Source organism: Nodosilinea sp. P-1105 (genome assembly GCF_012911975.1).
GTDB lineage: Bacteria > Cyanobacteriota > Cyanobacteriia > Phormidesmidales > Phormidesmidaceae > Nodosilinea.
In genome coordinates this window covers 1-43,244 of the sequence record NZ_SMDQ01000049.1, presented here as the reverse complement: position 1 = coordinate 43,244, position 43,244 = coordinate 1, and the positions used below count along the sequence as shown (strand labels likewise).

The 43,244-nt window shown below is 57.5% G+C and carries 36 protein-coding genes and 1 pseudogene; 27 read left to right on the top strand and 10 right to left on the bottom strand.

What is annotated here, in order from left to right; all coding sequences use genetic code 11:
• The first annotated feature begins 284 nt into the window (after positions 1-284).
• Together E1H13_RS18410 and E1H13_RS18405 are read left to right on the top strand one after the other, a co-directional pair.
• Entirely contained in the window at positions 285-1,298 is a 1,014-nt protein-coding gene (locus tag E1H13_RS18410) for a glycosyltransferase (RefSeq protein ID WP_169615356.1), read from the top strand.
• Positions 1,286-2,539, top strand: a complete 1,254-nt coding sequence (locus E1H13_RS18405; RefSeq protein ID WP_169615354.1) for a glycosyltransferase family 4 protein — start codon at positions 1,286-1,288, stop codon at positions 2,537-2,539. Before E1H13_RS18410 ends, E1H13_RS18405 begins: the two co-directional genes overlap by 13 nt.
• Positions 2,540-2,545: 6 nt before the next feature.
• On the opposite strand, the gene E1H13_RS18400 is transcribed toward E1H13_RS18405, so the two are convergent.
• The 4 genes from E1H13_RS18400 to E1H13_RS18385 all read right to left on the bottom strand — a co-directional run bounded on the left by E1H13_RS18400 (position 2,546) and on the right by E1H13_RS18385 (position 5,939).
• Entirely contained in the window at positions 2,546-2,890 is a 345-nt protein-coding gene (locus tag E1H13_RS18400) for a nucleotidyltransferase domain-containing protein (RefSeq protein WP_206070674.1), read from the bottom strand.
• The gene (locus E1H13_RS18395; protein ID WP_169615352.1) at positions 2,869-3,297 is read right to left on the bottom strand and encodes a nucleotidyltransferase substrate binding protein; all 429 of its coding nucleotides are present in this window, start codon (positions 3,295-3,297) and stop codon (positions 2,869-2,871) included. Before E1H13_RS18395 ends, E1H13_RS18400 begins: the two co-directional genes overlap by 22 nt.
• A gap of 276 nt (positions 3,298-3,573) precedes the next feature.
• Positions 3,574-4,707, bottom strand: a complete 1,134-nt coding sequence (locus tag E1H13_RS18390; protein WP_169615350.1) for a glycosyltransferase family 1 protein — start codon at positions 4,705-4,707, stop codon at positions 3,574-3,576.
• Positions 4,708-4,784: 77 nt separating this feature from the next.
• Complete coding sequence (locus tag E1H13_RS18385; RefSeq protein ID WP_169615348.1) at positions 4,785-5,939, bottom strand: NAD-dependent epimerase/dehydratase family protein; 1,155 nt, start codon at positions 5,937-5,939, stop codon at positions 4,785-4,787.
• 444 nt (positions 5,940-6,383) lie between these two features.
• Here E1H13_RS18385 and E1H13_RS18380 point away from each other — a divergent pair, with 444 nt between their 5' ends.
• From E1H13_RS18380 to E1H13_RS18370, 3 genes are all read left to right on the top strand, one after another.
• The gene (locus E1H13_RS18380; protein ID WP_169615346.1) at positions 6,384-6,869 is read left to right on the top strand and encodes a MarR family transcriptional regulator; all 486 of its coding nucleotides are present in this window, start codon (positions 6,384-6,386) and stop codon (positions 6,867-6,869) included.
• 313 nt (positions 6,870-7,182) lie between these two features.
• Positions 7,183-7,986 carry an ATP-binding cassette domain-containing protein gene (locus E1H13_RS18375; protein ID WP_169615344.1) on the top strand — a complete coding sequence of 268 codons (804 nt, stop codon included), beginning with the start codon at positions 7,183-7,185 and terminating at the stop codon, positions 7,984-7,986.
• Positions 7,943-8,779, top strand: coding sequence for an ABC transporter permease (locus tag E1H13_RS18370; RefSeq protein WP_169615342.1), 837 nt, complete (start codon positions 7,943-7,945; stop codon positions 8,777-8,779). The genes E1H13_RS18375 and E1H13_RS18370 overlap by 44 nt, the downstream gene beginning before the upstream one ends.
• A 71-nt stretch (positions 8,780-8,850) precedes the next feature.
• Here E1H13_RS18370 and E1H13_RS18365 read toward each other — a convergent pair whose 3' ends face one another.
• Together E1H13_RS18365 and E1H13_RS18360 are read right to left on the bottom strand one after the other, a co-directional pair.
• Positions 8,851-9,525, bottom strand: a complete 675-nt coding sequence (locus E1H13_RS18365) for a response regulator transcription factor (RefSeq protein ID WP_169615340.1) — start codon at positions 9,523-9,525, stop codon at positions 8,851-8,853.
• 11 nt (positions 9,526-9,536) lie between these two features.
• Positions 9,537-11,039 (bottom strand): HAMP domain-containing sensor histidine kinase, encoded by a 1,503-nt coding sequence (locus E1H13_RS18360; RefSeq protein WP_169615338.1) that lies wholly within the window; start codon positions 11,037-11,039, stop codon positions 9,537-9,539.
• 304 nt (positions 11,040-11,343) lie between these two features.
• Here E1H13_RS18360 and E1H13_RS18355 point away from each other — a divergent pair, with 304 nt between their 5' ends.
• From E1H13_RS18355 to E1H13_RS18340, 4 genes are all read left to right on the top strand, one after another.
• A complete protein-coding gene (locus tag E1H13_RS18355; RefSeq protein ID WP_169615336.1) occupies positions 11,344-12,951 on the top strand; it encodes a mechanosensitive ion channel domain-containing protein in 1,608 nt (535 codons plus the stop codon).
• A 289-nt stretch (positions 12,952-13,240) separates the two neighbouring features.
• Positions 13,241-14,443 carry a hypothetical protein gene (locus E1H13_RS18350; protein WP_169615334.1) on the top strand — a complete coding sequence of 401 codons (1,203 nt, stop codon included), beginning with the start codon at positions 13,241-13,243 and terminating at the stop codon, positions 14,441-14,443.
• A gap of 303 nt (positions 14,444-14,746) precedes the next feature.
• Positions 14,747-16,069 (top strand): amino acid permease, encoded by a 1,323-nt coding sequence (locus tag E1H13_RS18345; protein WP_169615360.1) that lies wholly within the window; start codon positions 14,747-14,749, stop codon positions 16,067-16,069.
• A 61-nt stretch (positions 16,070-16,130) separates the two neighbouring features.
• Positions 16,131-16,739, top strand: coding sequence for a class I SAM-dependent methyltransferase (locus tag E1H13_RS18340; protein ID WP_169615332.1), 609 nt, complete (start codon positions 16,131-16,133; stop codon positions 16,737-16,739).
• A 381-nt stretch (positions 16,740-17,120) separates the two neighbouring features.
• On the opposite strand, the gene E1H13_RS18335 is transcribed toward E1H13_RS18340, so the two are convergent.
• Positions 17,121-18,968, bottom strand: a complete 1,848-nt coding sequence (locus E1H13_RS18335) for an ABC transporter ATP-binding protein (RefSeq protein WP_169615330.1) — start codon at positions 18,966-18,968, stop codon at positions 17,121-17,123.
• On the opposite strand from E1H13_RS18335, the gene E1H13_RS18330 reads away from it, so the two are divergent.
• A complete protein-coding gene (locus E1H13_RS18330) occupies positions 18,954-19,163 on the top strand; it encodes a hypothetical protein (protein WP_169615328.1) in 210 nt (69 codons plus the stop codon). The genes E1H13_RS18335 and E1H13_RS18330 overlap by 15 nt on opposite strands.
• A 277-nt stretch (positions 19,164-19,440) precedes the next feature.
• Positions 19,441-20,787, top strand: a complete 1,347-nt coding sequence (locus E1H13_RS18325) for a folylpolyglutamate synthase/dihydrofolate synthase family protein (protein ID WP_206070672.1) — start codon at positions 19,441-19,443, stop codon at positions 20,785-20,787.
• A 49-nt stretch (positions 20,788-20,836) separates the two neighbouring features.
• Here the strand turns inward: E1H13_RS18325 and acsF are convergent, their stop codons facing one another.
• A complete protein-coding gene (gene acsF, locus E1H13_RS18320; protein ID WP_169615326.1) occupies positions 20,837-21,913 on the bottom strand; it encodes a magnesium-protoporphyrin IX monomethyl ester (oxidative) cyclase in 1,077 nt (358 codons plus the stop codon).
• Positions 21,914-22,452: 539 nt separating this feature from the next.
• On the opposite strand from acsF, the gene E1H13_RS18315 reads away from it, so the two are divergent.
• The 12 genes from E1H13_RS18315 (at position 22,453) to E1H13_RS18260 (ending at position 37,205) form a co-directional block, all read left to right on the top strand.
• Positions 22,453-23,202 carry a heme oxygenase (biliverdin-producing) gene (locus E1H13_RS18315; protein WP_169615324.1) on the top strand — a complete coding sequence of 250 codons (750 nt, stop codon included), beginning with the start codon at positions 22,453-22,455 and terminating at the stop codon, positions 23,200-23,202.
• 247 nt (positions 23,203-23,449) lie between these two features.
• Entirely contained in the window at positions 23,450-24,847 is a 1,398-nt protein-coding gene (hemN, locus tag E1H13_RS18310) for an oxygen-independent coproporphyrinogen III oxidase (protein ID WP_169615322.1), read from the top strand.
• A gap of 110 nt (positions 24,848-24,957) precedes the next feature.
• Positions 24,958-26,934, top strand: coding sequence for a magnesium-protoporphyrin IX monomethyl ester anaerobic oxidative cyclase (gene bchE, locus E1H13_RS18305; protein ID WP_169615320.1), 1,977 nt, complete (start codon positions 24,958-24,960; stop codon positions 26,932-26,934).
• A gap of 157 nt (positions 26,935-27,091) precedes the next feature.
• Positions 27,092-28,192 carry a nitronate monooxygenase family protein gene (locus tag E1H13_RS18300; protein ID WP_169615318.1) on the top strand — a complete coding sequence of 367 codons (1,101 nt, stop codon included), beginning with the start codon at positions 27,092-27,094 and terminating at the stop codon, positions 28,190-28,192.
• A 113-nt stretch (positions 28,193-28,305) separates the two neighbouring features.
• Entirely contained in the window at positions 28,306-28,893 is a 588-nt protein-coding gene (locus E1H13_RS18295) for a 4Fe-4S single cluster domain-containing protein (RefSeq protein ID WP_169615316.1), read from the top strand.
• Positions 28,894-29,101: 208 nt separating this feature from the next.
• Positions 29,102-29,782, top strand: coding sequence for a hypothetical protein (locus E1H13_RS18290; RefSeq protein WP_169615314.1), 681 nt, complete (start codon positions 29,102-29,104; stop codon positions 29,780-29,782).
• Between the two features lie 131 nt (positions 29,783-29,913).
• Complete coding sequence (locus E1H13_RS18285) at positions 29,914-30,768, top strand: RMD1 family protein (protein ID WP_240966715.1); 855 nt, start codon at positions 29,914-29,916, stop codon at positions 30,766-30,768.
• A 125-nt stretch (positions 30,769-30,893) separates the two neighbouring features.
• Complete coding sequence (locus tag E1H13_RS18280) at positions 30,894-32,675, top strand: hypothetical protein (protein ID WP_169615310.1); 1,782 nt, start codon at positions 30,894-30,896, stop codon at positions 32,673-32,675.
• Positions 32,676-32,762: 87 nt separating this feature from the next.
• Positions 32,763-33,377, top strand: a complete 615-nt coding sequence (locus tag E1H13_RS18275; RefSeq protein WP_169615308.1) for a DUF4340 domain-containing protein — start codon at positions 32,763-32,765, stop codon at positions 33,375-33,377.
• A gap of 303 nt (positions 33,378-33,680) precedes the next feature.
• Positions 33,681-34,535 carry a formyltetrahydrofolate deformylase gene (purU, locus tag E1H13_RS18270; RefSeq protein ID WP_169615306.1) on the top strand — a complete coding sequence of 285 codons (855 nt, stop codon included), beginning with the start codon at positions 33,681-33,683 and terminating at the stop codon, positions 34,533-34,535.
• Positions 34,536-34,831: 296 nt separating this feature from the next.
• On the top strand, positions 34,832-36,529 hold the full coding sequence (locus E1H13_RS18265) for a hypothetical protein (RefSeq protein WP_169615304.1): 1,698 nt from the start codon (positions 34,832-34,834) through the stop codon (positions 36,527-36,529).
• A 103-nt stretch (positions 36,530-36,632) separates the two neighbouring features.
• Positions 36,633-37,205, top strand: coding sequence for a Uma2 family endonuclease (locus E1H13_RS18260; protein WP_169615302.1), 573 nt, complete (start codon positions 36,633-36,635; stop codon positions 37,203-37,205).
• A gap of 80 nt (positions 37,206-37,285) precedes the next feature.
• Here the strand turns inward: E1H13_RS18260 and E1H13_RS18255 are convergent, their stop codons facing one another.
• The gene (locus E1H13_RS18255) at positions 37,286-38,143 is read right to left on the bottom strand and encodes a helix-turn-helix transcriptional regulator (protein WP_169615300.1); all 858 of its coding nucleotides are present in this window, start codon (positions 38,141-38,143) and stop codon (positions 37,286-37,288) included.
• An 80-nt stretch (positions 38,144-38,223) separates the two neighbouring features.
• On the opposite strand from E1H13_RS18255, the gene E1H13_RS18250 reads away from it, so the two are divergent.
• The gene (locus E1H13_RS18250; protein ID WP_169615298.1) at positions 38,224-38,589 is read left to right on the top strand and encodes a DUF2834 domain-containing protein; all 366 of its coding nucleotides are present in this window, start codon (positions 38,224-38,226) and stop codon (positions 38,587-38,589) included.
• A 214-nt stretch (positions 38,590-38,803) separates the two neighbouring features.
• Positions 38,804-39,247, top strand: coding sequence for an MAPEG family protein (locus E1H13_RS18245; protein WP_169615296.1), 444 nt, complete (start codon positions 38,804-38,806; stop codon positions 39,245-39,247).
• A gap of 151 nt (positions 39,248-39,398) precedes the next feature.
• Here E1H13_RS18245 and E1H13_RS18240 read toward each other — a convergent pair whose 3' ends face one another.
• On the bottom strand, positions 39,399-41,873 hold the full coding sequence (locus E1H13_RS18240; RefSeq protein ID WP_169615295.1) for a heavy metal translocating P-type ATPase: 2,475 nt from the start codon (positions 41,871-41,873) through the stop codon (positions 39,399-39,401).
• Positions 41,874-41,985: 112 nt separating this feature from the next.
• Between E1H13_RS18240 and E1H13_RS18235 the strand changes: the two genes are divergently transcribed.
• Together E1H13_RS18235 and E1H13_RS27365 are read left to right on the top strand one after the other, a co-directional pair.
• Positions 41,986-42,675, top strand: a complete 690-nt coding sequence (locus E1H13_RS18235; RefSeq protein WP_169615292.1) for a methyltransferase domain-containing protein — start codon at positions 41,986-41,988, stop codon at positions 42,673-42,675.
• Positions 42,676-42,887: 212 nt separating this feature from the next.
• A pseudogene (locus tag E1H13_RS27365) lies at positions 42,888-43,166 on the top strand (DUF305 domain-containing protein); the annotation flags it as partial.
• Between the last annotated feature and the right edge of the window lie 78 nt (positions 43,167-43,244).

Below are 43,244 nucleotides of genomic sequence, written 5' to 3'. Positions count from 1 at the left end.
TCTGCTGGTCGCGATCCGATGGGCAAAATGAGGGAGGCTCTTGTTCTACCGTGCAAGCTCTAAAGGGCTTTAGGGTGCATCCAGAGTCACTCCTAGGTCTATTTTGGGCCAACCCTTACATACAAGGGTGCATTAGCGGTCGGGGGCTGGGCCTTGGTGGTCAACCGGGGGCCGCAATGCACCGGTCGGGAATTTTGGATTTTAGATTTTGGATTGAAATCGTAGAGGAATGTAGATGTAACTGAAGCATATAACGTAGATAAATCATGATATCGCCCAACCCCATGTCTGTGGTTAAATCCTGCGATCGCCTCCTGCCGCAACCGGTGCCGGCGGTGCCAGCGGTGTCGGTGGTGGTGCCGATCTACAACGGGGAGGGGGATTTGCCTGATTTGGTGGATTGTTTATTGGCTCAAACCTACCCGGCAGAGCGGCTGGAATATTGGCTGGTGGACAATGGCAGCGGCGATCGCACGTCCAGACTGCTGCAAACGGCAGCAACCAGGGCTCGGGACCGAGGGATTCAACTGCGCCCTCTGACCTATACCGCTATCCAAAGTTCCTATGCCGCCCGCAACGTCGGCATTCACGCCGCTGGGGGCGATGTTGTTGTCTTTACCGATGTGGATTGTCGCCCCAGCCCAGACTGGTTAACCAACTTGGTGCACCCTTTCACTGACCCCGCTGTGGGCCTGGTGGCTGGAGAAATCGAGGCCCTACCCAGCCGCCACTGGCTGGCCCGCTATGGCGATCGTCAGGGTACCCTCTGCCAGCACCACACCCTGAGTCATCCCTACTTACCCTACGGTCAGACGGCCAATTTGGCGGTGCGGGCCGACATTTTTCGCCAGGTGGGGTTGTTTCGGCCCCAGTTGACCACGGGTGGGGACGCTGACCTGTGCTGGCGGATCCAACAAGCTACCTCCTGGAATCTGGTGGCGGCTCCAGGGGCGGTAGTCTACCATCGTCATCGCCAGAGTTTGCTTGCTTTGTGGCGACAATGGTATCGATATGGTTGCTCAAATCGCTACCTGCACGAGCTGTATGGGGTCTCACTGACGCGCTCCCTAACGGCTAGGGAGGTGGGGTATCGACTGCTGCGCTGGGCCTTAAAGGACCTGCCCCGGGCTACAGTGCGCCTAGTTCAGGGTCAGGGAACGGCCATAGAATTGGCGATCGCCCCCCTGGACCTGTGGTGTGCCCAGGCCCGTACCCAGGGGCAGCAGCAGGCCCAACTGCCTGAGGCGGCCCGTTGCATTGAGTATTTGGAACCGGGGGAGTCGCCGTGCGCATTTTGATCATTTCTGCCACCTTTCCCTACCCGCCCAGCCTGGGGGGCACTCAGGTGCGCACGTTTTATTTGCTCAAATACCTGGCCCAGCACCACAGCGTTACCTTAGTCACCCAGCGATCGCGATCGGTGACCGATCGCGACCTTTACCGGTTGGGCACCTATGTCAATCAGTTGGTGACATTTCCCCAGCCCACCGGGGCTGATTTACAGCCGGGGTTGGGGGGCAAAATCAGTCGATTTGGTCAGTTTCTAGGCACGGGCACCCCTCCCAGTACTCAATTCCTCCATCAGTCGGCGATGCAGCGTTGGATTGATAGTTGGGTGATTGCTGGCGGGGATGCCATTACCTGTGAACATAGTGTCAATGAGGTGTTTGTGCGGCCCCAGTATCGCTACCGCATTCCTAAGGTGGTGGTGAATATCCACAGTTCTGTCTATGGCACGTTGGTGAACCAACTGGCGACGGGCACTGCCGAAAAGCCGATTCGCGATCGCATCAACCGCTATCTCATGGGCCGTTATGAGCGTCGCTACGTGCAAAAGTTCTCTGACCTGGTGGTGACCACCCCGGAGGACCATCAGTTTTTTCAACCCATCCCCAACAACGCTGGCCTGCATGTGGTACCCAATGGGGTTGACCTGGCCCAGTTCCCCTATCGGCTGGAAGACCCCGGTGGCCATCGCCTGGTGTTTGTGGGGGCAATGGACACCCTGGCCAATGGCCATACCGCCCGCTATTTGGGGCGGAAGGTTTTGCCCCGGCTGCGATCGCGCTATCCAGATTGCTCGCTCTATTTGGTGGGGCGTAACCCGACGGCGGCGGTGCGGGACTTAGCCCAACGGTCGGGGGTCACAGTCACCGGGGCCGTCCACTCAGTGGTGGACTATCTGCACCGAGCGACGGTGTGCGTGGTGCCCATGCGGGTGGGCTTTGGGATTAAAAACAAAACCCTGGAAGCCATGGCAGCCGGGGTACCGGTGGTGGGCAGCGATCGTGGCTTAGAGGGGCTATCGGTTGATCGTCCCCTGGCCGCTCTGCGGGCTAACAGCTTGAGGGATACGGTAGCCGCCATTAGCCAACTGTTTGAGCAGCCGCACCTGCGGGCAACCCTGTCCAAAAATAGTAGACACCTGGTGGAAACCAGCTTCACCTGGGAGCAGGCCGGCCAGGCTTATGAGCAAATTCTCGCCTCAGACCTCGGAGGTTTGAAAAACCTCCGAGGTCTCAATGGCGATCGTCGGTAACCAGGCTTAGTCCGTGCGGCGGCAATCCGCTCGATGGCTTTCCCCCTGCTGCACCACGGCATGGTCTGCCGCGATCGCATTGTGAAACGACGCCGGTAGCTCCTGCCACCCAAACAGATCCACGCGAAACGGCAGATCACTCTGATCAAAGGCTTCTTTGAGGTCAGAGATGGCTAACTGTTGCTGGGGGGTGGCAAACACCACCAGATCCAGGTCAGAGTGGGGGCGGGCGGTGCCCTTGACCCGAGAGCCATAGGCCCACACGGTGGCATCTGGCAAGTATGCCTGCAACAGGGCCAACACCAACTGGCGCTGCTGGGGAGTCATGTTTAGGGTGCTGGCTGAATCCATGGCTGGTGGCTCATGGTTTGGTAAAGGGTAATGGCATCAGCTAAAAACTCCTCCATCAACTCTAACGCCGCCTGCGCCTTGTCGCCGCTGTAGTCGTGGGCGGTACCAACCCGGGCGTTGGCGTAAGCGATCCACTGTTCTACTGGAGAAGTCAGTAGCCCATTTTCGTTGGCCAGTCGCACGATGGGCTTAGGGCTATTGGGTACCTCAGGTATCCCCAATTCTTCGATTAAGTAGCGTTTTAGCACCTTCCACAGCATGTCGTAGCAGGTTTCAAACCGCTGAATTACAGACTCAGCCACTGCTTCCTGGATTAGCCTTGGCTGGTCAGAATCGAGGGTTTGGTAGTTGCTGTACTGTAGCTCCAGGTGCTTGAGGGACTTTTGTAGTTTTTCGTAGTCAATCATAGCTGCACCTCGCCCAGGGGGGTTGGGCTGGATTCTGGATTGTTAACCAAGGGTTAACTCATGTCAACGGGATCAACCGCCAGGCAGGCTGAAATCAGCGCCACAATATCTGTCTGTTAGGCTCTAAGGGATCTGCCGCTGGTTGATAGTGTACCAGCTAGCCAGGTTTCGACTTCGCTCAACCTTCAGTGATTGCGGACCGAGCGAAGTCGTTCATGCTATGTCTCCCTTTGGCAGAAAGTCCGAGCAACGGGTACTTCATGGGTCTGCAAGTCCCTAAGCGGCCAGTGGCAACGACTTCTCGGCCAGCACCCCACTGTAGAACTGCTGCAACTGTCGGGTGGCTGCTGCCCAGCCCCAGCGTTCCGCTTCAGTCACCGCATTGCGGCGCATGAGTTCTCGCTCGGCTTTGGCTTCAATCAGGCGGCGGGTGGCGGTAATCGCCCCGGCGTCGTCGGTGGGGTCAAACAGGAAGCCATTTACCCCATCGGTGACAATATCGGGAATGCCGCCGGAGTTGGCGGCCACCACCGGGCAGCCTGCCGCCATGGCTTCCAGCAGTACCAGTCCCAGGGTCTCGGTGCGGGAGGGAAAGACAAAGGCATCGGCGGAAGCGTAGGCTGACGCCAGGTCTTCCCCGGCTAAATAGCCCACAAAGTTAGTCGGGGTATCGGCGAAGTGCTCCTCCAACTCCGCCCGGTAGGGGCCATCCCCCACCAGGGCCAGGCGAGAGCCAGGAATTGCTTCCAGCACTGGCTTAATCCGGTCAATTTCTTTTTCCGCCGACAGCCGACCAATGTAGAGGAGTAAGGGGGCTTCGGGATGACCCTGGGAGAGGCGATCGCGCATAGCCGCACTGGCCAATTCGGGGCGGAACAGCTCTGTATCGACCCCCCGTTGCCAGACTTCAATGTTCTCCACCCCGTGCTCCGACAGTTCCGCCTGCATGGCTGTGGAGGTGACCAGGTTGATTTGGGCTTGGTTGTGCATGGCCTTAATCAACTCCCACATCAGCCCTTCTAACATGCCCAGACCGTAGTGTTCCAGATACTTGGGCAGATGGGTGTGGTAAGAAGCCACCAGGGGCAAGCCTTTGCTTTTGCTGTAATAAATCCCGGCTAGACCTAACACCGCCGGGTTGACCACATGCACCAGGTCGGGCTGAAAAGCATCCAGGGCTTCGCCGATAGAGGGGCGAGGTAGAGCCAGCTTTAACTCTGGATAAAGGGGCAGAGGGAACCCCGACACTCCATGAATCCTGGCGCCTCGATACTCCGTTAGCCCTCCTTCTGGAGAAAACACCAAGACTTGATTACCTTGCCGCTGCAGGTGATCTACCGTGTGCTTGAGGCGGGTAACAATGCCATCAACTTTGGGCAAAAAGGTCTCAGTAAAGAGCGCAATTCGCATAGGGATTAAGGAACTCAAAAGATAAAAAACAGGCTAAACAGTTCAAGCCGCGTACACGGCTTGAACTGTTTAATACATTAATTGCGTCGCCACTGCACTTTAGGCATGATCTGCGACTTGTCGACACGGCCTTTGTACTTGATGGCAAAGTTGAGCAGGCTATCCAGCAGAGAGTCAGACAGTAAGTGGGGTTCTAGCCCCAGATCCAGCAGGTTGGTGTTCTTGGCATTGAAGTAGTGTTCTTCGGCTTCGACCCGGGGGTTTTCTAAGTAGTTGATGTCTACATCCAGGCCCAGGGTGTTCCCGGCTTTCTTCACCATCATCGCCAGGTCGCCGACGCTGAACATCTCAGTGAACTGGTTAAAGACGCGGAACTGCCCAGGGTCAGCGGGCTTATCAATGGCGATTTCCACACAGCGCACGGTATCGCGAATGTCCAGGAAGGCGCGGGTCTGGCCGCCCTTGCCGTAGACGGTGAGGGGGTGACCCACCGCCGCCTGAATACAAAAACGGTTGAGGGCGGTACCAAAGACGCCGTCGTAGTCCAGACGGTTGATCAGCAGCTCGTCCATGCCGGTTTCTTCGGTCAGCACCCCGTACACCACCCCCTGGTTCAAGTCGGTGGCCCGTAGACCCCACACCTTACAGGCGAAGTGGATGTTGTGGGAATCGTGGACTTTGCTCAGGTGGTAGAAGGAGCCGGGCTGTTTGGGGTAGGGCAGGGTATCTGTGCGGCCTTTGTGCTCAATGGTGATGTAACCCTCTTCGATGTCGATGTTGGGGGTACCGTATTCGCCCATAGTGCCCAGCTTCACCAGGTGGCAGTCGGGGAAGTGATCGCGCAACACATATAGCAGGTTCAGATTACCCAGCACGTTGTTAGCCTGGGTGAGAACCGCGTGCTCCCGGTCAATCATCGAGAACGGAGCGGAACGCTGTTCGCCAAAGTGCACCACCGCACCGGGCTGAAACTCCAGCATCGTCTCCTCTAGGAAGGAGTAGTCGTTAATATCACCGATATAAAGGTCAATGTGCTTGCCGGTGAGATCTTTCCAGCGCTGCAAACGACTTTGAATCGGGGCAATGGGGGTCAGGGTTTCTACCTGAAGCTGGGCATCCCAGTGCCGCCGCACCAAGCTGTCGAGAATGCCGACTTCGTAGCCACGGTTGGATAAGTAGAGGGCCGTTGCCCACCCGCAGTAGCCGTCACCGCCAATTACAAGGACTTTCATATCAATGCTTCAATCTCGTTGCTGATACCAAGACAATCTACCAGGTTTAGAGGACCTGTAAACCACCGATTGCAATATTGGACTTATCAGAAGACTCTCTAAGCACAAAATAGTTGGTTTTACGCTGTTATAGCAGGCTTTCGAGGCTAAATGTAGTCTGGATTACCAAGGCCTAATTCCAACGCTCTTTTTTTTGATTTCTTTAATTGTTTTGATTTCTTAAACAGAAAAAGCCACTTCCCCCTTTCCCACTGGGGAGGCTCTGCCAACGACTCCGTTACTCCTACTTCGTTCCTCCTAAGGAACTGCTTTTCCTCGGAACGCGAACGTTCACAGGACAGGCATCTCCCTCCCTGCACGGGCGCACCGCAGTGCACACCGCCCCCTCCCCATTCATCTATCAGCAAGCTAAGCTAACTATTAGCTCACCTAACTATCTAACCCATGGCGGCGACCCTAATCACCCCCGACCAGTGCGCGGACAGCATCATGACTGTGGTACCCGCTGTGACCCGGTTCCTGCGGGCCAGTATCCGTAGCCACGGCAAGCCTCATCTGTCGCTGTCGCAGCTGCGAGTACTGTACTTTTTGCAACGGCGATCGCAGTCATCCCTGTCAGCAGTAGCCGACTACCTGGACGTTACTCGACCTACCATGTCGGCCATGGTAGACCGCCTGGTACAGCGGGGGCTGGTGCATCGGAGTCCTGACCCGTCAGAGCGACGGCGGATTATCCTCAGCCTTACCCCTGAGGGCACCGCCACCATGGAGCGGGTTTACCGCGCCACCCAGCAAACCGTAGCCGATCGACTGGAGGCGTTATCGGCGGCACAGCTGAATCAAATTAGCGCTGGGCTAGCCCTCCTGAGCACCTTGTTTGAGGAACCCCATGTGTCCGCCCTAGGGCAGGCACATGGGGATACTGAATGAAGAACGAAGAACGAAGAACGAAGAACGAAAGCTCTCTCCCCTAAGGTCTGTTGTGCAAGGGTTACGCCCTATGTTCTTCGCCCCATTCCCGACCGCCTAACCCAGGCTAAGAATCCAACATTCGAACTTCTCCCCCCTCTCCGACCGGTGCATTGCGGCCCCAGGTTGGCCACCATTGCCCAGACCTCGACCGCTAATACACCCTACGGTTTATCTCCCGTTACTATCTTCCTGCCAGGGCGGACACATGGGTCCGCCCCTACGCCCCCCTTGTCCATTCCCCCACCTTCTCCACCTCTCCACCCATCCCCCCATGTCCATCATCACTATCACCAACCTCACCAAACGCTTCGGTGCCAAAACAGCCGTCGACGCCTTTAGCTTGCAGGTCGATTCTGGGGAAGTCTTCGGCCTGTTAGGCCCCAATGGGGCGGGCAAAAGCACCCTGATCAAAATGCTGGCCACGTTGCTGCCGATCACGGCTGGGCAGGCCACCATTGCCGGGTGTGACCTGGGTCGTCAGCCCATGGGGGTGCAGCGGCAGATTGGCTATGTGCCCCAGGCGTTGTCGGTGGATGGTACCCTGACTGGCTACGAAAACCTGCTGATTTTGGCCAAGCTGTACGGGGTGCCCCGGCGGCAGCGGTTGCCGCGAATTCAGGCGGCCCTGCATTATGTGGGGTTGGACGCGGTCGCCAATCGCCTGGTGAACACCTACTCTGGCGGGATGATTCGCCGTCTGGAAATTGCCCAGGCCACCCTACACCGGCCAGCCATCCTGTTTTTGGATGAGCCCACGGTAGGGCTAGACCCAGTGGCCCGCAAAGCCATGTGGGATTTGATTTTGCAGCTACGGCGCGACTATCAAACCACCGTCTTCTTGACCACCCACTTTATGGATGAGGCCGATGTGTTGTGCGACCGCATTGCCATTCTGCACCAGGGACAGCAGGTGGCCATGGATACCCCTGGTGCGCTCAAATCTTCTGTGGGCCATGCCGGGGCCAGCCTTGACGACGTGTTCATCCACTACACCGGCAACGATTTGACCACCAATACCGAGGGAAGCTATCGTGACACATCAACCACCCGCCGCACCGCTAAACGGCTGGGCTAGCCCCCAGCAGACCCGGGCAACGGTGGCAGAGTTTGTGGCCAAAGCCCTGGTCGCCGCCGAACTGGAAGTGCGCAAGCTGCGCCACGACCCGATTCAGTTGTTTACCCGGGCGGTGCAGCCAGTGCTGTGGCTGACCATTTTTGGCCAGGTGTTTACCCAGGTGCGGGGCATCCCCACCGGCAACCTCAGCTACATGGACTTTATGACCCCGGGCATTTTGGCCCAGAGCGTGTTGTTTATGTCGATCTTCACTGGCCTGCTGGTGATTTGGGAAAAAGACCTGGGCATTTTGCACAAACTGATGGTCAGTCCGGCCCCGCGATCGGCCCTGGTGCTGGGCAAAGCGATCGGGGCTGGGGTGCGCTGCCTGTCCCAGTTGCTGATTGTCTATGTAGTGGCGGGGCTGTTGGGGGTGGGTCTGAACTGGCATCCCCTGGCGATACTGGGGGTGGCTGCTGTGGTGATGCTGGGGGCGGCATTGTTTTCCACCTTCTCGCTGATTGTGGCCTGCTGGGCCCAGACCCACGAGCGGGTGATGGGGGTGGGCCAGCTGATGATGATGCCCCTGTTTTTTGCCAGCAATGCCATTTACCCCATCGAGATTATGCCGGGGTGGCTGCAAGTGGTGTCCCGACTGAATCCTTTGACCTACATGGTGGATGCCCTGCGCCAGCTAATGCTGGTGGAACCGGCAGGCACCTACAGTCTGGGGCTCAGCCTGGCGATTTTGGTGACGATCGCGGCGGTGTTGATTGGCTTTTGTGGGCGGCTCTACCCTCGCCTGGTGCGTTAGGTAGATTGGAGTTGTTGCCTGAAGTGGCGCAGCATGGTGAATGTAGAAACAGGTGTCTGGCTCCAACCCGGTCAATCGCGCAGTACGTAGCCTACGCCCCGGATGGTTTGAATCAGACGGCTTTCCCCTTCGGCTTCTAGCTTGAGCCGCAGGTAGCGCACATAGACTTCAATGATATTAGAGTCCCCCATGAAATCGTAGCCCCACACTTCTTCGAGGATGCGATCGCGGGTTAGCACCTGCCGCGGATAGGTCATCAGGTAATCTAGCAAATCAAATTCTTTGGCTGTCAGTTCGATGGGGCGCTGCCCTCGGGTTACTTGGCGGCTTTTGCGATCGAGGGTGAGGTCGCCAAACACCAGCATTTCGGCCTCTTGGGGTTCATGGCGGCGCAGGTGAGCCCGCACCCGAGCTAGCAACTCTTCGATACTAAAGGGTTTAACCACATAGTCGTCGGCCCCGGCATCCAGTCCTTCCACGCGATCGCTGACATCGTCTTTGGCGGTGAGCAAAATCACTGGGGTCTGGCAGCCGGTTTGGCGCAGGCGACGACACACTTCCACACCGCTTAGGCCCGGCATCATCCAATCTAAAATAATCAGGTCGGGGGTTTGATCGCGGGCGGCCATCAACCCTGACAGGCCATCATAGGCCAGGTCCACCTCGTAACCTTCGTAGGTGAGCTCTAGCTGGACAAACTGAGCCAGTTTTTCTTCGTCTTCCACCATTAAAATCCGCGTTCCCATGGAATGACCTCCTACATTGGTAAGGTGATGGTAAATACGCTGCCCTGGCCAGGCTGAGAGCACACGCTGACCTGGCCTTCCATGGCTTCAATCAGCGATCGCACCAGGGTTAGCCCCAGGCCGGTGCCGCCGGTACTGCGGGAGCGGTCGTCGTCTACTCGATAAAACGGGTCAAAGATATCTCCTTGGTCAGGGGCATCAATTCCCTGCCCTTGATCACGCACCTGAATTGTGGCCTGGCCGGTGTGGCTGAATAGCTTCACCTGCACGGGATACTTAGAGTCGGAATAACGTAGGGCATTGTCCAGCAACTCCACCAGCACTGTGCGCAGCTTGTGGCGATCTACCCGTGCCACTGGCGGGGGCGACTCCGTGGCTAGGACAATCCGGTTAGCTTCCATAGAGACGGGCATCATCGGGTCTGGCACCAGGCCGTCTGCGGTATTACCGCCAGTGGCATAGCCCCCCTCCACCACCGCGATCGCATCCTTAAGCACAACCTGCAGATCCGTTGGTTCCAGGGTCAAGGGCATTTGGCCATTGTCGAGGCGAGCCAGCTCCAGCAGTTCAGTCAGTAAATGGACGGTGCGGTGAGTTTCCACGGCGGCAATTTCCAGGCCCTGTCGCTGGGGTGGAGTGAGATTGTCGCCCCGGCGCAGGGTGCCTTCCAGATACCCCTGCACCAGGGACAAGGGGGTGCGCAGCTCGTGGGAAATATCATTGACAAAACGTTTTTGTTGACGCCATGCCCTCGATAGGCGGCTCAGCATCAGATTGTAGGTGCGGGCCAGTTCTTGGACCTCGGTGGGGGCCGCTTGCAAACACAGTTGATGGTCCCCCAGGGTCTCTGCCGTCACCTGACTGGCCAACTGGTTTAACTGGCGAATCGGGCTGAGGGTACGGCGAATGTATAGGGCAAAGGCCACCGCTAGCACTGTCACCATGCCCAGGCTGGTCAGCAGTAGCATGCGCAGCAGCCGCAGCAGGCCCTGGTAGTCGGCGGTAATGTCGTTGGCGATGGTCAAGGTACCCACTGGCAGGCCAGGCAGGTCTAAGTCCTCGGTGCACAGGACAAACTGCCAGCCCTGCACGGTTTTAAACATTAGCCCCGGCGGCATTTCTTGTTGTAATAGCTGATCGGCCACCCCCGAGGTTTGCCAGGAGCCCATATTCAAAGTTTCAGACTGGGCCAGCAATTCGCCGTCAGAGGTGGTGACCCACAGGGCTAAGTCGCCGGTGGTCCGGTGGTCAATCACCTTTTGCAGGGCATCATCAGCGGGCATGGTGGCGGTATAAGAGCGCACATCTTCCATGAAGCGATCGGCAATGATTTGGGCGTCATGGCGATGCCTCTCTAGCAGGATTTGTCGGGTGCGCCACCCCATCCAGGCGGCCATGGTGCCAATGCCCACTAATGAGGCTAAAACCACCCCAGCGGTTAACCGGGTTTGTAACGACTGTGGATCAATCCAACGGCTCAGGCGTTGGGTAAGCTGGGACCAAGGGTGCGCCATCGGCAGAACGTAACAATCAGCAGTTAGGTAAAGGACTAGCTAGCTTAAGACAGTAAGCTGTTTCAATCGCATTCAATCGCAACTGAGCGATGATTTGACTGTAACAAGCCAACCTGAGAAACCGCTGATAATCCCCCGAGTTTACGCTATGAGTCTCTAGGCGGGGATCAACTTAAACCAGAACAAATTTGAACACGGGAAGCTCAGAAGTCGGGAAGATGAACGTTATGCTGGTGTCGGTGTTTGCGACTGGATCGAGACTTTGGCGCTAATTAGGATAAAACGATATCGTTGGCTGTACCAGATGGTCTGGGGTCTCGTGCTTGCCTTGGGCCTACACGTACTAGCGATCAATCCCGCCGGGGCCCAGTCTACCCAAGTGGATACTGAGCCTGTATTCTTAGCGGGCACCTACTTATTTGACGTGCCAGCCGCAGGGGATTTGACCGCCCCAGAACGAGCCTTGGCGGTTGAAACCAATCTGGCCCCACTGCTTGAGATCTCGGAACCAGTGGTGGTACACAGGGAAACTCGCCCGGTGCAGCGGGATGGGGAAACCCAACAGTTGGGCAACCCGATTATTCTGGCCAACGACCGTTACATTATGACCGTCACCTCTGCCGATGCCAGCATTGGCAGAGGGGAGGATCCCCAGGAGCAAGCTGAAATCTGGGCGGCCACCTTGCAAGAGACCCTGACCAAGCTACAGGCCGAACGGCAGCCGGGGTTTTGGCGACAGGCGATCCTGCGCAGCCTGGCGGCCCTGGCCGTCGCCCTAGCCCTTCATTGGCTGGCGGGCAAGCTCTGGCACACCTGGTTTAAGCCCCTAGCCCACCGGCTATCCCTCTGGCCAGAAGACTTGGCAGAAGACGAGGTCACTGGGCTGAAGCTGCTGTTCCGCCTGTCCTTGTTTTTAATTCGGGGGGCGGTGTGGTTTATCACCCTGGCCTACATTGCAGACCTCTTCCCCCTGACCCGGCGACTCAGTTTTTTGATGTCTCGCAGCCTGCGGGAAGGGCTGTTTGCCCGCAACCTGCTGCTGGGGGATCGGCCCTACTCCTTGCTCGACCTGTTGCTACTGATGGTGGTGTTGCTGGGGCTGGTGATTCTCGCCAGTGCCCTAACCAATGTGCTGCGATCGCGGTTTTTGCGCATTACCGGGGTGAGCTTAGCCGCCCAAGAGGCGATCGCGGTGCTGTCAAAGTACACCCTAATTTTGCTGGGTACCGTCGTCATTTTACAGCTGTGGGGCATTGACCTCAGCTCCATTGCCTTAATTGCCAGTGGCCTAGGGATTGGGGTGGGCTTAGGTTTGCAGGGGTTGGTAAAAGACTTTGTCAGCGGCCTGGTGATGGTCTTCGAGCGGCCCGTACAGGTGGGGGATTTTGTTGATTTTGGCGATGTTAAAGGCACCATCGCCCGCATCGGTTCCCGCAGCACCGAAATTCGTACCCTGGACCAGGTATCTATCATTGTGCCTAACTCCCGGTTTTTAGACGCCGAGGTGGTGAATTGGAGCCATGGCAACCCCATTTCTCGCATTCGGTTACCAGTGGGGGTAGCCTACAAGTCCGATCCCCTCAAGGTTAAGGATGCCCTGTTAGAAGCCTGCGAGACCAACCAGGATATTTTGTCGGTGCCCGCCCCCCAGGTGTTTTTCCTCGGATTCGGGGACAGCGCCTTAAGCTTTCAATTGCTGGTGTGGATTGCCCAGCCCAATCGCCAGCTAATTATTAAAAGTGACCTGTACTTTGCGATCGAAGCCAGCCTGCGCCGCCACGCCATTGAAATCCCCTTTCCCCAGCGGGATTTGCACATCCGCTCTGGCTATTTGCCCATTGCCGCTAGCGCCGAAGCGCAGCAAGTCCTGGGCAAGCTAGGGAACCTGTCAGAAGAGAGCAACGGACTTTAGCCTGTTTAAAAAACGTCCTTCAGGCCCGCTGTGCGAGGGAGTTGGGGCCTGCGAGAGTAACCTTCCTACCAGCAGGTGACAAAGTAAGGCCATAAACCCATGCACCGCCCCCTGTAAATTCCCAACCCTGCTGCTTAATTCCTAGTTTTTTAGAAAATTACGAGCGTTTCTGGAAAAGTTAGCTAGAATTACGGTCGTATTTACAGAAAAATTAAGGCTTCGTGCCTAACGTTCCCCGTCGTGCTCGGCTGTCGGGGTTGGTCTATTGAGGAGTAAGGGAGCATATCCTATGAAGCTAGCCTGGCCCAATCGCCGTTTCAGCCGTTGGTCAAGGCGGCTCTTACAGCGTATTTCCCTAGCCCTGGCCGCTGGTTTGTTGGCCGTAGCCTTCACCATTCCGGCAATGGCGGTGGCCCCGTCGGTCTTGCCTGGTGGGCCCCCTTCAGGGGCTGATCTGGGGGAAACCAGCGTTCAGATCGCCCAAATAGAACGCACCATTCTCAACTTTAATACCCCCAACTATGCAGTTCGGGTGTTCATGCCGGCTGGCTCGGTTAATCCGGTGATGAACGTGTTTCGGCGTACGGCCCCCAGTCGTCTAGAACTGAACGCCCAACCGGCCATTTTCAGAGGGGCGATTACCGCTGACGGTTTTCTCACCTACGAAAGCTTTGGCTCCCGGGATGGTCGGAACGTAATCTTTAGGGCAGGACATAACCGGGGTACCCAACAGGCCCGCCTGGAAATTCTGGAGCAGGCCACTGGTTCTATGCTGGTGTCTGAGTCAGCCAGCGGCATTTCGGCTCCCAACATGCCCGAAGCCCCAGGTACCGGTGCCCTAGAGCGCAATACCCTGGTGGGCTTCGAGACCCAAAACCATGCGGTGCGGGTATTCCGTGATCCAGCCGATGGCCAACGGAAAATGAATATTTACTATAAGCCCACCTCCCTAACCCGGGTCAATGGCCAACCGGCTACCGTCGACTTAGTCGGGTTAGACCCTGGTGAATGCTGGATTACTTACTTCGGTGGTCAGCAGTACAACGGTATATCGGCTCGCTATTATGTCCAGGTCAATGCTGGGGGCAATGCTCGCCTGGAGGTGATTGACATCAATGGGGCGGTGCTGCTGTCGGAACCTCGAATTAGTGCCGTGCCGCTGGTCACCAATGTGCCCTCCGAAGATCGGCCCCAATGTTTCGATGGCAGAGTTCCGGCTCCCAGCGCGGCCCTGGCTCGGTATGTCGCTGCAGTGTTTGGCGGTGAGACCACCCTGCAACAGGTGAATCAAGCCCTCAGTCCAGGGGCTGGGGCCCGCCTTCCCGGCAGCTTGACTTGCACTATCAATCCCCGTTTTGAAAGTGCGCCCCAGGGGCAATTTATCAACGCCGCTGAATGCGATGGCCGCAATGATGCCGAAGCGGTGGTCAGTTATCTGAGAGGTCGCGGCTTGAATGCTCGACTGGTGTACCGCCACTTTAGGTACCGCTAAAGGTCGCAGATCCTCTAAATGTTGATGTCCCCCTCGATGGGAGACTGGCCCTGATTAGGGTTGGTCTTCGGTCGAGGGGTTTTTGTGGGGAGGTGGGGAGGTGGGGAGGTGGGGTGATGGGGAAGCGTAGGGGCAGACCCGGGTGTCTGCCCTTTCCCTGTGGCCTGTTCCCGCCGGGGAAGGATTTTTTGGTTTCGCTAACGGAAAAATGACCTAGGCCATTCAGTTCATGCTATTGATAGGTTGTTTTGAGGAATCAGCACCATTGCTTGGGAGACCGTTTAGGTGAGTAAGCTAGCTGAAATGTCTGCGGTTGATGGGTCTGGGGTAAGGGATACGACTGCCCTGGGTTTGAAAGATGCGATCGCGCTGATTGTGGGCATAGTCATTGGGGCTGGCATTTTTGAAACCCCGGCTCTGGTGGCGGCCAATTCCAGCAGTGGTATCACAATGCTGTTGGCCTGGTTTTTGGGCGGGGGCATTTCCCTGGTGGGAGCCCTATGCTACGCCGAACTGGCCACCGCTTATCCCCATGTGGGGGGCAACTACTACTACCTAAAGCGGGCCTTTGGAGCATCCATGGCTTTCTTATTTTCCTGGGCCAGAATGACGGTCCTACAGACCGGGTCCATTGCCCTATTAGCGTTTGTGTTTGGCGACTATATGTCTCAACTGTGGCCGCTGGGGGAAGCATCGGCAGCCATCTATGCGGCCGGGGCAATTGCCCTGTTGAGCCTGATTCACCTAGGGGGTTTGGGGCCTAGCAAGCATACCCAGCAATGGTTGACTCTGGCCACGGTGATTGGGGTGGCCCTGGTTGGCCTGATCGGTACCCTGGTCTTGCCCACGGTATCTGGGGCAGAGCCGACTGTGTCCGCTGCGACCCCGGCCTTTGGGCTAGCCATGGTGTTTGTGTTGCTCTCCTACGGGGGCTGGAATGAGGCGGCTTACATTTCTGCCGAACTGCAACAGCCCAGGCGCAACATGGTGCGATCGCTGCTGTGGAGCATTGGCCTAATTACCGTGCTATACCTGCTGATTAACCTGGCCTATCTGTGGGGGTTGGGTCTTGAGCAGATGGCCAGCTCAGACGCGATCGCCGCTGATTTGATGGGGCTGGTGTTTGGCCCCACAGGGGCGAGGCTGGTCAGTCTGCTAATTGCCCTGGCGGCGTTGGGGTCACTGCACGCTACCCTGCTGACGGGGGCGCGCACCAATGTAGCCCTGGGCCAAGACTTTGCCTGGTTGGGGTTACTGGGTCGCTGGCGATCGCGGGCGCCAGTGGTAGCCTATGGAGTGCAGGGGGCGATCGCCCTGGCCCTGGTGGGGCTGGGTGCCCTGACCCGAAACGGCTTTGAAACCATGGTGGACTACACTGCCCCAGTCTTTTGGTTTTTCTTTTTGCTCAGTGGCCTGTCCCTCCTGCGGCTGCGAGCTCAGCCCCCCGATGCTCCCCACCCCTTTCGGGTGCCGGGCTATCCGGTCACGCCGCTGGTGTTTTGCCTGGCCTGTGGCTACCTGCTCTACTCTAGTCTGGTCTATACCGGCGGCGGCGCCCTGGTGGGGGTCGGCGTGGTGGGGCTAGGGGGGCTGGTACTGCGCTGGGGCCAATCGGTATCCCCTTGATGTCCGGCTTGCCCCGATGACCACCGGCTTTTTCCCCGTTGTTTACTGGAGAACCGCTGCCATGAATCGCCGTCTAGCCTGCCTGATTGCTGTTGGTTTAGGCAGTCTGGCCCTGGTGGGGTGCCAACCCACCGCCTTCGAGCCAGAACCAGCCCCTGACATCGCTGCCGACATCCCCGCCCCACCCCGGACTGATTTGGATGTGCCCTATGTGGCTACCCCGATGGAGGTGGTGGACGAGATGTTGCGGGTGGCCAATGTTGGCCCAGACGATTTGCTATATGACCTGGGCAGTGGTGATGGCCGCATCGTGATTGCGGCGGCTGAGCAGTTTGGTACCCGGGGTATTGGTATTGACATTGACCCCGAGCGGATTGAAGAAGCCAATGCCAACGCGGAAGCAGCCGGAGTAACAGAGTTGGTCGAGTTTCGGGAGCAGGATATTTTTGATGCTGACTTTAGCGATGCCACCGTGGTTACCCTCTACTTGCTATCGTCTATCAATCTGCGGCTAAAGCCACGGCTGCTGCAAGAGCTAGAGCCCGGCACCCGGGTTGTGTCCCACGCCTTTAGCATGGGCGATTGGGAGCCGGAAGCGGTAATCGATGTGGATGGCAGAACCGTCTACTTTTGGACCATTCCCGAAGAGGTGCCGCCGGAGTTGCTATAGCCCAGGCAGCAGCATATAACCCCCGATGCCGAAGCACCGGGGGCTGTTTCTGTATATAGAGATGAGCTGTTAGGTGGTTCTGTATAAGGTGAAAAGCTTGCGCTTATGCCTACAATGCCCCAAAGCCAGCGATTCCCCTATGGTTGCCGGGCCATCTTCACAGAGGATTGGTGAAAATACGGATATTTTTAACGTTCGACCAAGTGTGATAGGGGTCACACACAGCCAATGTTGGAGGCATTAGGTGTTAGGGGGCAGGTATCGGGTTTTAGGTGTCAGGGGTCGGGTGTGAGGGGGCAGGAAGGGTTGGTCGGCATAGGTCCTAGCGTCCTGAGACCACCAATGCAGACCCCCGGGTTCTGGACTTGGCTGTGACCCTGCCTACTGATAGCCTGCGGCTTGCAGGGTAAACAACTGAGCATAGCGGCCCCCCTGGTGTAGCAACTCCTCGTGGGTGCCCTGTTCGATCACCCGACCCCGGTCCAGCACCAAAATCGTGTCGGCCCGGCGCACGGTGGAAAACCGGTGGGAGATCAGAATCGCCATTTGGTTTTGGGTGGCGGTGCGAAACTGGTCAAAGATTTGGGCTTCGGCGGCGGCATCCATAGCCGAGGTGGGTTCGTCTAGCACCAGGATGTCGGCCCGCGATCGCATAAACGCTCGGGACAGGGCAATCTTTTGCCACTGACCCCCGGACAGTTCCTGGCCTCCCTTGAACCAGCGGCCCAGCTGGGTATCAAACTGCTGGGGCAGGGTTTCGATGAACGGGGTAGCGGTGCCTTTAGTGGCAGCGGTTTGCCAGCGGCGGAGATTATCAAACTCCGCCACGTCACCGACGCCAATGTTTTCCCCCACCTTGAACTGGTAGCGCACAAAGTCCTGGAAAATCACCCCAATCCGCCGCTGCAACACCTGGGCATCCCAGGATTGTAGGTCGCGACCATCCAGCAGAATGCGCCCCTGGCTGGGGGTATAGAGGCGGGTGAGCAGCTTAATCAGGGTAGTTTTGCCGGAGCCATTTTCCCCCACGATAGCCAGCTTTTGGCCGGGTTTGAGGTGGAAGGACACCTCGGCCAAGGCAAGGCGATCGCAGCCGGGATAGCTAAAGCTCACCGCTTCAAACCGCAGGCCATCGCCGGGGTCGGTGCCCCGGTCAGCGTAGCCGGTGTCGGCGGGCACGGGCTGTTCTAAAAACTCGTAGAGGTTAGCCAGGTACAGCCCGTCTTCGTACATGCCGCCGATGGCCGTGAGGGTATGGGTAAAGGTGCTCTGCCCCTGGCGAAACACCGTCAGGTACATGGTTAGTTCCCCCAGGGAAATGCGACCTGCGATCGCGTCTAACACAATCCAGCAGTAGGCCCCATAGAAGGCCGCTGTGCTCAGCAGCCCCAGCCCATAGCCCCAGCCGTTGCGCCGCAAGGTTAGGTTGCGGTCTTCCTGGTACAAGCGGTGAAAAATATCTTGGTATCGCTGCAAGAGCAGTGGCCCCACCTGGAACAGCTTCACCTCTTTGGCATAGTCTTCGCGGGCCAGCAGGGTTTCTAGGTAGGATTGCTGGCGGGTTTCTGGCGATCGCCACTTAAACAGGCGAAAGGCTTCGCCCGCAAACTGGGTTTCAGCCATAAAGGCCGGTAACGTGGCCAGGGTCAGTAGGGCCACTGCCCAGCCAGAAAATTGCAGCAGCAACCCGCCAAAGGTCACCAGGGACAGGGCATCCTGGACCACCCCAAAGGTGCGGTTGACCATGGCCAACGGTCGGCTGGAGGCCTCTCGCCGGGCCTGGGTCATTTTGTCGTAAAACTCTGAGTCTTCGAAGTAGGTGAGGGGCAGGGTTTGGGCTTTCTCTAAAATCATCCAGTTGACCCGTTGGCCCAAAAGAGCCCGCAACAGCGACTGACACAGGTTTACCCCCTGGCGAGCACCGGCCAGCACCGCCACCAGCCCGGCCTCAATCGCCAGATACAACAGGGCCGTGTTGCGATCGGCCACCAACCCCGACTGGGCGGCCACAATCACCGTATCCACAATCAGCTTACCCACATAGGCGATGGCCGCAGGCAGCAGCCCGGCTACCACGGTCAGCAGACCATAGATAACCGTAAGCCGCCAGTTGGTCTGCCACACCAGTTGGATGGCCCGCCAACCATAGCGGTACATGCCCAGGGATTGGGGCAGGGGGCGTCGGGGCGATCGCGGGGTGGCAGGGGTTTGATCATGCTTTCTTCTCATGCTGGCGGCGGTTGTCTAGCCCAAAAACGAGTAATTGAATGTAGCCGTGGGTCTGTCAAACACCATCGTAGAACTCAGGCCAGCAACCGCAGCAAAAAAGAGAAGCGCACTGATAGCGATCGCCCCCATAGAGATAACCATGACAAAGAAGAAGACAGGATTGCGGTAGTGCTGCCAATTAGGCTTTATGAGTAACTCATAGGGAGCCAGGAGCGGCAAGACCCCGAGCCCAGCGAAGAATAGACGCCTGCCGATGGGCACAGGAGAGTGGATCACCAAGCGGTCAGCAGATTCTATCAGCTCTGGATGGGACATCAAAGTCTCGCTGTTCTAAAAATAAAACTCAAAAGCAGCAGATAACCCCTGGCTTTTAAGCGATCAGTGTAGTCGGTGAGCAGGGATAGATTCATGGTCCTTCATCGCGGCCCGGCAGATGGCACAATAGGCGGATGCATTGAGGCGATCGCATCCCTTGTCTGTACCTGTCATCTCTGCTCCTCAGTACCAAGCTATCGAAACCCTACTGGACCGCTTTGGCCGGTTTGGGGTCGACCTGGGCCTCGACCGGATCGTTCACCTGCTGAATCGGCTGGGTAACCCCCACCAGCGGGTGCCGATTGTGCATGTGGCCGGCACCAACGGCAAGGGGTCGGTCTGTGCCTACCTGTCGTCGGTGCTGACCCAGGCGGGTTACCGGGTGGGGCGCTACACCTCCCCCCATTTGGTGCACTGGTGCGAGCGCATCTGTATTAATGAACAGCCAATTGCCCCGGAAACCTTGCTGGAGCGGCTACAGCAGGTGGTGGCAGCCATTGACCCTGCCCTGCCCTCCCCCACCCAGTTTGAGGTGTTTACCGCCGCCGCCTGGCTACACTTTGCGGCCCAGTCCGTGGATGTCGCGGTGATGGAAGTGGGCCTGGGGGGCCGCCTGGACGCCACCAACGTGGTCGATAGTCCCCTGGTCAGTGTGATCACCTCCCTCAGCCGGGAGCACTGGCAACGACTGGGACCGACCCTGGCCGCCATTGCCCGCGAAAAGGCCGGGGTACTGAAGCCCGGGCGACCGGCGATCATCGGCCCCCTGCCCCCTGAGGCCGAAGGCGTGGTGCAGCAGCGAATCGCGGCCCTCCGTTGTCCAGCCCTGTGGGTATCGCCCGCCGAACCTCAAGGGGGTGGGGTCGCGGCCTATGGCCAGGGGGATGAGCGGTTAATCTACCCGCTCCCCTTTTTGGGGGAGCATCAGCTGGTGAATTCGGCGATCGCGATCGCCACCCTGCAACAGCTCCAGGCCCAGGGCTGGGGAATTCCCGCCAGTGCCATCATCACCGGTATGGCCCAGGCGCAATGGCCGGGCCGCTTGCAGTGGGTACAGTGGCTCGATGGTCAGCAGCAACCCCACCCCCTACTGATCGACGGTGCCCACAACCCGGCGGCGGCCCAGGTGTTGCGCCGCTATGTCGATAGTTGGCTCGCGGCCCAGGGGCAGCCATCCGTGGTCTGGTTGATGGGCATGCTGGAAACGAAAGACCACCGGGATATTTTTGAGGCCTTGCTACGGCCTGGGGATAGTCTGCACCTGGTGCCGGTGCCAGGGCATCAGTCGGCCACCCCGGAGGATCTAGCCGCGATCGCCCAGGCTGTTTGCCCCAATCTGGCCCCCTGCACCACCCATCCCTGCCTAGAGCAGGGGCTGGCCGCTACTGCGGCCACCCTCGCCCCCCTAAAGGTACTCTGTGGATCGCTGTACTTGATTGGCCACTTTTTGGCCACCGCCGCGATCGCATCAGACGGAACGTCCCCAAAAGCTGCATGGCGGTAACGGCGAGCCGTCACCCCCCTAAGGCAGCCCTACCAACCCGGGACAGAGGTCATCGCACGGTCCCCCGTAACACTTCGGCATTGATTGGTTTGATCAAATACAGCCGCAGCAGATCGCCGACAATCCCCAGCACCAGGGGCAGCTTGCGTAGTTGCTTCAGCCAGTGGGGGGTCGCGCTTTCCATCAGCTGCTTGATTTTGAGGTTGCGGCTGGCGGCCCGCTCTAGGCGGGGGAAAAACTGGGGATGGTCGACATTCAGGCAGACCGGGAAGGCGCGGGCGGCGGTGTCATTGGTTTTGCGCACCACTTCGGTGTCAAACTCGGTGGCGTCAAGGCCCAGCATTTCGTAAAACTTGGCCCGCTCATGCACCGTCAGGCTGTGGGTGGCAAACACCGAAAGTAGGAAAAAGCGGCTCCAGAGGCGGCCTTTCCAGGTGTCCCACATGTGGGGCTGCGATCGCACCAAGGCCTTAAAAATATCCCCATGACGGTTTTCATCCTGGCACCAGCTCTCAAAGTAGTTGAACAGCGGATAGAAGCGGTTCTCAGGATGGTTTTCCAGGTGGCGATAAATCAAGATATAGCGCCAGTAGCCGATCTTTTCTGAGAGATAAACGGCATAGACGATCCACTCCACCGGGAAAAAGGTGTAGGTGCGGTTTTTGGTGAGCTTAGCCAGGTCCAGGGAAATGTTGAAATCCTGCATGCACTTGTTTAGGAACCCGGCATGGCGGGCCTCGTCCCGGGCCATCAGGTGAAAGATCTCCGACAGCATGGGGCTGCGACCTTTGAGTTTGCGAGATAGTTCCTTGAAGAGTAAGAACCCAGAAAACTCAGAGACACAGGAGCGCTCTAAATAGTCGATAAATGCTTGACGTTCTTCCCCCTGAATGTGATCCCAGGCCTGTTTGAACGAGTCATCGCGGATGAAGTGGTGGCGGTTATAGTCAGCCCGCATTTCCTCCAGCATGGCCTGCAATCCCTCTGCTTCCAGGGACAGATCCATAGTGGCAGCTTTGTCAAAATCGGTAATGTAAAAACGGGGAGACAGCAGGTTTTCTTCGATGGCGGTTTTTACCCCACTGTCACTGGGTTGAGGAGCAGGTTTAGGTAGCGCAGTCACCATAAAAATCATTCGCCCATAAACAACAGGAGTGGCGATCCTCGGCGGAGAGAGGAGAGCGGACATCAGCCAGAGGATATCGCGCCAGAGAATCACTCAATCACTTAATGGCTATTAAGCGTATCACATCATCAGCCATGTCCAGCAAGCCAGGCCTGCAACGTTTGCCTGCTATCTTTTGCCCAGTGCCCTGCCTGCTAAGTAGCCGGGGCTAATCAAACGTCACACCCGCCGCTGATTGAGCGGAGTCGAAATCAGCTAGATCCTTTGCCTGGCAAGGGTTTGAGGGTTGAGCGAAGTCGAAACCCGGCTACAAGATAACTGAGCCTACCTACTTATGGATGGTGCTGTTTTTTGGGTAGCCCTAAAGAGTTCCACTCGATGTCCACAGAACCCGAGAAGACTGTCGAGACTCCCGTTTGACGGGGAAGTGCGGCAGCGGTTCCACCCGACAGCAGATACAAAACGTAACTTCAACAGCTTGATTAGTCGCTCAATCGCTGTATAGTGATTAAAAGATTTTCGGCCCAAGAGGTATAGCTATGACAACTTTAGCCCAGCAACTGCGGGAAGGGACCCAAACCTCCCATACCCTGTCTGAAAATACCGCTTTTATGAAATGCTTTCTCAAGGGGGTGGTAGAGCTAGAACCCTTTCGCAAGCTCACCGCCGATCTCTATTTTCTCTACAGTGCCCTAGAGGCGGAAATGGCACGACACGCCGGCCACCCGGTGGTGGGGCCAATGCTATTTACTGAGCTGCTGCGCACCCCCAAGCTGGAAGACGACCTGGCCTACTATTACGGCGACAACTGGCGGAATGAGATTGCTGCTACCCCAGCCGGGGAGCACTATGTCAGCCGCATTCGGGAGGTGTCCCGCAGTAACCCGGCGCTGCTACTGGCCCATGCCTATGTACGCTACATGGGTGATTTATCCGGTGGGCAAGGGTTGCGGCACATTGTGCGATCGGCCCTGGATCTACCCCCCGATCGCGGTACGGGTTTGCATGAATTTGATCAACTGCCCACGGTAGAGGCCAAGCGTGATTTTAAGGTGAAGTATCGGGAGGCCTTGAATGCCCTACCAATGGATGAGGCGTTGATCCAGCAGTTGGTGGATGAGGCCAATTTGGCCTTTGCCCTGAACCGGGATGTGTTCCATGAGCTGGAGCCGGATGTGCGGGCGGCGGTAGGGGACCATGTGTTTGACCTGATTACCCGGCAGGATCGCCCGGGTAGCACGGAGCGCCACCCGCACCAGGGCATGGTGGCGTTGATGGCGACGGAGTGAGTTGCCTGTTCCCCGCCGGTTTGGGCGGACACGTGGGTCCGTCCCTACGTAATTACATGGACACAATTACTGACTGATCCTTGATCCGGCCTTCGACTCCGCTCAGGCCTCTTCGCTGGTTGAGCGGAGTCGAAACCAGCAACGTTGAGCCCTTTATTTTTGTCCACCTCCTTACCTGATACCTGTCACCTGACACCTGACACCTGTTACCTAACCCCTGACACCTGTTACCTAACCCCTAACCCCCATGCTTTCCCTCGCCAACCCCGTTGTTTTCGATCCAGCCCTGCTGCACAAGTACAACCAGCCGTTGCCTCGCTATACCAGCTATCCTCCGGCGACGGAGATGAAAGATAGCTTTAACCTCAGGGATTTTGAGGCGGCGGTGGCCGTGGGCAACTACAAACAAACCCCCCTGTCGCTGTACTGCCACATTCCCTTTTGCGAGTCGGCCTGCTACTTCTGTGGTTGCAACACCGTGATTACCCGCCACAAGCGAGTGGCTGATCCTTATTTAGACTACCTAGAGCGCAACATTGCCCAGGTGGCTCAGCGGGTCTCTAACCGGCGGGTGAACCAATTGCACTGGGGCGGCGGTACCCCCAGCTACCTAACCATGGCCCAGGTGGAACGGCTGTGGACAGTGCTCCACGACCACTTTCAGTTTGAGCCAGAGGCGGAAATTTCCATCGAAGTCAACCCTCGGGACTTGGACCGTGACTACGTGCAGTTTCTCAAAGATCTGGGCTTTAAGCGGGTGAGCTTTGGCCTGCAAGACTTTGATCTGAAAGTGCAGGCGGCTGTGAATCGGGTACAGCCAGAGTCAATGCTGTTTGATGCCATGGGCTGGCTGCGGCAGGCGGGATTCGAGAGCGTGAATGTGGATTTGATCTATGGCTTGCCCTACCAGTCCCTTGCCACCTTCCGCGACACCATCGAGAAAACCCTGCGCCTTGATCCCGATCGCATTGCGGTGTTCAACTTTGCCTATGTGCCCTGGATTAAGCCAATTCAGAAAAAGCACATTGACCCGACGACTTTACCTGGCCCCGAGGAAAAGTTAGAAATCTTCCACATGACCATTGATCGCCTCACGGCGGCGGGCTACCAGTTCATTGGCATGGACCACTTTGCTAAAGCGGGTGACGAACTGGCGATCGCCCAGTCCCAGGGGCAGCTGCACCGTAACTTTCAGGGCTATACCACCCAGCCCGAGTCAGATCTGCTGGGCTTTGGCATGACCTCGATCAGCATGTTGCACGATGTCTACGGTCAAAACCATAAGGGTCTGCACGACTTTTACAGCGCCCTTGATGCCAACCAGTTGCCCCTGGAGCGAGGGGTTGTTCTTAGCCAGGACGACATCCTGCGGCGGACGGTGATCATGGAGCTGATGTGTCAGTTTGAGCTGTCGAAGGCGGCGATCGAAGAAAAGTATCACCTCAGCTTTGACCAGGACTTTGACGACTACTTCGCCCGCGAGCGCCAAGACCTTCAAGGGTTGGAAGCCGATGGCCTAGTGCGCCTTACCCCCAACCACATTGAGGTACTACCCGCCGGACGTTTACTGATCCGCAATATTGCAGCGGTGTTTGACACCTATTTGCGCGATCGCAGCATCCGCCAATTTTCTCAATCGGTATGACGAAAATGTTTGGTTTTGAATTTTGAATTTTGAATTGCCCTGTTCAATCTTCCCCTCAAAACGCAACATTCACCCTACAAATTTTTTTCTCTCCCCTTAGGAGATCCTCCATGCGTATCTTGATGATTCAACCCAACTACCACGCTGGCGGTGCCGAAATTGCTGGTAACTGGCCACCCAGCTGGGTGCCCTACGTAGGGGGTGCCCTCAAGGCGGCGGGCTTTGACGATGTGCGGTTCATCGACGCCATGACCCACCACATTGATGACGAGCCCCTGGCGGCGATGATTGCCCAGCACCAGCCCGATGTGGTGATGGCGACGGCCATTACACCGATGATTTATAAGTCCCAGGACACCCTGCGGATTGCCAAGTCGGTGTGCCCAAAAGCGGTGACGATCATGGGCGGGGTGCATCCCACCTACATGTATCGGGAGGTGCTGGGGGAAGCGCCCTGGGTGGACTACATCATTCGGGGAGAAGGGGAGGAAATTAGCGTTAACCTGCTACGGGCCATTGCTGAAGGACGGGATCGGCGCGATCGCGAATCGATCCTGGGCCTGGCCTATTTAGATGATGCCGGGCAGGTGGTAGCTACCCCCGCCCATCCCCCCATCCGCGACCTGAATACCCTCACCCCCGACTGGACCCTACTGGACTGGGATACCTATATCTATACCCCTCTCAACGTGCGGGTGGCCGTGCCCAACTTTGCCCGGGGCTGCCCCTTTCGCTGTCGGTTTTGCTGTCAATGGAAATTCTGGCGCAAATATCGGGCCCGCAAGCCCAAACAATTTGTGGATGAGATTGAGCATCTGGTGAAAGAGCACAATGTGGGCTTTTTCATTCTGGCGGACGAAGAACCCACCATCAGCAAGGCCCGGTTTGTGGCCCTGTGTGAAGAACTGATTGCCCGCAACCTGCCGGTCCACTGGGGGATCAACACCCGGGTGACCGACGTGCTACGGGACGAAGCCGAACTGCCCCTGTACCGAAAAGCTGGGCTGGTGCATGTGTCCCTGGGCACCGAGGCTGCGGCCCAACTAAACCTGAACGTATTTCGCAAAGAAACCACCATCGCCGACAACAAGCGGGCGGTGAAACTGCTGCGGGACAACGGCATTCTGGCGGAGGTGCAGTTCATCATGGGACTGCCCAATGAAACCCCTGAAACCATCGAAGAAACCTACCGCATGGCCCGGGATTGGGGGGCCGACATGGCCAACTGGAACATGTACACCCCCTGGCCCTTTGCCGAACTCTTCCAGGATCTCGAAGACAAGGTGGAGATCCGCGACTATTCCCACTACAACTTTGTGACGCCGATTATTAAGCCGGACGCCATGACCCGGGAAGAAGTGCTGCAAGGGGTATTGCGCAACTATGCCCGGTTCTACGGCTGGAAGTTTTGGGAGTACTGGTGGGAACGGGATGGGTTTAAGCGCCGCTACCTGCTGGGCTGTCTGTGGGCCTTTGTCAAAACCACCTGGAACAAGCGCTTCTACAATCTGAACCGGGTGAAGCGTAAAGGGATGCACGCCGAAATTGAGTTTGGCTTCGACGAATCCCGGATTCTTTCAGCGGAGGCCATGGCCCAGCTTAAGGCCGCCAAACTAGCGGATGTGGAGTTCACGGAAGTGGCTGCCTGCGGTGCCCCCAACACCCTACCCGAGGTGACCGACACCCCCAGCGAAAGCGAGATTCAGGTGGTGATTGTGGACAGCGACGAAGCCAGCCGCATCGCCCTGCGCCAGGGACTGCGATCGCAACCTGGACTGGAAATAGCCAGCGAAGCCACCAATGGCGAAACCGGCCTGGTCCTGCTCGACTCCATCGGCGTCGATGTGGTGGTGGTGGATGCTCACCTACCCGACATGGCCATCGCCGACTTCTGGCAACGAATCCAACAACAAAACCCCTGCCAGCCCCTGAAGCTAGTGGTGCTCACCACCGACCCCCCTGGCCCCACCGGTATCGAGGGTTCCAACATCGCCCACTGCCCCAAACAAACCTCCATGACCACCCTGGCCAGCCAAATCCGCCACCTCCACGACAATGTGCCTATACCAGTAGCCGCGACAACCTGAGGCAGAGGCAGAAGGCAAAATTTTGAATTTTGAATTTTGAATTTTGAATTCTTACTTAAACCAAACCTTCCCCACCTCCCCACCTCCCCACCTCCCCACCTCCCCATCTCCCCCATCCCCCTTACCCAATACCTAATACCCAACACCCAATACCCCTATGCAACCCCTCTCCCCCCTGACCATCGGCCAACACACCGTCCCCTACCCCGTTGTCCAAGGCGGCATGGGCATCCGGGTCTCTGGCGCTAACCTGGCGGCGGCGGTGGCCAACGCTGGCGGCATCGGCGTGGTCTCGGCAGTTGGCTTGGGCATGCATTCGCCCCATTTCGATATCGAGGAGAAAAGCCCGAAAAAGCGTCAGGATCAGTTTTTTGCCGCCAACCGTCTGGCGCTGATCGACGAACTGCAACAAGCCCGTACCCTCAGCCCCAACGGGGTGATTGGTGTCAATATCATGGTGGCCGCCCGGGACTATGAGACCCTCGTCGCCACCGCCGTTGACCATGGCGTCAACCTAATTTTCTCAGGGGCTGGGCTGCCGCTAACGCTGCCAGAGCTAACCGCCCATCGACCTGAAGTGGCTCTGGTGCCAATTATCTCTAGTGCGCGGGCCGCCCAGGTGATTTGCAAAAAGTGGCAGCGCAGCTTTGGTCGGCTGCCCGATGCCTTTGTGGTAGAAAACCCCCAGACAGCGGGGGGGCACCTGGGGGCCAAGGCTGAGGATCTGGATAACCCGGCCATCGGTTCAGAGGCGGTGATTCCGGAGCTGGTGAGCTATCTGGCGGAGAGCTTCGAGACCCCAATTCCAGTGATCGCGGCCGGTGGAATCTGCGATCGCGCTACGTTACTCCAAGCCTTGGGCCTCGGTGCCAGTGGGGTACAAATTGGCACCCGCTTTATTCCCACTGACGAGTGTGACGCCGATCGCCGCTACAAAGAATTTCATCTCCAGGCCCAACCCGAAGACATCGTGCTGGTACCCAGCCCCGTTGGTCTACCGGGCCGCGCCCTCCGCAATCCCTTTGTGGACCGGGTTAATGCTGGCGAAGCACCAGGTGCCAAAGACCAATGTTTCGCCAACTGCCTCCAGGTCTGCAAATTCCGCGACAGCCGGGAAACCTACTGCATCCTCCGCGCCCTCGATCGCGCCTGCCGGGGCGATGTGGACAATGGCCTAGTGTTCGCTGGCAACAGCGTCGGCCAAGCCCAGCGGATTATGCCCGTGGCGGAGGTAATGGCGGAATTGGTAGGCGGGTAAGACCTCAGGGCGGACACAAGGGTCCACCCATCCACCCATCCACCCATCCACCCATCCACCTACCCACCTACCCACCTATCCACCCATCCACTCATCCACCCATCCACCCCACCATGTCCATTCCCCCCAATCACCTCAACATCATGGGCTACGTTAACCGCTCCCAGGTCAACGGCCCCGGTAGCCGCGCGGTGCTCTGGGTCCAGGGTTGCCTGCGGGAATGCCCCGGCTGCTTTAACCAAGCCTCCTGGTCCTTCGAGCCTAACCAGATCGTGTCCGTGGATGATGTGGTGGAGCGAATTCTGGCCGATCCAGAGAACGAAGGGGTGACATTTTCCGGTGGGGAGCCCTTTTGGCAGGCTCCAGCCTTGGCGATGGTGGCGCGGCGAGTGAAGGCGGCGGGGCTGAATGTGATGTCGTTTTCTGGATTTACCCTGGGGGAACTGCAAGCACCGGCGGCACCGCCGGGAGCCCAGGATTTGTTGGACCAGCTGGATATTTTGGTGGATGGTCCCTATGTGGAATCCCTGGCGATCCATGACCCCACCTCACCGGTTTCATCCCGCAACCAGCAAGTGCGGGTGTTTAATCCGGCGATGGGCGATCGCATCAACTGGGCCAGTGACCAGATGGAAGTTCACATTTTTAAAGATGGCAGCCGCCTGGTGACCGGTTACCAAGGACAGTTGGAAAATCACTAAGCTCGTAATCACCTCCTGGGAGGTCAGAGCAGGGAATTTACTATCCGGCGAACGCCTATTCAACCATTGCCGTGGCCCACTTCGCCCCGGCTGCGGTCTGGCGATCCTGCCAGGTGTTGATTTTGTTATCATGGCCTCGTCCTCCAGTGCCTGCTTCTGCCACGGTACTCAACAAAGCTATGCATGCACCTCCTCTGTTGATGCCCCTGTGAAACGAGTTTTTCGATTATTTCCGCCCCGTCGTCGAACGGTGAAAGAAAAGCAGCTCGCTGACAGCTACACGCGATCGCCCGATGGCCATGTTGTCGTGCGCCTACAGCTCAGCTCACCGACAGCGCTACTCATGCCCTTTGAGGGATTCCCCAAAAACTTTGGCGACGAAACCGATGACCAAAACGCTACCGTACTCAATCTCAATAAAGATTTTATTGATTACCTGTTTGCCCGTTTATCCGAACTGGGCGACGAATCGCTGTTGCTGCATATCAACTTAATGACCGACTTTGACGATCAGCGGATCTCTCGGGGTTCTGCTGAGATCATGCAAACGGCGATTCAGCGCTACTTTTCCTATCTAGAAGAGGTGCGCCGTGAAGATTTACAAAAACTGATCAGCGATGCCGTTTTACTCGGGTTATTGGGGGCCGGATCGCTAGGGCTGTCAGTTTTTTTAGATGCTCGTCAGGCCACTACTGACGTCGGTATTGGTTTGTTGTTGCTGAGTCAGGGCGTGACCGTGTTTGGCTGGCTTACCCTGTGGGAAGCTTTGGCCAATGTGCTCTGGCACTGGCGTCCCCTGTATCAGCAGATGCGGATGAGTCAACGGTTACAGAGTGCGTCGCTGGAACTCACGACCCACCAACCGCTCACGAGTGCGTTGCCAGACTGATTCTGGGCATGGCAACAGACGCGGAGACACCGACCCGGCACAGGTCAGTGATTAGCCGTCCGCTCTAACCACGTTCTGGTCATCGCTGTAGCCACTCAATCAAATTAATTCCTTCAAAACCCAGCATGTTTATGACTTCTGCCGACAATAGTTTGACCCAACCCTCCGACCCCCAAACCCTGATGCCGACCAATCACCTCAACTGGGCTAGCAAGGAAACTATCCTGGCTCGCGCCAGAATTGTCGGTGAGCGTCTGTCGCTGAAAACCTTGGAGCGAACCGAGCCACTGGCGACAAATCCACTGATTATTCGAGCCGGTGCCACAGGCTGTGCCGTCCTACTGCGCTACGGCGTCATTGTCACGTTTGATCTCAGTGCCGATGAGGAAAATGCCCTGCTAGAGATGCTGCAACCTCACATTATTGAGCCCATCGAGTCAACCATTTCAGAAGAACTGCCCATTGCCTTTCGACCCCAGACCAAAGAGCGTTTAGAGGGTAATGTGGTCTGGCTGCAAGATTACAGCGCTGAGCGATTGCAAATCGTGGCCGAAGCGCTGGGCAAGAGTGTGGTGTTGAACTATTACGAGGTCGAAATTGCCGACATCTTTCAATCGATTAAACCATTTACCATTGGCATTCCAGGTAAGACGATGCGATCGCTAAAAGAGGAAGACCTGCTCAGCTACATTGGCGGTACCTTGCTAATTCAGCAAAAGATGTTTGGCATAGTTGAGGTGGGTGAAAAGCCAGATCCGGTTTGGGATGATCCTGCGCTGGATCGCCTGTATCTGCGACTTGAAAATGAATATGAGCTGAGGGAACGGTTGGTCATTTTAGAGCAAAAGCTAGGGCTGATTTCCAGGACGGTAGAGACCTCTCTAAATCTCTTGCAGCGCAACAGCAGCCATCGGGTAGAGTGGTACATTACGATTTTGATTGTGATTGAGATTGTGCTGGTCATTTACGAACTCTGGACCCGATAGAAATCACTAAGCTAGTGATCACCTCATGGGAGGTCAGATCAAGTACCATACTGAAAACTTGACCCAGGCGCTTTGGCGATCTGAGCTGATACTGGTCAGAACTGCCCCTAGGAATTGGAATAGCGATGGTCAAAATTCAGGCCACGTCGATTGTCCTTGCCACTTTGGCGATTGCTCAGGGTGGTGCCAGTGTTGCTCGGCCCCACGTTCCCTCAACCCTATCGAGGAGTGGCTGTTTTACCTGGGCTGAGACCCCTCTCCCCCCGGCTGTTTTAGACACCATAGCTTTGCCCTTAACCCGGGACTGGCAAAACCATCTGAGTGATCCAACTGGGCTATTTCTGGGGGTAAACGAGGGCAGCCAGTTTAGCCCAGGGACTGTCTTTTCCCCCCTAGAGCAACCGGCTGGACGGCTCTTTAATCTCGAAACGGCTAATCAACTGCCGGGGGAAGCTCTACAGCTAACGGTTGGCGTACACTCCACCCTATTCGATACGCAGCCGGGAACAGGCAACCAGGTATTCTACGGTGATGTGGAATGGGGCATTAGCGATCGCCTGCAGCTGGCGTTGACCTATCAAAACTATGATGATCCGCCCACCCAACCCATTAACGGGGACTCGCCAAATATTACCCTGTTGTCCCTAGCCCCTAGCGTAAAATACCGTATCGTCAAGACAGAGCGGCTGGCCTTGGCCATCCAGGGCTCGGCTGAATGGCTATCATTTTTATCCCCACTGTTCGATAGTGACGATCAAGGGGGTAGACATCTGATGGGTTCGCTACATCTACCCACCACCTATACGATCTCCCCAGGGCTCCAATTTCACCTCACCCCCAGTGTTTCCTTTTTCCCCAGCAGCATCAATGGATTGGCCTTTTACGACACCCTGTTTTCTTTGGGGGCTGGGGCCAGTTGGCAAGCCTCCGAGCGCTGGCTGTCCTACGGAACGCTCCATTGGCCCATCGGCCCCGGTGGTAACGCTATCCAAACAGATCAGTCGATTGGTCGCCAGCTACTTTGGACCCTGGGCAGCCGCTATACCATCACCCCCAAGGTGGGCGTGAATCTCTATGCCACCAATGGCCTTGGGGTGACGCCCGCCACCCGCATTCTCGCCTCTATTCCCGGGGGTAACCAACCGCGACTAGGCTTACAACTCCACTACACGCCGGATCTTGGCTCAGGTTATCGGTCGAGTTACAGAGACCCGATGCTAACGTCTTTGTCTGATCGCGATCGCCAGCAGGGGCTCAATGGGTTTACTCTCACGACGGCTCACACCCTAGAACCCGGTCAAGTGGCGCTCACCGTTGGCGGAGGGACCAACAGCAATTACAGCATTGGCCTAGCCTACAGCCCGGATCACGCGTTGCAACTAGAAGCCATGCTAGAAGACTTTGGCTCAGATGATAGCGTCAGCGCGGCTGATACCGCCGGTACGGCAGTACGGTACATGGCCGGGGCCAAACTCCAACTGTTCGATCAACGCCAAGGCGACCCGGTTTCCTTAGGGGTGCGCCTATTGGCCGGCCGCGACATTGATCAGGCGGGTTCCACCGGCGTCTGGAATCTGGATGTGCCCCTAACCTACTCAGTCAATGCCCAGACAGCCCTATGGGTTAACCCGCGTTTGGCGGCCTTTGGTAATACCCTAACGACGGGGTTAGGGGTAGGCCTCAACTACCACCTGACCCAGGACTGGCAGTTGCTGGGCGAGGTCACCCCCGTCTTTGGCGATGGGCAACTTGTGTGGGCCTTGGGCAGTCGGTATCGTTTACCGAATACGGCGGTGTATATCGATCTTTATGGTACGAATGCCGTAGGTCGTCAGGGCTTAGGCACGCTAGTGGGTCAGTCTGGAGGACGGCTAGGGGCCGCATTCAACTGGCTGGTTGGCCGGTAGTGTAGCGAACAATCACTGGCACAGGGGAACTAACTACTGCACCATTAGGGGTGCAACCATAGGTGATAGTCAGGCAACGGAGACCGTATGAAACTGCAGCGCAATACATTAATCCTCGTGGGGGTAGCGTTTTTGCTGGGGGCGGGAGTGCTGATTGCAGAAACCCAGCGGGCGCGGACCCCAGAAATGCAGCGGGCCGGAGATGCGGCCTCACCGATCCTAGGCTTTGCGGAAACCGATGTGACGACCCTAACCGTCGAGCGGGGTAACGAAACCCTGGTGTTTAACCGCAATGACGACGGTGATTGGCAGATGATCGAGCCTGACACCGCCCTGGCAGAACCAGGGGCAGTGGCCTTTTTGCTCAGCCGTCTGAATACCGACTCGCCCCTACAACGGGTATCCATGGCCGCCGACCAATTTAACGACTTTGGGTTTAACGCCCCCACAGGCATTGTGACAGTGACCCTGGAAGACGGCACCGACCATGAACTGATCCTGGGTGGCCCCGACTTTAGCGGCAACGCCAACTATGCGGTCATCAATCCCGACCCCTGGCCCCCCGCAGACGACAGCGAACATGAGGTACTGGTGGTCTCGCGGGATGTAGCCAATGGGATTAATCGCCCCCTAGAGGAGTGGTTAATGCCGGTGGAAGGGGAGGTTGAGGGAGATGGGGAAGGTGAGGGAGAGGGGGAGTGATGGGGTGATGGGGTGTAGACGCGGAGCGGCTTCCCGCAGGGTAGGGGTGATGGGGGGATGGGGGGATGGGGGGATGCGTAGGGGCGGACCTGTGTGTCCGCCCTGGGAGGAAATGGTAATGGGGTGATGGGGTGTAGACGCGGAGCTTCCCGCAGGGTAGGGGTGGTGTGGTGGTGGTGGGGTTTTGAATTTTGAATTTTGAATTCGGACCCCTGTGTCCGCCCTGCCAAGAAATACAGAGCCGCCTCCCAGCAGGTAAGGGTGATAGGCTAGGCCAGCACGCTGTTTTCATCAGGAACCACCATGGGGTCTGCCACGGCTATTTTGTTGTTTTCTTGCCCCGACCAAAAAGGGTTGGTAGCGAAAATCGCCAACTTTATCTACGCCAACGGCGGCAATATTCTCCATGCCGATCAACATCGAGATCCAGAGGCGGGGTTGTTTTTGTCGCGCCTAGAGTGGGAGCTAGACGGGTTTAACTTACCCCGGGAAATTATTGGACCTGCCTTTAATGCGATCGCCCAACCCCTGGGGGCCACCTGGCAGCTCCACTTTTCCGATGACAGACCCCGGCTGTGCATCTGGGTCAGCCACCAAGACCACTGCCTACTAGACCTGCTTTGGCGACACAAAGCCGGGGAATTCAAGGCAAAAATCCCCCTGATTATTAGCAACCATCCCCACCTGCAGCCCATTGCCGAGCAATTTGGCATCGCCTTCCACCATATCCCCATTACCAAAGACACCAAGGCGCAACAAGAGGCCCAGCAGCTAGCCCTGCTACAGGAGCATGCCATCGACCTGGTGGTGCTGGCTAAATACATGCAGGTGCTCAGCCCCGAGTTCTTGACCCAGTTTGATCAGGTGATCAACATCCACCACTCCTTTTTGCCCGCCTTTATGGGGGCCAATCCCTACCACCGGGCCTATCAGCGAGGGGTGAAAATTATTGGTGCCACCGCCCACTATGTCACCTCCGACCTGGACGAAGGGCCAATCATTGAGCAAGACGTGGTGCGCATCAGCCACCGGGACGATGTCAAAGAACTGATTCGCAAAGGCAAAGATATGGAGCGGATCGTGCTGGCCCGAGCCGTACGCCTGCACCTGCAAAACCGCACTCTGGTCTACGGCAACCGCACCGTGGTCTTTGCCTAGAACGCCGGTAAAGCTGCCTGAATTCTGGCAAGGGGCCGCCAAATTAATTTTATTTTCGGTGGGGTTAAAAACCGAGGAATCTTGGCTAATCCTACCGATCCTCTCCAACATTCCAACAACCATGAACCTAAGGTAAAGCCTCCGGAATCGCAAAACGTGGCTTTGAAGGTCTAAGGTGGGCACCTTGAATGTGTCCGTAGTTCCCCGATCAGAGCCGTTTGCGGCAGGGGTTACTAGGTTTGAGCCTGGCCAGATGGCCATGGGCTCGATTGCAATGTGTATGAGGAAAACATGTAATGGGACGGTTAACAGGACGATTGCTGGGTCAGCTAAGCGCCACAGCAATGGTAAGTGGTCTCGCCGTTTTAGCCCTCAGCCCAGGACTGAGGGCAGAACCGCGACCCAGTGCTCCACCAACAACGCCCCCACCCGCCACCCTAGCCCAATTTCGGTTACCCCAGCTGCCGATTCCTGTGCCGCCCGTGGGTCTTCCCGATGCGGTGCCGAGTCTGCAACAACTGTTAGAAGGAGAGCCACCGCTAACCACCAGTCTGGATGATGTAGTGCTGGAAATGCCGATTCTCGATGGCCATGAACCAGCCACCTTTGCCCCCTTGACTGACTTGCCGTGGGATCCCCAGTTGGGCTATCTGGCGGCCCCGGGAGCCTATAGTTTTGTGGCCGAAAGCTACTGTCTCAAGGCTGGCACCCATGGTCCAGGGGGTGGCAACGGCTATGGCTATGCCGAGCTAGCGGGCTCCCGGGGCGGCATGGTGCAGAAGATTCTGCGAGAGGCCGCCAACCATCCCGACATTCCCCAGCGCCATATTCAAGTGCTGCTGTGGGGCATTATTTCCCGCACCCAGCTGCAGCAGATGTCTGCCGATGCCCAGGCCGTGGCCCAGCGGATGCTGACCGAGGAGGAGCAACGCCAGATTGATGGCGGTGCCCTGGGGCAAATTCCCCCCCAGGCCCAGCGGCAACTATTTGCCAATCTGCCTCGGCCCGTGCGCCAGGTGCTACAAGCCGAGGCTGACCTGCGACGGCTATTAACCCAGGGCAATGCCACCTACCAGCAGCTTGAAGCAGTGGCGGTGTTGACCGGGGCGGTGGAGATGGGCGAGGGTAGCCGCCAAATTCCCCCAGATCGCTGGTCGCTGCACCCCGATGGGTATTTCGTGCGCTACCACCCCTCGGGCTATAGCCGCACCCGGGTAGAGACCTGGGTACCGGAACCCTCGACCGTGGAACGGGATGGCTTGGGGCGAATTGTGGCCTTAGCCACCGATGACGGCTACCGGGTTGAAACCGACTATAACGACCAGGTGGGGGCAATCGCCCTGCCAGGGGAACCCAATCTGCGGGCCTACCAGTTCAGCCAAGTTCGCCTGATTAGCCCTGGCCAACCCGTCATTACCGTGGACAACCAGGGCTGGACCTTTGTGGGTACCCCCACCGGCAATGCCCAGCTGTCGCAGCTAACCGCCCAAGCCGCCACCAAGGCCGACTCCCGGGACCAAGGACAGTGGCTCGCCGATGCCGATCGCCTCAACGATCTTTACCGCCGCTACCACCAGGCCAAAGAAGCCAAAGAAAATGTCGATGCGATCGTCGAAGAAATCGATCGCATGGTTAATCCTCCCACCCGGGAACAGGCGGAAGAAGTGCTAGACCGAGGCCACTACCAAGAAGGACTAGATGCGGCCCTAGGTAACGATCCCCGAGCCCGAGGGGAGTGGTTAGGGGAGCACTTTAAGCGGGTCCAGCGCAGCTGGATCTATGCTATCTGCGAATTACGTAGCATTGGCTCATCGGGCGGCTGTGGCGAGGATCCACCGACCCCACCCCAGGAGGATCCCCCCCAGGATCCTCCCAGACAACCCAGACAGCCCAGACAACCCCGCACTCGGCCCGTAAACCCCGGTGGACATGGGGCGGTACCCGGCAACACCAACCGGCAACGGCTCGGCATTTCCGCCCGCCCAGTTCGTTAGCCACCTGCTGCCCCTGGCTTCGATAGCCCAGGGGCAACCCCGTTAACTGTAGAATTGAGCTGTACAGGGTAGCTCGGATAGCGGCACCGATGAGGTTAACGGCATGGTTCAAACCCCCACTCGGTATATCACCCAGGCCGCCTTTGAGCAGCTTTGCCTGGAGCATCCTACCCAGATGTTTGAACGCACGGCTCAAGGAGAACTGGTTAACGTGTCCCCTGTGGGTGGAGAAGGCAGTAGCCAAGAAGCTGACCTGATCACAGATGTAATGATTTGGAATCGGCAAACTAAGCTAGGCAAGGTGTTTAGCTCCCAAGGCGCGTTCCGGTTGCCCTTTGGCTCAACCCGGGCGGCTGACGTCGCCTGGGTACGGCAGGAGCGTTGGGAGGCCTTAACCTCCGATCAGCGGATTGGCTTCCCGCCAATTTGCCCCGACTTTGTGATTGAACTACGCTCCCAGTCCATGGCCAATGGCGAGGTTAGACCTCAATCCTTGCCAGAGCTACGGGCTAAGATGGCTGAGTACTTAGCCAGTGGATTGCGCCTGGGGTGGCTGATCAATCCTCACGATCGGCAGGTAGAAATTTATCGAGCGGGTCAAGCGGTGCAGGTGGTCTCTATGCCCATCCGGTTGTCTGGGGAAGCGGTACTACCAGGGTTTGAACTCCAGGTTTAAGGGGTTCAGGAGACTGCCCGCCCTCGTCAAGGTTGCTGAACTGGCAGGTTGGGATCCTGCTGGGCCGAAACAGACCTGGTTTAAGTAACAAATCTGCCGTCCTGTTCTGGTGGGTGTTCCAGGCTGTCTTTGTGGAATTGCTGCATCAGCCTGGCCGTAGCCGCATCCGCTGGGAAAAGACTTTCGATGCGTAGCTCTTGCAGGGTAATGTCGCGTGGGGTGCCCAGGGTGGAAATGATCGTAAAAAAACTCAGGTGCTGATTGGCTTTGACAAAGGTGATGGGTAGCACTGGCAATGCACTGCTAAAGGGCAGGCTAGCGGCGGCTGGGGCTGGTAGGTCTGCCTCTAGCGATCGCAACAGTTGAACTGTCGGGCTGTCTACCCCTTCTGCTTGAGCCTCGTGTTGCAGGCGTTGAACCAGCGAGCCTGCAATGGTTTCCCAATCGTCCACGTAGGGCCGCAAGCCCTGGGGATGGAGCATCAGCCGCATCATATTTAGAGGCTGCTCAAAATAGCTGATTCGATTGCCCAGGAGCCAGGCCATCAGGGTCTGCGCCCCCTGGTTGGCCTGCAAAAGCGTCCAGTAACGATCCATTACCAGGGCTGGATAGGGATCTTGCTGGTGCAGCATGGCTGCGATCGCCTGCTGGATCGGGGCTAGTTCTGGGGCTGACAGGTCATGCTCAGAGTAAACCGGCGCAAAGCCCGCCCCTGAGAGCATCACATTTTGCTGGCGCAGGGGCACCGCTAGCACCGTAGCCAGGTGCAGCACCATGGCCCGGCTGGGCTGCGATCGCCCCGATTCTAAAAAGCTGATGTGCCGCTGGGACACCTCACTCTGGCAGGCTAGCTCCAGCTGGCTCCAACCCCGCTGCCGCCGCCAGTGTCGTAGCAACCCTCCGAAGGGTTGAACCTGCATTTCAGATAACTGACTCACAGTGTCTATAACCTCCCAGGTAATTGAGTTAATTATCTCAGCTGGCCACAATAGGTAGTGTTCTGTAACGGACGTTAGCCATGTCTAACCTATCTGCCTCTCAACCGACTCAACCGACCCACCCCTGGCTACCGGGGGCCTATTTAGGATTGGCGGTGGCCGGATCGCTGTTGCCCTGGTGGTTTTTGGCCCAGTTTTTGCAACAGTCTGGTGTGAACCTGGAGGAATTTTTTCGGCAAGCGTTGGCCAATCCGGTCGCGATCGCCCTAGCCGTTGATCTCATGCTCTCAACCCTGGCCGTCTTCATCTGGGTCTGGGTCGAGTTACCCCGATTAGGCCTATCCCGCCGATGGTGGGCACTGTGCGTCATCGCCACCCTCAGCATCGGCCTCTCCTGCGGGCTGCCACTGTTTCTTTGGCTCCGCCACCGCCACCTGACCGTCTAGAGCATAGGTGCAGTATGTCGAGCCCCCTGGGTTCTTGACCCCATCGATCCTAAATTGTGGCGGCTCCCCGCCAGAACCCAGGGATCTGTACCAACGTTCTAAGCAAAGATTTCAGCCAGGCAGACCCCCGCACCTCCCCACTCCCCTATCTCCCCCACCTCCCCTATCTCCCCCATCCACCGATCCACCCATCCCCCCATCCACCCTCACACCCATGCCTATCCTCAACCTCTGGCTGCTCTGTACCATCGTTCTCGCAGTCAAAATGTGGGCCAATGCCCTGGTGCAGGCTTACGCCCGCTTCCGCTATCGGCAGTTTGTCAATCCTGAAGATGCCAGCCTGGTGGGGCAATTGATCGGTAAGCCGCGCCCCCCGGCCACCCAGGAGCACCCGTTGGCGCAGCGGGCCGAGCGCTGCTGGCGGAACGATTTGGAGAATATTCCCATGTTTTTGCTGGTGGCGTTGGGCTATGGGCTGTTGGGGGGCAGCGCGGGCTGGGGAGTCGTTTATTTGGGGACATTTGCGATTACAAGGACAGCCCATACCCTGTTTTACCTGGCGGGGCTACAGCCCTGGCGGTTTTTGGCCTATCTGGTGGGAGTGGGGGCGACAGGAGCAATAGCCATTCACAGCCTGGGCTTGATCCTCAGGCCCTAGTGCAGTGTCAAGACTAAAATTAGGGTTCCCGTAGATTGGGTGAAACGTCGTGGAATCCAACAACAGTAAGCCTTCTTGGGTTCTGCTGGCGCGCCACCCAACCTACAAATTTAGAATTGACAGACCACTAGGGGCCAGTTTCGAGTTGAGATTACTCCTCAAATTTCAGCCGCTTTAGCAACATGGAGTTACCAATCACGGAGAGAGAACTGGCGGTCATCGCCACGACCCCAATCATCGGATGCAGTAGTCCCAACGCCGCGACGGGAATCGCCACTAAATTATAAATAGAGGCCCAGAACAGGTTCTGCACAATCTTACGGAAGGTGGCTCGGGAGAGCTGAAAAACTTCGTTCACCTTCGAGAGTTCCCCCTGGACCAGGGTGACATCGGCGGCCTCGATCGCTACATCGGCCCCCGCCCCAATGGCAATGCCCACATCGGCCTGGGTCAGGGCTGGGGCATCGTTAATGCCGTCCCCCACCATCGCCACTTGGCCATGTTGACGTTGCAGGTGTTTGATGGCGTCTACTTTGCCCTCAGGCAGCACCCCCGCCAGCACCCGCTCAATACCTACTGCTTGGGCGATCGCCTGGGCTGTCCGTTCATTATCTCCTGTCACCATCACTGGCTGTAGGCCCTGGGCCTTGAAGTGGGCAATGGCGGCTTTAGAATCAGCCTTCACCGTATCTGACACGGCAATCACCCCAGCCGCCCGGTCACCCATGGCCACCGCCATGGCGGTTTTCCCCTGGGCCTCTAGCTCAGCTAGGGCGGCTTCCAGGGGTTGGGGCGAAATACCGGCTTCCTGGAGCAACCGTCGGCTGCCCACCCGCACCCACTCCCCCTGCACCTGCCCCTGGACTCCGCGGGCGGTAAGGGCCTGAAACTGGCTGACGCCGAGAATCTCGATGCCGTCTGCTTTGACGGCCTGCACGATCGCCTGGCCCAGGGGATGCTCAGAACCCGCTTCCACACTGGCCGCCGCCTGGAGTAGCTGCTGCCGGGACAGGTTATGCTCAATCACCTGCACGTCGGTCAGGGCCGGTTTACCCTGGGTGATGGTGCCGGTCTTGTCGAGCACCACCGTGCGAATATCCTTCATCACCTGAATGGCGTCTCCAGAGCGGATCAGCACCCCTCGCTTCGCCCCCATGCCGGAACTCACCATCAGGGCGGTGGGGGTGGCTAACCCGAGGGCGCAGGGGCAGGCAATCACTAACACTGCGATCGCAGCCAAAATTCCCAGCAGCCAAGAATTCAACGTCGGATCTACCCAGGGCAGAAAACCGGCACCCCACTCCAGGATGGGCCGGAGGGTGTCGGCAAAGAACCACCAGCCCAGTAAAGAGGCCAGGGCAATCACCAGTACCACCGGCACAAAGTAGGCCGTGACCTGATCGGCAAATTCTTGAATCGGCACCTGGGACCCCTGGGCTTCCTTTACCAGGCGAATCACCTGGGACAAAAAGGTATCTGCCCCCACCCGGGTGGCTTTGACCTGCAAAAGCCCTTCCTGGTTCAGGGTTGCCCCCAGCACCGCCTCCCCCGGCCCTTTTTCCACCGGCACCGATTCCCCGGTCGCCAAGGATTCATCAATGTGGCTAGAGCCTTCTACGATCTCCCCATCGGTCGGGATTTTTTCCCCAGGGCGCACCACCATCACATCCCCCACGGCCAGCTCCTGCACCGGCACCTCCACCTCTTCTCCGTCCCGCAGCACCTGCGCCGTCTTCGCCCCCAAGGTCAACAAGGCCCGAATCGCCTGGGAGGCCTGCCCCTTGGCCAGGGTTTCGAGATAGCGCCCCAGCAGGTGAAAGGTCATGATGGTGGCGGCCATCTCCATAAAGGAGGTCATGGGATAGATAAATCCCACTAGGCCAATTAGGTAGGGGGGCAAACTGCCCATGCTGATCAGCACATCCATGTTGGCGGTGCGATTGAGCAGCGATCGCTTGGCGGAGCGATGGGTGCTGGCCCCGGCCACAAACACCACCGGAAAGGCCAGCACCGCCACGATCAACAAATACCCCGGAATCTCGACCCACAGCATCTGCACCAGCATTAACACCATGATGATCGCGGTGGGCACGGCGGCCAGCATCAGCTTGCGCCTGGCCGCCCGGAGATAGTTGGCCTCAATGTCTGCATCTGCTGCCTCGGGTTCTCCCACCGAGGCCACTTGGGCCACCTCGTAGCCCGCCTGTTCCACCGCTTGGCGCAGGGCATCAGCCCCCACCTGTTGGGGATCAAAGCTTACCAACACTTGCCGATCTGGCACCCGGGGTTGAATGTTACTAACCCCCGCCAACCGCTCCAGGGATGTCCGTACCAATCCGGCGCAGTGGTTGCTGCCCATGCCCGGCACCGTCAAAACCAACTGCTGACCTTCAGCGGCACTGCGTACCTGGGCTACGTCATAGCCTGCCTGCTCTACCGCCTGGCGCAAATCTTCAGGGTTCAGCCGTTGGGGGTCAAAGGTGACTGTCACCTCGTGATCGGCAATGTGAGTGTGCACCTGGCTCACCCCCTCCAGGCGATTCAGAGAGGTGCTGACCAACCCAGCACAGTGGTTACTGCCCATGCCTGGCACAATCAATCTGGTTGTTTGCGTGGCTGACCCCATGGTGATGCCCTCTATATGGTTGGTCTTTTATCAATGGCTGTGCCTTATGCTAAACTCTCCAGTCTGCTAGAGAATCTAGAGTGGAGTTACAAACCGTTGCGATCGCACATTTATGAATACAGATAAGGATGCGCGTATTGTCCAGCAGCAGTACAACCAGATGGCCCCAGGCTACGATCGCCGCTGGCAGCACTATACTTACCCGACCTTACGGTTTTTATTGGATTGGGCTGACATCAAGCCCTCTGAGCAGGTCCTAGATGTGGGCTGTGGCACTGGAGAACTGGAGTGGTTGCACCTACAGACCCAACCCCAGCAATCCCTGCATGGCGTTGATCTAGCCGAGGCGATGGTGGCAGTAGCTCGTCAGAAATGTGCAGGTTTTCCCCAGGTTTCGTTTCAGGTGAGTACAGCTGAATCATTGCCCTATGGCGATCGCCGCTTTGATGTGATTGTCTCCGCCAGTGCTTTTCACTATTTTCCTGGCCCGTTAGTGGCCCTGACAGAGATGGGACGGGTACTCAAACCTGGCGGTCGGCTAGTGATTTTAGACTGGTGCCGTGATTTTCTGTGGTGCCAACTGTGCGACCTGTGGCTGCAGTGGCGAGACCCCGCCCATCGGCAATGCTATACCCAGCCAGAACTACACCAATATTTACGCCAGGCCGAATTCCAGGTGATAGCGGCCCAACGGCAACGATTTGGACTGTTTTGGGGACTGATGATTGCGATCGCCCAGCCGATCATGGCCACGGTTGAGCCACAGATAATACCATCTCTGATTGACTCTCCACCGGACTAGAGAGTTTATCTTGAGAAGTGCCGACTCTAGAGTCTCGGTACAGTCTGTCAGACTTCGAGGGGACTAGGTGTGGTCCCTGGGCACTGGGGTTGGTGTTTGAACACCATTGAAATTGAAGAGAAAAACCAGCCATGAAACTACGGAAAAAAATGTTGTTGGGCCTTGTCTTGGGTGCCCTCTTTCCCTTGAGTGCCGTGGTGTCAGCCTGTGGTGATCAGACTGCCGATATGGCAGTAGAGGATCATGACGCCATGATGCAAGACCATGGTGACATGATGCATGAGCACATGGATCTAGGCCCCGCCGATGCCACCTATGACCTGCGCTTTATTGACGCCATGATCATGCACCATGAAGGGGCGATTGTTATGGCCGAAGCCGCGTTGGCAAACTCTGAGCGAGAGGAAATTCGCCAGCTCGCCACTGAGATTATCGCCGAGCAAGAGCGGGAAATCGCCCAAATGCAGGAGTGGCGGCAGGCCTGGTATCCCGCTTAACGGGTGACAACGTACCTAGAGAGCTTGCTGCATCAGGGATAGAGCATAGAAACCTCGCTGAAAATAGAGTTG

Bases quoted from the DNA above. Each gene is read 5' to 3' on its own strand.
- E1H13_RS18250 (WP_169615298.1), top strand. From the start codon at position 38,224: ATGTCTAACCTATCTGCCTCTCAACCGACTCAACCGACCCACCCCTGG.
- E1H13_RS18375 (WP_169615344.1), top strand. From the start codon at position 7,183: ATGTCCATCATCACTATCACCAACCTCACCAAACGCTTCGGTGCCAAA.
- E1H13_RS18380 (WP_169615346.1), top strand. From the start codon at position 6,384: ATGGCGGCGACCCTAATCACCCCCGACCAGTGCGCGGACAGCATCATG.
- E1H13_RS18400 (WP_206070674.1), bottom strand. From the start codon at position 2,890: ATGGATTCAGCCAGCACCCTAAACATGACTCCCCAGCAGCGCCAGTTG.
- E1H13_RS18275 (WP_169615308.1), top strand. From the start codon at position 32,763: ATGAAACTGCAGCGCAATACATTAATCCTCGTGGGGGTAGCGTTTTTG.
- E1H13_RS18360 (WP_169615338.1), bottom strand. From the start codon at position 11,039: ATGGCGCACCCTTGGTCCCAGCTTACCCAACGCCTGAGCCGTTGGATT.
- E1H13_RS18350 (WP_169615334.1), top strand. From the start codon at position 13,241: ATGAAGCTAGCCTGGCCCAATCGCCGTTTCAGCCGTTGGTCAAGGCGG.
- E1H13_RS18345 (WP_169615360.1), top strand. From the start codon at position 14,747: ATGTCTGCGGTTGATGGGTCTGGGGTAAGGGATACGACTGCCCTGGGT.
- hemN (WP_169615322.1), top strand. From the start codon at position 23,450: ATGCTTTCCCTCGCCAACCCCGTTGTTTTCGATCCAGCCCTGCTGCAC.
- E1H13_RS18395 (WP_169615352.1), bottom strand. From the start codon at position 3,297: ATGATTGACTACGAAAAACTACAAAAGTCCCTCAAGCACCTGGAGCTA.
- E1H13_RS18410 (WP_169615356.1), top strand. From the start codon at position 285: ATGTCTGTGGTTAAATCCTGCGATCGCCTCCTGCCGCAACCGGTGCCG.
- E1H13_RS18245 (WP_169615296.1), top strand. From the start codon at position 38,804: ATGCCTATCCTCAACCTCTGGCTGCTCTGTACCATCGTTCTCGCAGTC.
- E1H13_RS18265 (WP_169615304.1), top strand. From the start codon at position 34,832: ATGGGACGGTTAACAGGACGATTGCTGGGTCAGCTAAGCGCCACAGCA.
- E1H13_RS18335 (WP_169615330.1), bottom strand. From the start codon at position 18,968: ATGAGAAGAAAGCATGATCAAACCCCTGCCACCCCGCGATCGCCCCGA.
- E1H13_RS18280 (WP_169615310.1), top strand. From the start codon at position 30,894: ATGGTCAAAATTCAGGCCACGTCGATTGTCCTTGCCACTTTGGCGATT.
- E1H13_RS18295 (WP_169615316.1), top strand. From the start codon at position 28,306: ATGTCCATTCCCCCCAATCACCTCAACATCATGGGCTACGTTAACCGC.
- acsF (WP_169615326.1), bottom strand. From the start codon at position 21,913: ATGGTGACTGCGCTACCTAAACCTGCTCCTCAACCCAGTGACAGTGGG.
- bchE (WP_169615320.1), top strand. From the start codon at position 24,958: ATGCGTATCTTGATGATTCAACCCAACTACCACGCTGGCGGTGCCGAA.
- E1H13_RS18330 (WP_169615328.1), top strand. From the start codon at position 18,954: ATGCTTTCTTCTCATGCTGGCGGCGGTTGTCTAGCCCAAAAACGAGTA.
- E1H13_RS18235 (WP_169615292.1), top strand. From the start codon at position 41,986: ATGAATACAGATAAGGATGCGCGTATTGTCCAGCAGCAGTACAACCAG.
- E1H13_RS18240 (WP_169615295.1), bottom strand. From the start codon at position 41,873: ATGGGGTCAGCCACGCAAACAACCAGATTGATTGTGCCAGGCATGGGC.
- E1H13_RS18355 (WP_169615336.1), top strand. From the start codon at position 11,344: ATGGTCTGGGGTCTCGTGCTTGCCTTGGGCCTACACGTACTAGCGATC.
- E1H13_RS18340 (WP_169615332.1), top strand. From the start codon at position 16,131: ATGAATCGCCGTCTAGCCTGCCTGATTGCTGTTGGTTTAGGCAGTCTG.
- E1H13_RS18315 (WP_169615324.1), top strand. From the start codon at position 22,453: ATGACAACTTTAGCCCAGCAACTGCGGGAAGGGACCCAAACCTCCCAT.
- E1H13_RS18300 (WP_169615318.1), top strand. From the start codon at position 27,092: ATGCAACCCCTCTCCCCCCTGACCATCGGCCAACACACCGTCCCCTAC.
- E1H13_RS18385 (WP_169615348.1), bottom strand. From the start codon at position 5,939: ATGAAAGTCCTTGTAATTGGCGGTGACGGCTACTGCGGGTGGGCAACG.
- purU (WP_169615306.1), top strand. From the start codon at position 33,681: ATGGGGTCTGCCACGGCTATTTTGTTGTTTTCTTGCCCCGACCAAAAA.
- E1H13_RS18285 (WP_240966715.1), top strand. From the start codon at position 29,914: ATGACTTCTGCCGACAATAGTTTGACCCAACCCTCCGACCCCCAAACC.
- E1H13_RS18390 (WP_169615350.1), bottom strand. From the start codon at position 4,707: ATGCGAATTGCGCTCTTTACTGAGACCTTTTTGCCCAAAGTTGATGGC.
- E1H13_RS18365 (WP_169615340.1), bottom strand. From the start codon at position 9,525: ATGGGAACGCGGATTTTAATGGTGGAAGACGAAGAAAAACTGGCTCAG.
- E1H13_RS18260 (WP_169615302.1), top strand. From the start codon at position 36,633: ATGGTTCAAACCCCCACTCGGTATATCACCCAGGCCGCCTTTGAGCAG.